Source organism: Sinorhizobium terangae, assembly GCF_009601505.1.
Taxonomy (GTDB): Bacteria; Pseudomonadota; Alphaproteobacteria; order Rhizobiales; family Rhizobiaceae; genus Sinorhizobium; species Sinorhizobium terangae.
Map to the genome: position 1 here is coordinate 115,344 of NZ_WITC01000057.1, position 57,671 is coordinate 173,014.

Sequence of the window (57,671 nt, forward strand, 5' to 3'; positions counted from 1 at the left end):
AAGGACGCAACGGTGAATGTCGGTGCGCTCGCGGAACTGGTCGTCTCTCAATGGGGCGGCCGACCGCCCGAATATATCGCCGAACGCCGGGTCGACGAACCGGCCGAGTCGGTCGTTCTGCGCCTCGACAGTACGAAGTCGCATGTCGAGCTCGGCTGGAAGCCCTTGCTCCGGCTGGACGAGGCCGTCGCAATGACCGTCGCCTGGCACCGCAGATACATGGAAGATCCGACAGACATGCGCCGGTTCTCACAACAGCAACTTGACGGATACGCAGCAGACTGGGGCCGAGCGGCCTGAACCGCAGATGGGGAGCATCACATGCGTGTCAATTATGGGCAGGCCGTTTACGGAGAAAAGGAAATAGCAGCCGTTGTCGATGCCATGCGGACGTCGACCCAGATGGGCCGCGCGGTGAGAGGAATGGAGGAGCGTGTTGCGGCGCTCTTCGCCAAGCGGCACGGCATCATGGTCAATTCCGGATCTTCGGCCAATTACCTGGCCGTGGAGATGCTGCAGTTGCCGCAAGGCGCGGAAGTCATCACCCCCGCCCTGACCTTCGCAACAACCGTCGCACCTATCGTCAGGGCGGGTCTCGTACCGGCATTCGTCGATGCGGCGGAGGCGACCTACAACATCGATGTCGACGCGATCGAACGGATGATCTCGCCCAAAACCCGGGCCGTGATGATCCCGTCACTGATCGGCAATCTTCCGGATTGGGATCGCATTCGTGCGATTGCCGATGCGCATGGGCTATTCGTCGTCGAAGACAGTTGCGATACGCTCGGCGCCACCATCAAAGGCGCCAGCACCGGCAAGCGCTCCGATATCAGCACGACCAGCTTCTACGGCTCGCATGTGATTACGGCGGCCGGAAACGGCGGCATGCTCTGCGTCAATGACGATGAGCTGGCGCGCCGCGCCAGATTGATGCGGTCCTGGGGCCGCACCTCGTCACTGTTCGTCGATTCCGAGTCGGTCGAAAATCGTTTCAACGTCGACATCGACGGCTTCTCCTATGACGCGAAATTCGTGTTCGAGGCGCTCGGCTTCAATTTGGAGCCCTCCGAGATGGGTGCCGCCTTCGGGCTTGTCCAGCTTGATAGGCTCGAAGAGAACATTGCCGCCCGGGAGCGCAACTTTGCCGCCCAGTTGGCCTTCTTCAAACAATACGAGGACTGGTTCATCCTGCCGCGGCAATTGCCCGAATCCCGTACCGGCTGGCTTGCCTTCCCGCTTACGGTGCGGCCGGACGCGCCGTTTACCAGGCGCGATATGCAGATCTTCCTCGAACGCAGGGATATTCAGACTCGCCCCGTGTTCACCGGCAACATCCTGCGCCAACCGGCAATGCAAGGCGTCAACCGCCGGGTCTCGCAGGAAGGCTACCCTGTCGCGGACGCGGTGATGCGCGGCGGGATACTGCTCGCCTGTCATCACGGTCTCACGTCAGAGCAACTCGACCATATCCATTCGTCGTTCTGCGAGTTCGCCGACAGTTTCTCGGCGAAGCCGAAGGTGCGAATACCGCTGCAGGCGGGTGCTACTGGAATCTAATGGAGCGAGGTGAGCAAGGAATATGCACAGGATTCCGCCCGCCTCTCAACTATCGGAGACAACCCCGTTCATTAGCTCGGGGCGACTCCGCGATGGCGATCCCGGCGGCACCGGAACATGGGTGAGGCGCTCAAGGAGGGCGGTAATGCTTCGCAGTTCCTGAGCGGCACGCAGGTTTCGCTCTCATGATCAAGGCGCAACAAAGCAGGCTGGTCCAAGTCGATGGCGCGTATTCTCATAACCGGTGGCGCAGGCTTCGTCGGCTCGCATCTTGCGAGGGCTTGCCTTGAGGCCGGCCACCAGGTTCACCTCATCGTCCGACCCGGCTCCGACGACAGCCGGATCCAGGACCTGCGTGTCGGTGTCATCCGACACAATTTTGACCTGCAATCAGAGACAGCGCTCAAACATTGTCTTTCTGACGCAGAGCCCGAGTGCATCTTTCACCTCGCGGCCCGTCCGCGTCGGCCGGAAGCTCCCGACTTCTCCGACGCCAGGGATGCGATGCGAGAGCAGGTGCAAGTGCTGGTCGGCTTGCTGAGCGCAGCCGCAGCCGCGCCCCGTCCTCCAAGAGCGATGATCCGGACCGGCTCGCTCGCCGAATATGGCTCCGCACAGGCGCCCTTTCAGGAGGAGACACGCGAAATGCCGGTCAACGCCTACGGCGCCGAACTCGTGGCTGCCACACACTTGGTCGGCGCTCTTCAGCGTCGCCTTCCGTTCCCGGTCATCACCGCCCGCCTCGCCCTGGTCTACGGCTCCTGGCAGTCGACCGCCTATCTCCTGCCATGGCTCGTTACCCGATGCCTGGCCGGAGAGACCTCGATGGTCCGACATCCGGAGGATCGGCGTGATCTGATCTATATCGACGACGCTGTGGGCGGGCTCCTCCGCGTGGCAGCGGCGCAGCTGCCTGGCGGCACGGTCATCAATATCGGCACCGGTTTTGCTCCGACGATGCGTGACGTCGCCCGGCTGATCATTGCCGAAACGGGCGCCGATCCGACACGCGTTGAATACGGTCCGGCGGACGGTTCGTCCGGCATTCCGGATTTCCGCGCCGTCACCGCCTTGGCCCGAAACCTGCTCGGGTGGAGCGCATCCACTCCGCTGGCGGAGGGGCTCGTGCGGACCGTCGCCTGGTATCGCGAGCACCTGCGCTTGCAGGAGCCGCAGAATCAATTGGCGGGCACATCACGCCGGGAACGAACGGGAGCTCCATAGTGGCCGACAAGAAGCCGTTGATTTCTGTCCTTGTACCAGCGTTCAACGAGGAGGCGAACGTCCGGCGAGCCTATGCCGCCATCGTGGATGCGTTCGGCGAAATGCCCGGCTACGGCTATGAGATTATCTTCACTGACAATCATTCATCGGACCGTACCTTCCAGATCCTCCAGGAGATTGCGCGCGAGGATCGCCGTGTCCGCGTCATCCGTTTCAGCCGCAATGTCGGATATCAGCGCTCGCTCCTCGTTGCGTACAAGGCGGCGACTGGCGATTGCGCCGTTCAGATCGATTGCGATCTCCAGGATCCGCCGAACCGCATACCTCAGATGGCGGCGCTATGGCGGCAGGGACATCAGGTCGTCTACGGAATTCGCCGCTCGCTCACGGATGACTGGTTCACCGCCTTCCTGAGGCGTGCTTTCTACCGATGCATCAACGCCTTGAGCGAAGACGACCTCCCCCTGAACGTCGGTGAATTCCGCCTGGTCGACAGGCGCATCCTGGATGAGTTGCGCCGGGTCGACGACACGTCGCCCTATTTGCGCGGGCTGATCAGCGCAATGGGCTTCTCCCAAATCGGTTTCGAATATGACCGCGAGGCGCGGGTGGCGGGTGAAAGCAAGTTTCCGTTCAGGGCCATGTTCTCGCTGGCCGTCGACGGCATTCTCAACCATTCGCTGACGCCGCTGCGGATTGCCTCGATGACCAGCCTGATCATGGGAACAGCAACCTTCCTGCTGCTCATCGGCTACGTCATCGGCAAACTGGTTTTCGGCCAGGAATGGCCTGCAGGTTTTGCGACGACAACGATCCTGATCCTGCTCTCCATCACGCTGAACGCGATCTTCCTTGGGATTATTGGCGAATATATCGGACGGATATTCATGCAATCCAAGCGACGTCCGACACCGATAATCGAGGCGAGCTTGAACGACGAATTCCACAGCCAGCCAGAGCATGCGCCGTCGAGAGTGGGGTCAGCCTGATGCGCAATCTTCTCGTCCGCTACACCTTCGGCCGGCAAGAAAGCATCGACAGGTTGCTGCGCTTTGCCACTGTTGGTGCGGTCACTACGACGATCGATTTCGGTCTCTTCACGGGTCTATTTGCCGCCGGCGCCGCACCAGGCCACGCTAACATCCTATCCTATTCCTGCGGCATTCTCGTAAGTTATGTTCTCAACCGGTCGTGGACTTTCCGCGCACGGCACAGTCAGATTCAGGCGTTGAAGTTCGTCCTCGGCACGCTTACCGGCCTCGTGATCTCGACCTTTTTGGTCGCGCTGCTGGCGACGTTCATCCCACCGCCTCTTGCTAAAATTCTGAGCGTTCCTGTGGTCTTCGCCTGGAACTATCTCGTCGCACTCCTGTGGGTCTTTCGGGCCTGATGGACACGCCGAAACGCGCGATGGTTTTGCGTCAATGACATGCGCGGCAAGAAAATGAACGGTGCACGAGCGCATCGCACTGAAGCATTGAGGCATTAGAGAATTAGAGCAATAGAGCGAACCCCTGCCCCCGCCCATTGCGGCTTTCAAGGGATTCCGAACGGGAGGATTTTCCATGGCAACGATCACCGGCACATCCGGAAACAACACCCTGATCGGCACGGATCAAGACGACACGATTATCGGCGCGGGCGGTGACGATCTCATTCAGGGACTGGAAGGGGCGGACGTCATCGACGGCGGCGCGGGCATCGACACGGCCGACTATCGGGAGAAGACGGCAGGGATCACCGTCACGCTCAACGGGATCAATGATGCGGTAGTGACGGTCGGCGGTGTTGCCGAGGACATTCTACGCAAGATAGAAAACATCTATGGCGGCTCGGGTGACGACACCATCACCGGCGACGCGCAAAACAACCTTTTTAGAGGCGGGGGCGGTAGCGACGTGCTTGACGGCGGCGCCGGCAACGACACGGTCGACTATACCGACAAGACGACGTCGGTCGTGGTCACCCTGGGGGGCGCGACACCTACCACGGTGTTCGTCAACGGTCTCGCCGAGGACACCATCAGCAACTTCGAGAACGCTTATGGCGGCTCGGGCGATGACATCCTGACCGGCAATGGTCAGGCCAACACCTTACGCGGCGAGGCCGGAAACGACACGCTTGACGGCGGCGGTGGCGACGATTCCCTCTTCGGCGGCGCCGGCAACGACACGGTCGACGGCGGCGCCGGGGTCGACACTTTTGATCTCCGGGAGAAGACGGATGCGATCGTCCTGACGCTCGACGGCGCCAATGACTCCACTGTCTTTGTTGGCGGTGTTGCGGAGGATACGATCCGCAACATCGAGAACATCGTCGGCGGATCGGCGGGCGACACGCTCACGGGCGATGCCGGCGCCAACAAGCTTTCGGGCGCGCGCGGCAATGATTGGCTGCGGGGCGGCGACGGGGCCGATATCCTGGACGGCGGCGAGGACATCGACACCGCCGATTACAGCGACAAGACAGCCGCCATCGCCGTGACGTTGAACGGCAGCGGTCTGGCCACTGTAACCGTAGGCGGAGTCGCCGAGGACACGATTGCGAAAATCGAAAGCATCGTCGGCGGATCGGCGGGCGACACGCTCACGGGCGATACTGCCGCCAACACGTTCCGCGGGGGTCTCGGTGCCGACGTGTTGGATGGCGGTGACGGCAGCGACACCGCCGATTTCAGCGACAAGACTCAATCCGTTGTCATCGCACTCAACGGTGCTACCAACGCCGTCGCGACTATTGGCGGAACGGCAGAGGACACGGTCCGCAACATCGAGAACATCATCAGCGGATCGGGCAACGATCAACTCACCGGCGATGCGGCCGCGAACACCTTCCGCGGCGGCCTCGGTGCAGACGTATTGGATGGTGGTGCCGGCGTCGATACAGCCGATTATAGCGACAAGACGGCGTCCGTGGTCGTCAGTTTGGCCGGCGCGAACGCCGTCACGGTGTCCGTCGGCGGCGTTGCGGAGGATACGCTTCGCAACATTGAGAACATCATCGGCGGCTCGGGTAACGACGTCCTCGCAGGCGACGGTTCTGCGAACGTACTCGATGGGGCGGGCGGCAGCGACACCGTGGATTATTCCGCGTCGACCAAGCAGATCGCGGTCACGCTCAACGGCTCCAACAACTCATCAGTCCTCGTCGGCGGTATCGCAGAGGACACCATCCGCAACATCGAGAATGTAACAGGTGGCGCCGTCTCAGACGTAATCACCGGCGACGCGCAAGCGAACGTCATCAATGGCGGCGCGGGCGGCGACCTTCTCAAGGGTGCAGGTGGCCTCGACGTCATCGACGGAGGTATTGGTTCCGATACGATCGATTTCAGTGACAAGACCGCCGCGGTGGTCCTGGCGCTGGCGGGGACGGCCAACGCCATCGCAACAGTCGGCGGCGTTGCCGAGGACACGGTGCGCAACATCGAGAACGTATTCGGGGGTGCCGGCGCAGACGTCCTGACGGGCGACGCCGGCAGCAATACGCTGCGCGGTGGCGGGGGCACCGATAGTCTCGACGGCGGAGCGGGTATCGACACAGCCGACTATAGGGACAAGACGAAGTCCATAGCTGTTACGCTCGACGGCGCCAACGCCGTGACCGTCAAGGTCAACGGCGTGATCGAAGACACGATCCAGAACTTCGAGAATATCTCCGGTGGCTCCGCCGGTGATACACTCACCGGTGACAGCCAGGCCAATGCACTGCTCGGCAATGATGGCGGCGACACCCTGAAGGGCGGCCTGGGCAAGGACGTGCTGGACGGCGGCGACGGCGCGGATACGGCCGACTACCTGGAGAAGACCGATGCAATCAACGTCAGTCTCAACGGCACGGCCAATGCGAGCGTCTTCGTCGGCGGCATAGCCGAGGACACCGTCAGAGGCATCGAGAATATTTTATCGGGATCCGGCAACGACACGCTCGTCGGCGATGCCGCAAACAATCTGTTCCGGGGCGCGCTTGGATCTGATTTCATCGACGGTGGCGCGGGCGCCGACACCGCAGACTATCGCGAGAAGAGCGCCGCAGTCCGGGTGACCCTCAACGGATCGAGCGACAGTTTTGTTTTCGTTGGGAACACCGCTGAAGACACCATCCGCAACATCGAGAACGTGTTTGGTGGTAAGGGCAATGACACGCTGACTGGCGACGATCTCGCTAACCGGCTCGACGGCAATGACAACAAGGACCTGCTCACAGGTGGCGGCGGAGTGGACACGCTCGATGGCGGCGCGGGCGTCGACACGGCAAGCTATCGCGACAAGAGCGCGTCGGTCTCCGTCACCCTCAATGGCGCCACGACTGCGACCGTCACGGTTGGAGGCGTGGCCGAGGATACGGTCCGCAACATCGAGAATGTCTGGGGCGGGACCGGCAACGACACTCTCAATGGCGACGGGACCGCCAATCTCCTTTCGGGCGGCGGCGGAAGCGATGCCCTGTTCGGGGGCTCGGGGGCTGACACCTTCCAGTTCGATTTCGCCCTGGGAGCGACAAATGTGGACACGATCTCGGATTTTGCCCCGGAGGATACGCTCGCCTTGTCCGCAAGCGTCTTCACGGCGCTGAACCCCGGCTTTCTCGCCAGCACGCAATTCTACGCGGCGGCCGGGGCAACCACGGCGCAGGATACGAACACCAGGATCATCTATGATACGGTCACCGGCTCGCTCTATTACGATGCCGACGGCAGTCTTTCCGGTGCCACAGCCGTGAAGTTCGCCGCACTGTCGACGCATCCGGGCCTGACATCAGGAGATATACTCGTCGTGTAACGAGCGCTGCTGGACCCATGTGTCGTGTCAGAGGCGGAGTTTATTTTCCGATCCGTGCTGGCGCTGCAAAATGGGGCGGAGCAAACAGCCACTGCTGCAGACGTGCCGAAGTTCAGGAGGCGCGGAAATCCAGCACGAGCTTTTCGATCTCTGATCCCCCGCCCACGCGCTCCAGTACGGCGAACGAGCCGTCCTCCTTGAGTTCAAACAGCGTGCCGGCATTCTCCTGCGCGCGGTTCGTGCGCGCAATCATGACCAAGGCACCCGGACCGCGGAGATAGGAATGGATATTCCCAATTGCGGTCCGGATCTGATCCGGGGAAAAATAGTTTGTATTCAGAATGTTGGCGGCACGCACCAGATCAAACCGACGGACAAAGTGCTGTGACCGACGCATGATATCATTTTCTTCGAACTCTATTTCCCCATTCGACGGCAATGATCGGGTAATCATTTTCACTGGCCTGCTCATCCCGGCCCTTATGCGCGAACGCAGGCGCGGGCGCAGCAGCTTGCGGCCAAGGACAAGTGGAATGAATGCCAGCGTCACGTAGTCCAGCCTTCGGACCCATGGACGAATTATGATGCCCGAGACGTCATATTGCAGCGGCCACCCCTCCGGATCGCACAGAATTTTGAGGCCCGGACCCAGTTCAACGATGTGCGCCTCGATGAAGAGATCCGTTGCCGTGATGCGGGCAGCAGCGCCACACCCCTTCAAGAAGCTGGCGAGTTCCACAGTCGTCAACCCCGTGGAAACCCCGACATCCAGCACTTCGTGAAGCGAGCCCGTACGCTGCTCGATAAGCGGTCGAAACGCGACTTCCAGCTCACGAAAGCGCGAAGGCCGCGTCAGCTTAAAGGTGCCGTTTCGCATCTTCAGCTTGGCGAAGAAGGCCGATTCCGACGCCGAATCGATCGTATCGGCGCTTGATGAATAGAACTTGCTAGCACTCACGGTCATGGCTTGCTAATCCGTCTTCAGGACAAAATCATGCAGCAATTCAAAGTACTACAGCGACCTTTGCGCGTCCGATTGGACGCGCGGTTCTGTAGATATCATCACCTGTACTCATAAGCGTCTCCGTGCGCCCCCAACGCGCATTTTCAAACATTTGCGTAATGCCAAGATCCACTGCAGCATGATCGGAAATTACGGTCTGAAAGGGCGACGTTGCAGCGAATAAGGAGAGGATCTTAGGCCGCAACCAAATTATTCTTCAACCAAGGGCAATTTGACGTCGCCGTCTTCGCTATCACCGGCCATGAAATGGAGAAACTCCTCCAGGTTTGTCCATCCGTCATTGTCCGCATCTTGCGGGCCATCATTGGCATCTGCCGCATCCATGCCGTTCTTGACTTCCCAATCGTCTGAAATGCCGTCCATATCACTGTCTTGGTAAGGCACCCCAGCGGCAAGGTCCGGCCATCCCCCGACGTCCTCCGGATCTGTTTCGAGCAATCGTCCGCGGCGATTTTTGACGTCCTCAATAATGCGTCGGTCGACGGCATCGCGTTCCGGCTTTGTCGCGCCGGCATTCGCCAGGACATCTTCGTAGGCACTCATCGGCGCGGAAGTGCGGATCTGGGGCGCGTCGAATGGTGCCGCCACAACAAATCGCCTCTGGCCCTCGGCCAAAACCAAGCTGTCATCCTGCCCGGATTCAGTCCGGTAGGGTTCGTCATAGTTGTCCTTGACGTAAATCGAGTGACCAAGCCCGCTTTCATTGAAGAGATGCACCATGTGGTCGTTTCGCAACTTCTCTCCTGCGATCTTGTAATTGCCGACGACGTTCGCCTGGATATGCGCCCATTCATCGCCAAAGCTCACGACGTACTGCCACTCTGGCGAGAAAAATACATTATTCACAACATCGGCAACCGCTCCGGCATTTTTCATTTTGATCTGCGGATTTCTGTATTTTCCGAGAGCAAAAAGCGAGTGGTGCACAGAGACGTTGCCGCCCTTGGTAAACAACATATTGCGTGCGCGATTCTCTTTCCCCGGCCCACCTATCAGGAGCGGCTCGCTCGTAATTCCCCACTGCCACGTGAAATTGCTGGCATCTTCTGAATCGATCGTCTCATCCGATCCCCAACTGGCAGAGATATGATCGAGCATGATGTTTCTCGCCGCCTCGGTGTACATTCCGAGGCTCCCGGAACAGCAGGCTTTACGCGTATGTGGACCAGCGCGCAGGCGAACGTGTCTTATGATCACGTCGTTGGTCACGATTTCGATTGAAGGACGTATTTGTGTCCGACCGTTGCGGATCGCGATGCCTCCGCCCGGTGCCGTCTCTCCGGCAATGGTCAAAAATGGATTTCGAACAACCAATGATCGCTCGCGGAGAACAATGGTACCGCCCGTGCGAAAGATGCAAATGCGCGGCCCGGACGCTTCGATGCAGTCACGCAGGGAACCTGGACCGGATTCTTTCGTGTTGACGACATAGATCACCTTCCCCCCTCGGCCGCCAAGGGAGCCGGCACCGAAGCCTTCGGCCGTGGGAAAGGCGCGTTGTCTACCGTCGGGAAGCTTGGGTGAAAGAGGCCCCTCGAGCGCCGTTGCGGTCTGGGCAACAGCCTCCCCTGGATGCCCGATACACAATGCGCAGAGCAGCCCCGCCAACATCAAGAAGCGGGCGACCGTGAAAGGAAATACGCTTACACTACGCGACCGAATATTTACCTTCATGCTCTCATGCCACCAAATCGAAGCTGAAATTCAATCTTGCCAGAGTGCAATTGCCAGCGCAGGGGCGATGACTTTCGCCGAAGACATAATCCGCATTTCTCAAAGATAGCCGTAGCGCCTGAGCATCCAACCGCCCAATCGCTGAAAGGAAGCTTGCTGACCGGATGGCATGCGTGTTCGCCACGTCTCATCTTTATTGAGTGCGATCGATGCATTCATGCGTAATCGGTTCCCTGCGACTTGGTGTCCTGGCCCCATGGAACCGCCGCTTTGAAGAGTTGAACCGATCTGGCTTAGATCAAGCTCAAGAAATGTCCCGATTTGCTGCATGATCCCGACAGGATCAGATGCAAAATCCTCGTATCTTACTCGCATGACCTTTTGTGGGCCCAGTTTTCGCAGGAGGTATTCGACTGCGAGATTCACGATGCTCCATCGCAAAGCGGTCCTGAATACCGACTTTGGCTTGATTTCCTTCTGCAGTCCTGATTTTTCGTCACGCTGATAGCCCTTGAGCAGCGACCAAGCCACACCGCGCCCGTCGCGCACCAGGTGGATGACGCGCATGTCAACTCCCGGGATCTGCGCAAGCGCCATCGCTCTCCCCGGCAACTTCGAAGAGTCGACAACCATCTGCTTGCCCGACGACGACAGCATCTCATCAAATAGACGCTTTGTATGAAGTGCATATGGCGAAAACTGCCTTCCGAGACCAATGCCACTAAGTACTTTAAAGAATACCGGCAAGCCTTCAAATTTCTTTTGAAGTGCGCAATATTCTGACATGAACGTCGGATCGCTATCCTTCGACCACTTTTGCAAGACTGTGCTCCAGACGGCACAATCGCGAATTGGATGGCCGCACGCACAATATTCATTCCGGCGCCACACGTGCCGCGTGAGACACGTTATCTCCCCCGCGCCCACCACCACAGGATGTTGTCCCAAGGCAATATCGAGAAGGGTTGACCCGCTACGTCCGTAACCTGCGATATAAACGATGCGCGTTGCTTGCGTGGGCATCCTATAAGCCTTCCATCTCCTAGTGCTTTATCTTGAGGTTGAGTTTGGCTTTCGTCTTGTGCGGGTGTGTATGCGCGGTGGAACAAGGCTCACGCTCGCCAACTAATCACTGCTCCGGCGAACTGCCCAACAACCCAATATGCTTGGCCATTGACCTCCGGTATCGAAGGAAGATCCCTATCATTGTCACTAACGATCCAGGACATCGACTGTCCTCCCAATCGTTACGCCCGGCGCTGTCCCGCATTAAGTGGGCAGGAACAAAGTGATCACAACCTCGTTTGACAATCGGATCAACGCCTGACCGACGGCCCCGAGCGGCCGCGATGAAATAAGAAAAAACATCTCAATAATAAACGCTTGATCGTCAGCAACAGTCCGAGTTACCGCGACTATGGGCGAGGTTACTTCATTCTCCTGTCTTCGCCAACCTTAGAGATGCGGTGAAGGACGCTTTTCTGCCCGACTTTAGTGGCGGAGCGGATCGGTGTTTGTGTCTTGTGCTGAACGTATCTTGCCCGCGACCCGCCGGGGCGCGTGGGTATAGCCCGCCGCAGTTGTGCAAGGCCGAGTCCAAGGCACAAAAAAACTGGTATTGTCCAATATCTCGCATACATGTGCGGATTGAACAAAGCGATCGTGAGAAAGACAATGACAGTTGTCACCATCGCGGCAAGTACGTGTTTATCTCCACCGTCTCTTCGGATTCCCACCGCAAGCAGTACAGCGACACCCGAAAACAACATCCAGCCGACAAGCGCGAGCAATCCGCCTTCAACCCAAAGAAGAAGATAAAGATTGTGAACGGGCGCAGTTTGCACACTTCTCTCTCGGAATTGGTCGGCTCCGACTCCTACGAACCAAATCTGCTCATCGGAGATCATCTGAACAGCTTCTTCCATAAGTGCTGCTCTTGAAACGAAGGTTCCGGCTTCTGAGATGTCGCCGGAGGAAATAGCGTCCAAAACGCGCGTTTGGAACGCTCGGGGCAGCATATCTTTGCTGCCAAATAGCGCCAACGCTCCAAGAAGAATGGCCGCTCCAAGTGTCAGGCGTAACAGCAATCGAGGGGTTGAAATGAACGCAACGAAAACGGTCAAGCAAATCGCCATCACAAACAGCCCGCTGTTGGAGCTTGTCAGAACAACTGTAACGATGAACAGTGCAACTATCGGCAAGGCCAAGTAAGACTTGAGTCGGCCTGAAGACCAGAAAAAGAGAAGAATTGGCATTGTCAGCCCGTTCATCGCTGCGGCCAGATTCGGATTTCGCAGCACGGTCGCCAGGCGCTTCCCGCCCGTCACCACGCCCCTTCCTTCTCCTGGTACATACCCGACCGCGTAGAATGTAAATATACCATGAATATCGATGAGAATTATGCTTGCCAGGAAGATCGCGGCCAGCCGATACGCTTCCTTTGGATCGTTTCGGACCAGGATCATCATCAAAAACAGGTAGGCGAAGAGATACTGCGCCGTCACAATCAGTCCTCGATCAGGACTGTTATGGAAAAGGCTGCCAATCATCATCCCGACGAACAGAAGCACGAACGCGACAAGCCAAAGTGTCGTTGCCTGCTCGAGCGGTTTGTTTAAGATCCGTCCGCTGATCAATAGAAGGAAAAGGCTCAAGCAAAAGAAGAAATCGCTAAACGTAAAGAAAAGATCAGAAAACCGCAACGTCGCGTACGGCGCCAAAAAAACAGCCACGTAGACGACAGCGCGCTCAATCGCCGCCAAGCGAATGTGCAAATTGCGGGAATGGCCCCCGGTATATGGTTGAGCGGCCTCTGTCACGCCTCCCTCCGACGCTGTAACTGTCGCTTCGTACAAGATACCCGATCGATCACGGATTATCGACCTGCGCTCGCGAAGCGCTGAATCCATTGATACCTATGAGTTCCTCGTAGACTGATGTAATTGCATGCACGTGCCGCTCGACACTGAAGCGCGCCCGCGCTTCGACGCGTGCTGTCTCCACGATGTGTTCGTGGCAGGCAGAATTGTTGAACAGAGTTAAACAGGCTTTGGCGAACTCATCCGGATCATCCGGGCGAACGAGCATTCCGGTCTCGCCATCTTCGACGACTTCTGGATTTCCACCTGAGTCGGCCGCAATGACTGGTGTGCCCAGCAACATCGCTTCGACAAGAGTTCTTCCCAGAGGTTCGTTGACGGCCGTTACCAGAAGGGCATCGAGCCCCGCGATCCAGGGTTCGCTCGGATACCGAAAGCCCATAAAGTGAATGCAATCCGCAACTCCAAGTGCTTCGGCTCGCGATCTTGCAGCGTCGTCGAGCCCATTAAGTGCGTTCCCGAAAAACAGTCCTGCAAACTTCACTTGCGGCGCCAACCGCTTTAGGGCAGCCAAAGCTTCTACAAACAAGATAGGCCGCTTGCGGTCCACCAGGGTTCCCACATATCCGAGGAGCTTTGTCTCGGGCGAACAACCAATTGCCGCTACCACATTGCTCCGAGCGGCTTCGCGTTCGACGCAGACCATCTTCATCACGTCGAATGGGCTATGAACGACACTGCACTTGCCTGCTGCAGAAAAAAGGCCAGGGCGAGGCGACGCAAATTTTGATACAGCCACGACACGACTGGGGAGCCAGGGAGCGACGCGTCGCAATCCGAACGAATATGCATCGCCGCGGTGATGCCAGAGATGCTTGGATCCTGCGAGTCGTGCTGCAAGTCCCCAGACGAGATGCGCACGGCCGTCATTTGTATGCACTATTGCGGCATTTCTCGCTCTCAGAAACCTCACAAGCGCAGGAAGGCTTCGCGCGACGTTCACGGCTGCGGCGCCATTGCGCGCGCCCGCCCGCTCCAAACGGTTTATGACGGGAGCGGCTTCAAAGTCGATCCCCTCGCGGCGAAAAAGTTCTGCAACTGGCCCGTCCACATCATGAAGAACAACCAACGGCAAAAAACGGGAATCGGGAAGATTTCGTATCAATCCAAGTGCGGACATATGGCTTCCGCCGACAAAATCTCCTATGAAGGGGAAACATACAACTACCTTCTGGCCGCATTTCGTCATGCTAATCATTCTCCATGCGAGCACTTCTCAAATGCAAGGTGATTATGGAAGTAAGATTCTTTTCTTTTCTTCCCTGATGGCCTTTATATATTTTCTATATATTGCTGCGCGCATTCGCACCGGCTCATCGACCCCATCATCCCCAGGCTATGCGGCCTGCTATCGGCCGATCAAAGGCGAGACCAAATTCTTATGAGAACGGTTCTAACGGACGTGCGATGAAGAATTGAGCGAGTCTCGCGCCGGAGGCGTGGGAGCGGTGTTCACTTCTAATTCTGTATCGGCGCCACTGAAAGTTTCACCATTTCTGCGGATACGATTTTGAATCCAACCGCCGGCCGCCGGAATGCGTTTGGAAGTTATGACAAAGCCTCCGTAATGATGGCTCTTGTGAACTTCGGGATTGACCTGGTGAATTACGGTGCCGATCAAAGGCGCATGATTCATCCGGAGCTGCGACACACTATCCAGCAACTGCTCTTCTGTAGTCTTGCCCCAAGACACCAATAAAATCACCCCATCAACAAAAGGCGAGAGCCAGTTTGCATCCCCAGAGGTGAGGACCGGCGGAGCGTGAAGCACAATGAATTCGTACCCGTTCTGTCTGAGGGCCAATATCAGCTCACAGAGTTTTTCGGAGTCTAGCGATCTGAATGGCTCCATCATTACGGGCGTCGCGTCAATGAAGCCAAAAGCAGGCAAAGTCGGAATTGTCTGCACCACGTCCGCCAGGGAAGCTTCATTTCTAAGATAGCGTTCGATCAATTCCGGCGAGCGTTCCACGCTTTTCAGATACGGAACGTTGTGTTGATGGAAATCGAGATTGACGAACACGGTAGGGCGCCCGTCTGCTGCAGCGGCAGTTGCGATACCCCAAGCCGTCGAGGCGTTCGCAACGTCCTGAAGGCAAGAGGTCACCATGACAACGCGATGCGGTTGTTTCACCTCAGAATAGCGGCAGGCCATATAGACTGACCGCTCTGCCTCTGCACACGTAAAGTTGCTCCAGTCTGGAATGCACGAGGACCGCTTGGTGCCGGGCAGATGCTTCGGGACCTTTGGTATGTAGCCCAGATTGGGCAACCGCAAAAGTTGCGAGGTTCGTTGCCCGCTCCGGATTCGCGTGTCGGCTGTCTCCAAAAGGAGCGCGAGCAAAAAGGCCAGCAAAGTGGATCCGGTAAATGCCGCCGGGATAATAATATTGGGCTTAGGAAATGATGGTGAATTCGGAACCTCGGCCGCTGACACAATCCGTGCACTCGGCTTTAGAGATTCGGCCTCGAGGTCCGACAAAATACGCTGAACCTCGTCTTCGATCATATTGCGAACACCCGCGATTTGCGAATCTGCATCGATCATCTGAGGATGGTTCTTGCCAAACTTGGCGGCGAGCTCGGCGCGATTCTGCTGTAACCGGGCCTCTTCATTCCGCAACGTTATCAAGAGCGGTTGCGTCATGCTCTGCCGAAGAAAAGCCACGGCGCCACCGGTGTTTAGCGCACGTTCCTTGTCTGCAATCCGCTCATACTGCTTGAATTCGAGCGAAGCTTCGACGTAGAGGCTGGCAATCGTATTTGCGAGTTCTTGAGCAACTTTAGGATTGTTGTTTGTTACAGTGATTCTTACGGCGAGGCTCTCGCCAGTCCGGCTGACGGTAAACTGGGACAGTACCGCGGAGATCGCGCGATCCCGTTGCGTTCTTTCATCCGGCGGAGGCCTAACGGAATCACGCGGCCTCTGGGCTCCGATGATCCCCGCGAAATATCTGGCCAGCCGGTCGCCGAGGCTTTCCGGCCTATTGCCGCTGCGGGCAAACGGGTTGAAGTTTGGATCATCGATGAGATTCAATCGATCGACAATACGACCGGCAAATTCCCGTGATTGCAGAACGTCCATCTCGGTTTCAGCCGCCGAGCGATCGCGCTCAAGCGACGTCAAGGATGCGTCGGTGGCAAACGGCCGAACATCTTTCCGTTCCAGCACCACTTCTGAACTGGCGGTATAGGTTTCGGGAAGCGTATACGATGCAATCGCAGCCAGCAAAGTGCAGAAGAGAACCACTGACGCGATAAGCCAAATACGCCTCTTGATCAGGGCCCAAACATCTAGAAGGCCTATCGTATGCCCACTCCTCTGAGCGGCAAATTCAACACTTTCTCGGTAATGAGCGCGAGCAGATAGGCTGCCATCCGGAACGAATGTCGTCATGGAAACCTTCAAAAATAAAATTTTTCTCTATTCGGTTAGCTTAGTAAAATATTCAATACGGCGCAATAACTCAGTTTGAAGTTGTTAGCATCGCATTTTACGGCATCGGTGTCACGCCTAATCGGCTTCACGTCCGGCGTCCTGTGAGGCGAAAGGCTTAAAGGCGCTCCCGTGACGGCCTCAGAATAGCGCGCGGCGCATTATTCGCAAGGATTGACTTGAGCTGTATCTCCATTGCTGACGGCTTCGAATGGCACTGCTGCGATCTGCCGCCCCGCAAGCCGACGCTCTTCGCACAGCAGATAGCTGGTCACCAGCTGCGGCAAAGCCAGTCGACAGGGAAAGGAGTTCGAGGAGTTCCGATCGCGAAGAAACTGGGCGCTTCTGCGCTGGACAGCGCTGTTCTTACAGTGTTCAATGACTTAATTGTACATCACGTTGCCTATTGCCCGTCCGGTTAGGACGTCTCGCGTTGTTCATTACTTTGGCCATTCTCGGATCATGCGTATCGTTTTCGTTGGTTCCGTCGAAAGCTCCAAAATCGCTTTAGAAGCGCTCATCCAGGCTGGGCGGGTTCCTGTGCTTGTGATTACGCTGCCCCCCGAGGCGGCAGGACGCCATTCCGATTTTGCCGATATAGGAAATCTGGCGCGGGCGGCCGGAAGCGCGGTTTGCTGCACCACAGACATCAATAGTCCTGCAGTCCTGGAGACAATGGCATCGGTCGAGCCTGATCTCACGCTTGTCATTGGCTGGTCGCAAGTCTGCCGGCAGCCGTTTCGAGACATTGCGCGGGAGGGCACCATCGGGTTCCATCCGGCGGCGTTGCCGCGTCTGCGTGGTCGTGCGGTCATTCCCTGGACGATAATAAGGGATGAAGATGTGACAGGCTCGACGCTGTTCTGGTTGGATGAAGGGGTCGACTCTGGTCCCATTCTGCTTCAGAGGCTGTTCGCGGTCGCGGCCGACGAAACTGCACGCAGCCTCTATGCCAGGCACACAGCAAATCTCGCCGAGATGGTAGTCGAGGCGGTTGCGCTGGTTGAGACCGGTAACGCACCGCACACGAAGCAGGACCATGAGAAGGCAAGCTACTGTGCGAAGCGTACAGCAGAGGACGGCCTGATCGACTGGAATGCTTCAGCCGCCTCGGTGCTCCGCCTTATCCGTGCAGTTGGCGCCCCTTACCCCGGCGCGTTTTGCGTTTATAACGGCGAGAGGATCCGCATCGACGCAGCCGTAAAGATTGAAAACGCCGGTCGCTTTATCGGACTGGCAGGCCAGGTTCAATGCCATTCGGAACGCGGTTTCGTCGTCTTATGTGGCGATGGTGAATGCATCGATGTCCTGGCTTGGGCCTCGGCCACTGGCAAGCGTCCGCCGGTACACAGCAAACTCCGAGGATAAGCGCCTTGATGACGCTCGCGCGCGCCGGCAATGAACGCTGGAACGCTCCGTGCGATCCACAGGTCACTTGTTCTCTACCGTTTTCTGCGTGTCTTGCGGCATCGGCGCCATGCGACGAATGATCTCCTTAGCTGCGAACCTGGCCCCATCGCGGCTGAAATGGGCATCTGGCGCATACATGAGAAGCGGTTCGGGGTGGGCGCGAAGGGCCTCGAGGATATCAATAGCCATGATGCCTTCGGCCGCGGCAGCATCGAGGACCTCCCTCCTCAGCGGGTCGAAGGGCCCGTCCGACGAAAAGGGTCCGATGAAACGGTCGATCCTGGGTACGTAGACGAGTGTAAAGGAGCCGCCCCAGCTCTCGGTGAGGGCTTTCGCACGATGCAATATTCGTCTGAAATCCGGGTTACTTGGGGTAATCTTTGGATAGACCAACCCTAGCCTCGTGAGAGTTTGTTGCAGGGCGACAAAATTGCGAAGCAAGGCCGTTTTCGTGAAGAGCTGGACACTCGTCACAGGGGTGCTCTGGCGCTCCGCCAAAATGTTTCGGGCCTGGCGCATGGTTTCTTGCGCGGTCGCCTGCGAACCATAGTCCGCATCCGGCGATATCGCCGTGCGAAGCCACGGCACTGCAAGTTCGCGCTCCAAATTCTCCCAGTCATTTCCTTCGAAGAAGACCATCATCACCTGACGGGGTCGCAAAATTTTGCCAAAACGGCCGAGCGTTGCAAGTTCGACCAGCGGACCGCTTCCTCTAATACCTATGCTCGCGGTGCTAAGGCCGCCCGCCCGCAGTCTCGACGCAAGGTCCTCCCCCGGGGGCAAGCAGAAGCCCTCGACGAACGAATCTCCGAGGAGCATCAGATCCAGCGGATGGTTATACACGTCGTCGGGATTATTGAAGCCGTACCGGTCTGCGGTATAGCTGACGACGCCGCTTTCGGACGTGCACAGCACCACTTGCGTCGACGGAAAGCCCGACAACAGCGCCTCGGAAAGTTGGTCGGTGCCGGAAAGCCGGTTCAGTCCACGAAGTGTGAAGCCAGGAACCACGTTCTTGTTGCGCTTGAGCGTTTCGGCCTGCGCCTCGCTGAGTTGGCCAAGCATACCCAACCGGACGGACACGACCGAGACCGTATGCATCGCCTCGAAGAGGAAGAGGGCTAGCAACACGCTCGAACCACAGATGCCGACAAGTGAGGAAAAGCGCGGCTTCGCAAACAGGCCCACGGCGAAGAAGGCTGCCGCCAGCAGGCCCGGGATCAGCACGTAACGGATGAAATGCGGGGTCTCAGCTGCGAACAGTTGGTAATGCAGCAGAGCGTAGATGGGACTTGACAACAGGTACAGACCCAGAAGCGCACACACCACAAGTCCGAAATGCCGCTTTATCATGACGCCTTGTCCCCTCTCGCAAACCGTTCAGTAAGAGGCGCGCTTGCCGATCGCCGCAATCAGGCGGCGGATTTGGTCGTCTATGTTCTGACGGCTTCGGCTGATAAGAGTTTATCTTTGTACATGAATTCACATAAAATGACTGAGAATAAGATTTAGTATGGGAATTTTCTTGCGCAGCAAAATATAGCGAGTTTTGTCGACGGAGTCTCCCGAAATTGGGGAAGCCCAAGCATGATCGACGGCCTGCCCAGCAACTGCACAGTGAAACAATGGCGCGAAGCTTTCCAGAGCACACGCCGCAGCTGCTGTCGAACCACAGCCTCGGCTAGGATATATTGGGTCGTCCATTAGGCCGTCGAATATTAGGTAGTCGACATTGCCTCATGACTATGCGATTATCAAACCCGTTGAGCGGGCACTTTATAGCCGCGCCTGTGTAATTGCATAACAAAATCGCTTTCAAGGACTGATTTACGCGCTTGGCCAATGGAGCGCCAGTATTTTTTAAGTTCGCGGGCATATCACGTGCATGACGGGGGCTTAGCGAAGATTTCGATCGACGGCTGTCACTCTGCCTGACCGGATTTCCGGTTGTGGCAAAGAACAAAGTCCCTTGCGGGGTGAATTCTACCCCCTGTCAGCATGTTGAAGCCAAACGAACGCACCAGAAATGGGAGCGGCGGCTACATGAAGCGAGAACAACAACTGCGAGTGCAATCCGGTTCGGCGGCAACCGCCAACGATGCACTGGCTCCCGTCCATGCGAGGGCGCAACTCGTCGCGGCTATCGTCCTTTCATTGGCAGTCTCCGTGCTGTTCCTTGCAACGACGTCACGCGGAATAGGAATTCTGCCCGACTCGGTCGCATACATGCGCATTGGAAGCGCGCGTCATTTCGCTCCTCTCTATACATGGATCCTGCAATTCATGTCGCTTGCTCACGTCGATATCGTGGCGGCGGCCTGGTGGCTCAACTGGTTTCTTTATGTCGTCAATACGGTGTTGGTTCTCCGATTGCTGCTTCTCGCGCAGTTGACCCCAATCTGGGCTGCATTGGGAACGGCCCTGATCGTTGGCCATCCGGTCTTCGTCGAATTTCACTCGGTGGCAATGACGGAGCCGTTGTTTATCGCATTGACCCTCGCCTCCGCCCTCGTGTTTTTCAGGGCGATGCAAGACAACCGCGTCGCAACTGCCGCACTTGTGGGGGCGATTGTGGGCCTCGCTATGCTGACGCGGTTTGCTGCCGCTCCCCTCCTGCTGACTTTTGCAATCTTGAGGCTCTGCGCCGGCGGCGGGAGCCTTGCGAAACGGCTGGTCGATTGCGCTGTGATGGCCGGAGCGTGCGGTGCCGTTTTCGGATCATGGCTGGTCGCGAGTGAGTTGACGTCCGGGGATTCGACTGGACGTTCATTGGAACTGCTGGGCAACACCGATCTGGCGTACTGGATTCGGACGGTGGGCGCCCTAGCGACGATGCTCCTGCCATCCGCGGCCGGGCCGGTCATTCGCCTTTTGTTCCTTGTCTTCGCCAGTGTTGTCGTCGTCTTCGTTGCCGTGACCTACGCACTCGCATGGCTGCGCCTATCCTACGGGCAACGCGCACGACCGCATGCGCTTGTGCCCGTCGTATTCAGTCTTCTTTCGATCTTGTATCTGCTGTTCCTGATACAGTCCGTCATGATTCAGTATCGACTGAGCCTCACCGGACGGTTTCTCCTGCCGCTCTATGTTTTTCTCGCACTCGCTGCCATGACTTCCTTCGGAGCGAGCAGGTCTGGTGTTGTGCGCCACCGCAAACTCGGAATTGTCCTTGCCGGGCTCGCAGCTGTGATCGGGGCCTCGAACCTCGTCCGTACGACAGTGTTCACCGCAGCAACTTATGAATCGGGCCAAGGATACGCTCACAAAATGTGGTCCACGTCGCCCGTGCTTACATCAGTGGCAAAATTACCTGCGACTGCTGCAATCTATTCGAACGCACCGGATCTGATCGAATTCCGCTTGAGACACAGCGCGGCGTACCTACCCCGCCGCTTCAATCATCTTTCTGGCAGGGACGAGGCAAGCATGCCTTTTGCGCAACAGATGGACGCTATGCGTCGCCGTCTTGCGGAAGGCAACGCCTACGTCGTCTTCATCTATGGCGTGGACTGGCGAGACTACCTGATCAGCGAGAACGACCTTCTTAAGTCCGTTCCGCTGATCGAGGAGGAAACTCTTGCTGACGGGCGGATCTATCGCTCAGCAGGCCGCGCAACCGAGTTGCAGGTTTCGCCGTGAAGAGCCGGCCGAGCATGGCCGAAATTGGACATTGGCTTACAGGATTGGTGCACCGAAAGGAATGTAACGGGAGTACGGACCGTCATGTTTGAGAAGAAAATTTTTATTGTTATCCCCGCATATCAGGCCGCTCTGACACTCGAAAGCGTGTTTGAGAGAATCCCGAGGGAAATTTACGAGAAAGACGTCCGAATTGTCGTCGTCAATGACGGCAGCTCCGACGGAACTGGCGACATCGCACGCAGAATTGCTCGTTCACGGCCAAACGTCGAAGTAATCGACCATCCTCAGAACAAGGGCTACGCCCAGGCGCAGAAGACCGGTTTTTCTCACGCATTGGATCAAGGTGCGGACATCGCGGCGCTCCTGCACGCCGATGGGCAATATGCACCGGAGCTGCTGCCACGTTTGCTTGCGCCCCTGGAACGGGACGAGGCTGACGTCGTTATCGGTTCGCGCATGCTCGAGCGTGGCGCTCTGAAGGGCGGCATGCCGATGTACAAGTACATCGCCAACAAAGCGCTGACTGCGATAGAAAATCTCGCTTACGGCCTTCGGGTAAGTGAATACCACAGCGGTTACATGCTCTATTCCCGCCGGTGCCTGGAAGCTATTCCCTTCGTTCGCCTCAGCGATACATTCCATTTTGATGGTGAAATGATCATGATGGCGGGTAAGCGCAAGTTACGGATCAAGGAAATCGCGATACCGACACGATACGCTGATGAAAAATCGCACCTGAAACCGGTACAGTACGGTTTTGATGTACTGAAGATCGTATGGCAGAATTACCGAGGCAAATACGAATTTTAGAGATAGCAATTTTCTTTAAACATAGGGAGCGATGTCATGAAGATACTCGTCACAGGGGGTGCAGGCTTTGTCGGCTCATTCTTATGCGAGAACCTTCACAAATCCGGACACGACATACGAATTTTTGATAATTACGAACCCCAAGTTCATTCTGGATCCCGAGGCAACCTTGACTCCCTGTTGCAGCCGAGCGGATTACCTGTGAAGGGAGTCGAGATCATTTTCGGTGACACTCGCAACCCTGCCCAACTCGACGCTGCTTTGAAGGACGTTGACGCCGTTGTCCATCTCGCCGCGCAGGTGGGGGTCGGCCAGTCGATGTACGAGATCCATCGTTATGTCGATCACAATACGGTTGGAACCGCGGTCCTTCTGGAACTGCTGGCCTCCCGCAAGCACAGCGTAAAGAAGCTGGTCGTTGCGTCGTCGATGTCGATTTACGGCGAAGGTGGAGCACGGTGCAGCCATTGCGGCGATATCACGCCGACGCTTCGTGAGGGGGAGCAAATGCGGCGTGGCGATTGGGAGGTGCGGTGTCCGATCTGTGATCGAACCGCAACGCCGATACCGACCAGCGAGACGAAGCCGGTCCTGCCGACGTCGATCTACGCCATTTCCAAGAGGGATCAGGAGGAAATGTGCTTGGTCGTCGGCAGAGCCTACGACATTCCCGCAGTGGCGCTGCGCTTCTTCAACATCTACGGTCCTCGACAGTCGCTGGGCAATCCCTATACCGGGGTCGCTGCGATCTTCTCTTCCCGTCTGCTGAACAACAATAGTCCGGTCGTTTTCGAAGATGGCAACCAGACGCGAGATTTCGTGCATGTAAAGGACATCGTACAGGCTATTTCGCTTGCCCTGGCAAAGGACGAGGCGAATGGCCATGTCTTCAATGTGGGAACCGGTCGCCCGACGTCGATCAAGGACGTCGCGATCATCCTCGCCCGGAACATGCGGCGCGATATCGCTCCCCAGATCGAGAACAAGTTCAGGGAGGGGGACGTCCGGCATTGCTACGCCGACATAAGCAAGATCCAGCGATGCCTCGGCTACAAGCCTACCGTCGAGCTCGAATCCGGCATCGAGGATCTGATCGCCTGGGCAGAAGAGCAGAAGGCGGACGACCGGTTCGAGCATGCAGCCGCCGAGTTGGCGAAAAGAGGGTTGGCCCGGTGATGGGCTCCATGAAGCTTTAGAGCGCGTTTGCGTTGGGGCGTGGATGTGGGCTCAGACTTTCGGTCGCTGGCAGGAGCCTGGTACTGCAATCCCGCTGCAAGCCGCTTCAGATGAGGTAAGCGTAATGGCGCGTCAATTTACTAATCGCGTATTGGTGACTGGAGGGTGCGGCTTCATCGGGTCGCATCTTTGCGAGCGATTGATCGAACGCGGAGCGGACGTTCTGTGCGTCGACAATTTCTTTACCGGGTCGCGCGCGAACGTGGAGGAACTCCTTTCCCATCCGCGCTTCGAGCTGCTGAGGCACGATGTGACGATGCCCCTCTATGTGGAGGTGGACAAGATCTTCAATCTTGCCTGCCCGGCTTCCCCGGTGCACTACCAGTTCGACCCGGTGAAGACCACGCGGACGAGCGTGCAAGGGGCGATAAACATGCTCGGCCTCGCCAAGCGGCTGAAGATCAATGTTCTTCAGGCCTCCACGTCGGAAGTCTATGGAGACCCCTCCGTTCACCCGCAGACCGAGGATTACTGGGGCAACGTCAATCCTATCGGGCCTCGGTCTTGCTACGATGAAGGCAAACGTTGCGCCGAAGCCCTATTCTTCGATTACAGGCGGCAGCACCAAACGGCGATCAAAGTCGCGCGCATCTTCAATACCTATGGGCCTCGGACGCATCCGAGTGATGGCCGCGTTGTTTCGAGCTTTATCGTCCAGGCACTGCTCGATGCCGACATAACCGTCCACGGGAACGGCTCGCAGACCCGGTCCTTCTGTTACGTCGACGACACCGTTGCCGCCTTGCTGCGTTTGATGGATTCGCCGTTTGATGTGACCGGCCCCATCAATATCGGCAACCCCAACGAAATTTCCATGCGCGAACTGGCGGAACTGATCATCGATCTTACCGGATCCAGGTCGCGCATCGTGTACCGGCCATTGCCCCAGGACGATCCTTGCAGACGGCGCCCGGATATCTCGCGAGCAAAAGAACAGCTCGAATGGGCACCCAAGATCGGCCTGAAGGAGGGCCTGCTGAAAACGATCAACCACTTCAACGAGCTCCTGATGCGCCCCAGTTCCCGCACGGATCTCGGTGCCCTGTACGAGGCACATCATGCTTAGCAGACGGAGCCTGCCTGACGTCGCGGAATCGCGCGACTGTGCCTCGGACGAAGGGGCGCCACCGCGGGGTTCTCGGCTGCAATCGATGGGCCACCGGTCTGGTGAACCTCATGCCAGCGCAACACCTCGCCTTGGGCCCGACATCATGCGGCAATTATCTCTTTTGACGGGGTTTCTGAGAGCTGCTTTTGCCGTGCGCGTGCTGAGATACGCGCTTGTCGGGGGTTGCGCGGCGCTGCTGCAAGTGTGCCTGCTCACCCTGTTCATAGAACTGGCCGATATGAACGCCGTGGTGGCGTCAACGTTGGCGCTCTCGATCTCGGTCATGGTCAACTATAGTCTTCAGCACCGTGTGACATTCAGGTCGAAATCGAAGCACACCGTGGCGGCGCCACGTTTTGTCGTGCTGGCGCTCTGCACGCTGGCGGCGAACGCCGTTCTCTTCAACAGCCTTTTGGCTGTGCTGCCCTATATCGCCGCCCAGATCGTCACGCTCGGAGCGATCTTCCCCGTCAACTACTATTTGAATCGAACGTTGACGTTTCGCATCTGACCGCCAATGCGGGGCTTTGCCGTTTCTTGCGAGCCGTTCGCCTGGAGGGAAACGACCAAACACACAGCGAGCCGTTTGTCAGAAAACTATAATTGGAGGGATCCGTCCTAGACTATTTACAACCAGTTAATTACATGCTTTTTTATTACAGAATTCGAATATGCCAAGGACATTTTGCGCCGTGACCTAATTAGTCGCGGTCGCTTATATTTTGTTGAAGTTAATTTATCTAGCCTCCCGAGCCAGTCAACGGGACAAGACCAATAGACAGCAACCTTCGGCCACCATCTAGTTTGTGGGGGAAAGGTGCAGCGTCGTTGAGCCGGACGGTGAGGCTGACAGTTTTTCAGGAAGGGGCCTTCATGCTGCGTATACACACCGCTGCTAAGGCAGTTCGTGATCGTTTCTTGATGCTGCCATCGAAATTGCGGAGAGAAGAGGCGGGAAAAAGCACCGCCAAGATGCTGTTGGCGGTATGGGGTGCGGCGGTCGACATAGGCAGTCGACGCATCCGCGGCGCTGTTCGCAGCGTTCACAAATGTTCTACCCTGTACCTCGCCGATCTCGGATCAGCGGCCATTGCGCTCGCCGTGGCCCTGTTGTTGCGCTACGGCGTGGCCGAGCTCAAGACGAGACCGGAAACCGCCTCCGTCCTGTTATGGTCGGGCGCACAGTACCTCATCATCTGCGCACTCGTTTTTCCCTTGTCCGGACTCTACAGCCGAAACTGGAAGTACGGTTCCATTTCTGACCTTTTCATCATACTTCGCGCGGTACTCCTGACATCCCTGCTGCTTGTTTCGCTCCTATTCTTCTCCACGAGGCTGACTGACATTCCACGGACCGTCGTGCCGATGCAGTCACTGCTACTGATCGCATTCCTTGCCGCAGCACGGCTGAGTTTTCGCGCTGAGGAGATCCCGCTGGCGCGGCCCGTTTTCAGGAACGGACGCAACAAAGGGGCAGATAACGATCACCGCATACCGTTGTTGCTCGTCGGCGCCGGCGACGCGGCCGACCTCTATTTGCGGGCGCTCGCACGCGATCCCAACGCCACCTATGTGCCGGTTGCCTGCCTTGACAGGAATGAGGACCAGATCGGCATGAGCCTGCGCGGCGTACCGATTGCGGGACGCATCGAGGATTTCGAGCAAGTGGTGGCGGATTTGCAGCAGCTCAACAGGCAGCCGCGTCACGTAGTCTTCACGGAAGCCCCCGCGGCGTTCGGCGAGGAGGCATCGGATAACCTCCTGCGGTCCGCCGAAAGACTTGGGATCGCTGTCTCGCGCCTGTCGCAGATGACCGAACTCAAGCGCGCAAAGGGCGACAACCCCTACGAGCTGCGGTCCATCGAACTGACCGACCTCCTGGAGCGGCCCCAGGCGTCGCTCGACCGCGAGGCAATCGGGCGCCTCGTTCGCGGCCGGCGCGTGCTCATCACCGGGGCAGGAGGTTCGATCGGCAGCGAACTGACGACGCAGGTCGCCGCCTGCGAACCGGCGGAACTCGTGCTGATCGACAACACAGAATACAACCTTTACGCGATCGACATGGCCCTGAACGAGAACTTCCCGGCCGTATCCCGGTGGAGTTACCTCTGCAGTGTCCGCCGCAGTCAGAGGGTCGAGGAGATCTTCGCTCAGCATCGACCCGAGCTGGTCTTTCATGCAGCGGCGCTGAAACATGTGCCCATGGTGCAGTTGAATCCCTGCGAGGGCGTACTCACCAATGTCATCGGCACCATGAACGTCGCCAATGCAGCGAAGAAATACGGCACGCTCGCCATGGTTCAGATCTCGACCGACAAGGTCGTCAATTCGACGAGCGTCATGGGCGCGACAAAACGCCTGGCGGAACTCTATTGCCAAGCGCTCGACCTGAACGGTCTCGAGACCGGCCGGGGGCCGCGTTTCATGACGGTTCGTTTCGGGAACGTGCTGGGGTCGAGCGGTTCGCTGATCCCGCTCTTCAAGCGCCAGTTGGCCAGGGGCGGGCCGCTGACGGTAACCGATCCGAACATGACACGCTTCTTCATGACGATCCGCGAGGCCGTCGAATTGACTTTGCAGGCTTCCGCTTACGGTTTCGAGAAACAGCTCGGACAGGGCGAGATCTTCGTCCTCGACATGGGCGAGCCGATCAAGATCATCAATATCGCCCGCCGCATGATCCGGCTGGCCGGTTTCACGCCGGATCAGGATATCGAAATCAAGATCATCGGTTGCCGCCCGGGCGAAAAGCTCTTCGAAGAGCTGTTCGACGAAACCGACAAGCGCATCAACTCGCCGGTCCCGGGTGTCCTCGGAGCCGTTCCGGAGCCTATCCCATTGCCGACGCTGAGGGACGCCTTCGCACGCCTGCAGCGCCATTCGGAGCGGGGCAACGAGGCGGACGTCGTGGCGGTCATGCGCGAGCTGCTCCCACGATATGTGCACGATGCTGATCGCAAGCCCGCAGCCGCGAGTAAGCGCCTGCCGCGGCGGCCGAAGGACCACATCAAGGCCAAGGCGCGCGGATCGCGATCCGGCTACCGCAAGGGCACCCGCGCAGAGTTCCGCTCTCCGGGCAGTTAAGGGATAACGGGCGCGATTGGTCAGGGCGGATCGTGCAATTGAGATGTGGTGCCTGCGATGCTGCCTTGCTCAGAAACGATGTCGCGGTCAGATTTTGCAGGCCGGGACGCGCACCACTCCCCTGGCTGCGAATACGGCCACGCCGCGAAGCAGGAGAGCCAGGCGCGGATACTCGTCTCAATGCTCGAGGTGGAGTCGAATCCGGGAGGTAGGTCTTGAACCTTGTTGAGCAGGTTTCGCGCACCGCAACCGAACAAATTGCGGGCCAGTCGGCAAGACCCGCCGACGCAGCATACCCGCCCCGGCAGAAACGCGTGATTGCCGTCGTCGCCAGCTTGACGGCATCTCTCGTGATCTTTCGGCTCGAATTGCTGAGACGGATGGTCGCCGCCGGCCATGACGTCATCGCCTTCGCTCCCGAAAACGACCAGCGAGTGGAGCGGGAGCTCGCTGAAATCGGTGTTCGCTTCGTTCGCATTCCGATGGCCCGGACCGGTCTTAACCCGCTTGAAGACATCCGCACCTTTTGGTCGCTGCGGCAACACTTCAAGCGGCTGAAGCCGGACATGGTCCTTCCCTATACGATGAAGCCGATCATCTATGCGGGCCTCGCCGCCCGGACGCTCGGAATCAAGGAGCGGTGTTTCCTCGTCACGGGTCTCGGCCACGTCTTCTCCGACGCCGGCGGTCGCTCGTTCAAAGCTTTGGCCGTTCGCCAGCTATGCGTCCGGCTATATCGATCGGCGCTCAAGCGCGCGAGGGTTGTGTTTGTCTATAACGACGCCGATGCCGAGGACATTCGCCGCTACCGGATGCTTGGAGACGGCATATCGCCGACGATGATTTCAGGATCCGGCGTCGATTTGAAGCATTTCGCCTACGCGCGAGCGCCCCGCGGCGGGCTTGTCTTCCTCATGATTGCACGGTTGCTGCGCGACAAAGGCGTCGTCGAATATATCGAAGCCGCGCGGATCGTGCGGCGCACTTTTCCTGAAGCCAGGTTCCAGCTGCTCGGCCATTTCGATTGCAATCCGACGGCAATCTCGCGCGAGGAAATCGAAGGCTGGGTGGGCGAAGGGATCCTCGAATATCTCGGCACCACCAATGACGTGCGGCCCTGTCTGTCAGCCTGCAATGTTTTCGTCCTGCCTTCCTACTACCGGGAAGGTATTCCCCGGAGCATCCTCGAGGCGCTGGCGATCGGAAGGCCGGTGATTACGACGGACCTGCCGGGCTGCCGCGACACGGTGCAGCCGGGTGTGAACGGCATGACGGTGAAGCCGCTCGACATCGTCGCGCTCGCCGATGCGATGGCGTCCTTTGCCCGCGATCCGGACTTGGCGGAAAAGATGGGCAAGCGCTCGCGGGAGCTCGCGGAGACCAAATTCGACGTGCACATGATCAATCGGACGCTGTTCGCCGGCATGCGCTTAACCGAGTGACGCGAGTTCCATGACGCAGTTGATCTACCCGTTGAGAGACGCATGGGCATCGCCGAACACAGAGCCGCCGCGATGATGATGCATGTCATTACCAACTTCACCGCCAGCGCCGGCGCCGAGACCATGCTGGCGCGTCTCCTGCGCGGTGCGACCGACGAGCGCATCATCGTCGTTTCGCTCATCGGCGTGTCGGATCGCAATCGCAATCTCGCCAACAATCCGAGAGTTATCTATGTGCCGCTGGCGGCCGGCTCCCTCGCCGCCCTTCCGGGCGCAGTCCTCAGGCTCGCGCAACTCATCCGCAAGGAGCGGCCTGACGCAATCCTGTGCTGGATGTACCACGCGATGATCGCCGGCATGATCGCCGCGCGCATGGCCAGGTGTGAAGCACCGGTTTACTGGAACATTCGCCAGTCCCTGGATGATCCCGCTTCGCTTACGCGCAGTTCACGCCTCGCAATTGCGGGCGCAAAGCTGCTGTCGAACCAACCGGCCGGCATCATCTACAACAGCACGCGCGCCCTGGAGCTACATCGGGCTTACGGCTATGTAAACCGGAACATGGTTGTCATTCCGAACGGCTTCGAGTTGCCGCGGATCGGTCCCCCAGAGGCGACAACCGCCCGCCGGATCGGCATCGTCGGTCGATTTCATCCGCAGAAGGATCACGGCACATTCTTCAAAGCCGTGGCCGCTGTTCGCGACACGCATCCGCACGCACTCTTTTCTGCGGCGGGCAATGGGGTTTCCCGCGACAACCGCGCTGTCGTCGACCTGATGGCGGAAGCGGGTTTGCCGGAACATGCCGTCGATCTCAAGGGTGAGATCTCCGACATGCCTTCCTACTACCGCAGCATCGACGCCTTGGTGCTGTCTTCGAGGACCGAGGGTTTTCCCAACGTGATTGCAGAAGCGATGAGCTATGCCAAGCCGATCGTCACGACGGACGTCGGCGATGCCGCCGCCGTCGCGGGAAAGGCCGGCATTGCCGTACCTGCACGCAACCCCGAGGCACTCGCCAAGGCGATCCGCGAAATCCTTGACCTCTCGCCGACCGAATATGCCCGCTATGCGCGCACCGCCCGAGAGCGGGTCGAAAACGAGTATGCGATCAATGCGATCAGGGAAAAATATGCAGAGTTTCTAATGCATTAAAGCAGACTCTCGCATGCAATCATCGTCCATCGATTCATTGCATTTCCCGGTAAAATTGCTGAATCTTAAAGAAATGATGTTCGCTTTTCCCGTCTTGAGCGCAGTTGAGGAGCGTTGAAATATTCTAAGATAAGTAGTATCATTAACTTTTCCACTGTAAAATACTGCGTCTTCTGCGTCGATGGGCGTCTTTGAGGCTGGGATCACTTTTGCGCCCCATTCTCAAATTATCGGCCCTCCTGCAACAGCTAGGAGATGATGATGATTTTTAAAGGAACCAGTCTGTCCGACACGATCCGCGGCGCTCTCAGCGACGACGAGCTTTGGGGCTATGCCGGCGATGACTATCTCGACGGCGGAGCAGGCAACGACAAGATCTTCGGCGGCCTTGGTAACGATTACATTGTCGGCGGCGACGGCGACGACTATGCCGAGGGTGACGACGGAAACGATCGCTTTGCCGGCGGCTTGGGTAACGACACACTCAAGGGCGGACTAGGAAACGACATCTTTGACGGCGGCGATGGCAGCGACATCCTGGATGGCGGCGACGGCCATGACCAAATCCTTGGCGGCCGCGGACACGACAAGATCTTTGGCGGCGCAGGCGAGGAATACATCGATGCGGGCGAGGGTGATGATATCATCTACGCCGGCTCAGGAAATGACGGGTTCAACAATCGCGTAAATCCGGCGACCGGAAAGGTCACGCAGCAGGCGGTCGGCGGCGGCGCCGGCAATGACAAGATCTACGGTGAAGAGGGCAACGACGTTCTCAAAGGCCAGTCCGGCAATGACCGGGTCGATGGCGGCATCGGCGATGACATCGTTGATGGTGGCGATGGGAACAACTACCTGGACGGCGGGGACGGGAATGACATTCTCGACTCGGAAACCGGCATAGACGAGGCCCATGGCGGAGCCGGCGCTGACAGGATCGAGGTCGGCGCCGGGAACGATCTCGCGTACGGGGACGCCGGCAATGATGCCATCTCGGGCGAAGCCGGGGACGACGCCCTCGACGGTGGCATCGGCAACGACACCGTTTTTGGTGGTGATGGCAACGACACGGTTCGCGGCGATGCGGGGAGCGACGTTCTCCTTGGCGAAGCTGGAAGCGATATCCTATGGGGCGGAGCGGATTCCGACCGCTTCGTCTTCAAGGCGACGCCGGCGCTTAGTGGCCAAGACACCGTCATGGATTTCCAGGATGGCGTCGATTTCCTGGTTATCGAAAAACTCGGGGTTACCCAGTATTCCAGCTCCGGCGCCAATGGGACCGTGTATGCCTACGACACCTCCGGCGGCGACGTGCTGATAAAGGGTCACGACTCTGCCGGTCACGCGTTTTCGATTCTCGTGGACGACCCCAACGGCACCCTCAGCGCCGCCAATTTTTCGAGAAGCGACTTCCTCTTCGCCTGATGCAGATCGGCAGGAAGCTCTGAACAACAGGAAAATTCGGAAAAGCGGTACGCTTGAACGGGAAGTCGCCACACGGCGACTTCCCGTTCGCCGTTCAGGGCCTCACCCGGTCCTCGCCTCAGCTTCGAGCGGAGCACTATTCTTGACTGCTGGCGCTCTGGAAGTCCGAAAATCCTGTCTCTGCTTTCCATGCTTCAATGCCTTGGCGGAAAGAGCGCGGGATGTATCCTAACTGGTCGACCGCCTTTGCCACGTTCAAAGCAGCAAAACCCATCATGGTCTCATCCGACCTCGCGCCTTCAACGTTGACGAGATCCGGGTCCGCTCCAAGCGCGTCGGCGATGATTTCCGCCGCTTCCAGCGACCTGCAGGCCTGGCCGCTGCCCGCATTAAATATCCCCGCCTGTTCCTTCTCGACCGCCGCCAGAGCAAGCGAGATGACGTCGTCGACGTAGACAAGATCGACGCGATATCGTCCCCCATCCCGTATGGCCACAGGGCGCCCACTCCCGAGCGTGCGGATGAACGTCGGTATCATCCCCGAGCCATGCATACCGGGACCATAAACGGATGCGAGGCGAAGCACCGTTACCGGCATGGTGTTTGCCGTTCCGAAAGCCAGCAGGCAAATTTCCGCCGAGAGCTTGCTCGCCAGGTAATAACTGGCGCGATACACGGGAAAGGCGGCGCTTGTCTCCGACGCCGACTCGGAAGCGGGCGTGTAAACCTGTCCCGATCCGAAAAAAACAAACCGCTTCACGCCCTGCGAGGCGGCATCCATCGCGAGCCGCAAGGCACCGTTGGTGTTGACCTCGAAGCATCTCGCGGCCTGACGCGGATCGCCGAAATCGGCTGGAATATAAGCGGCAAGATGGAAAACCGCGTCCGCTTGCGTCACCGCCGGCAATGGGTCACCAATCGCCCATTTTTCGATCTGCAAACGAGAGCTTTTTCTCCACGTCACACGATCCGGGTCGCGTGCAAGGGCGATGACCTGGTACCCTTTTGAAAGTGCCTGACCGATCAGTCTCGAAGCGATAAACCCTGTCGCGCCGGTAACAACGAGCTGCATCTGTGTCGAACCTCGCCTTCCCGTGCTGGCCGCCTAGACTTCTTCCTGCAGCCGCCCGGTGGCCGTGATCAATTCGCCGGGTCTCACGACGGTCTCCGACCAGTGCCGCAAAATCGTCACAGGCATGATGTCCGGCTGCTCGACTGGCTCGCCAAAAAGGATATGCCGGATCGACATCTCCACCTCGTTGAACCCTGCATGGATCCGGACTGCCGTGGTGCCTGAAAACCGCGCATTGATCTCGAAAACGCGGGGAACGCCATCGTCCAGACGAAACTGAAAGTTCGCCGGACCATAGGCGCCAAGAGCGTCGGCTGCCTCTGCCATTGCCTTGTTCAAGGCCGGAAAGGGCTCGGCAAAGGCCCTGTAGGTGTTGCCATCCCGAAGGTCTCTTCGCATGACGATTGTCGCGCGGCATTTTCCATCGAAGGTCAGCGTGCCGGCGGTATACTCGGTCGCGTCCGAGCCGACATATTTCTGGATAACGATGTCGGGCTGCTCGGCTATGGCTTGCCTCAACTGCTCCCGGTTGCGCACGACGCTGAAGCCGATCGACCTGGCGCCGACCCGGGGCTTGACGACGAGCGGAAAGCCGCACCGTTCGATCAGCGTCTCCTCATCACCCGGCAAACACGAAGGAACGAACCCCAGTCTCCGCTCCCGGAGGAACTCGGAGGTGAGCCATTTGTCGTTCGCGATCGAGACCACATGCGGCGAACTGATGATCACCTTGGTTCCGTAGGCCCTCTCGATCATCTCGCGGTTCGCTGCAAGGATTGGCAGCTCCACATCGGTCCCGGGGATGAGGATGTCGGGCCGCTCGGCACGCAGCAGCTCGCCCAGCCTGTCGAGATATTCAGGGTCCTTCGCCATCGGGACGAGGTAGGCGACATCGCCCCAGTACAGGCCGGCCGAGAGCGGGCTCGGGTCGCCGACGATTATCGTCGCCTTCAGGGTCGAACGCCGCAAGGCGCGAATGATGCCTTGCCCAAGGAGGGCGCCTGCACCCGTGATGAACACCTTCATGATCGCCCTACCCCCAGTTCAATGAGCTGATCCCTGCAGCGGCCCAATTCGCTCAACTTGTGCGCATCAGAACCGATCGAAACAAACGGGTTGACCTCTTCGCACAAGGCCAGAAATGCCGGCATATCGACGAGATACGAGGAGTTGATCTCGATCGCGATCCCCCGCTCGAGCGTCGCCGTCATCAACGCGCGAAAATATGACTCCGGAAACCGGCCATGCCGCCTCAGGCTCATGCCACCCGGGTGACCAAGCACGTCGATCGGCGCACTTGCGATCATTCCCATCGACAGCCGGAATTCGATTTCGGACGTCTCATCGAATGACAGTTGTTTGAAATCCAGATAACCGCCGTGGCCGTCCGGGAATCGGTGAACGACGCCGAGAACGATGTCGCACGCGTCAAGCACGGACTGCGACACATCCAGCCGGCCATTGTCGTCGATGGCTTTCGTTTCACAGCCGACATAGACGCGCAAATCATCGAACCGGCGCGCAGCGGAGAGAATCTCGGCCTTGAAGTCAGGAAACCACGAGGTGTCTTCTCGGACGTGCTCCGTGAAGGCAAGCTCAGCGAGACCGCGCTGCTTGGCCGTTTGCAGGATCTCAAGCGCCGTCGCCTGCCCATCGGTCCAGCTGGTGTGGACCTGCAGCTCGACATTCAAGTGCTCTCGGCTGAGATCCCGAAAACGACAGAACACAGGCTTGCCGATGCGCGTTTTCCCTTGCCCGTCCATGCTTTACCGTGCCCTTCGCCAAATACTCCCGGTAGACGTACCAAACTGTCGATTCTGCGGCCAAATGCGCGGGAGACCACGTGCCTTCAGCATTGGACAGGCGGAGCGGTGGACATGTCCGCCCAGGCGATGAAATGCGGGTTTGCAAAGTCGCTATCGCTGTCCTGCCTCGTCTTGCCATAGAGCAGGCGCGAGCCATCCAACCGCACCACCGATCCGCCCGCGGCCTTCAGCACCGCATCGCCGGCCGCCGTGTCCCACTCCATCGTTCGGCCAAAACGCGGATAGACGTCGGCCTTGCCTTCGGCGAGCAGGCAGAACTTCAGCGAAGACCCGACCGACGCAAAGTCGGTCACGCCGTGACCGGCTAGGAACGCCTCGGTCTCGAAACTTCCGTGCGAGCGGCTGGCAACGGCTGTCAGCGCGGCGCCGCGCGTCCGCACCCGGATCGCCTGCCTCTGCTCGACCTTCCAATCTTGGCAAAGGAGAAGCTTTTGCGCCCGGCCAGCATCGGCGACATAGGCGCAGCGCTGCGCAGGCGCATAGACTATGCCCGCGATCGGCACATTCCCCTCGATGAGAGCGATGTTGACGGTGAAGTCGTTGCGTCGGTTGATGAACTCCTTCGTCCCGTCGAGCGGGTCGACCAGAAAGAAGCAGCCGCTGCTGATGTCGGGAACGCGACCCGACGCCACCGCCTCTTCGGCAACGACGGGAGTGTGCGGAAAGGCGGCCGCCAGCCTGTCGAGGATGATGGCTTCGGCTCGTTCGTCCGCCTCGGTGACGGGCGACTGGTCGTCCTTGTAGGAAACATTGGGGCCGGCGTCATAAACATCGAGAATCGCCGCTCCGGCGTCGAGCGCAATGCGTTCAAGCACTTCGCAAAGGGGCGTCATTTGTCCTCCATCAGCCGGTCGAGGAATTCCTCGATCTCAAGCGCCAGATCGATCGGCTCATGGCCGACCGTCCGCAGATGCAATTCCGGATTCTCCGGGGCCTCATAGGGCGAGGACACGCCGGTGAAGTTCGCGATCTTGCCGGCGAGTGCCTTCTCGTAGAGCCCTTTCGGATCGCGCCGCGCACACTCATCGAGCGGGGTATCGACGAATATCTCGATGAACTCGCGCTCGTCCATCAGTTCTCGCGCCATGCGGCGTTCGTCGCGGAACGGAGAAATGAAGGAGACGAGCACGATCAGGCCGGCATCGGCCATGAGTTTGGCGACCTCGGCCACGCGACGAATGTTCTCGACGCGATCCTCCTCGGTAAAGCCGAGGTCCCGATTGAGCCCGTGGCGCACGTTGTCGCCGTCGAGCAGATAGGTGTGCTTGCCGCGCGCATGCAGGATCCGGTCCAGCGTGTTCGCGATCGTCGACTTGCCGGAGCCCGAAAGGCCGGTGAACCAAAGCACGGCAGGGCGCTGGTTCTTCATCGCGCTGCGCGCGCCCTTGTTCACCTCGAGCGCATGCCAATGAACGTTGTCGGCGCGGCGCAGCGGGAAGTCGATCATCCCGGCGCCGACGGTTGCGTTCGTCACCCGGTCGACAAAGATGAAATTGCCTGTCGACCGGTTGTCCTTGTAGGCATCGAAGGCGATCGGCGTCTGCGTCGAGATGTTGCACACGCCCACTTCGTTCATCTGCAGCGACTTCGCCGCCTCGCGGATGAAGCTGTTGATGTTGACCTGGTGCTTGAGCGTCGTGACCGTCGCGCTGACGCTGTCGGTCTCGGTCCTGAGGATATAGCTGCGCCCGGGCATCATCGCATTGGCGTCGAACCAGATAACATGCGCCTGGAACTGGTCCGCCACGAATGGTCGCGAGCCGGGGGCGACGAGCATGTTGCCGCGCGAGGCGTCGACTTCGTCCGAAAGCATGAGCGTTACAGCCTCGCCCTCCCCCGCCGTCTTGAGGTTGCCGTCATAGGTGACGATCGCCTTGACCGATGAGCGTTGCCCGGATTTCGCGACGACCACCGGATCGCCGACCGAGATCCTGCCGGACGCAACCTGTCCGGCATAGCCGCGGAAATCCGCATTCGGCCGCATGACCATTTGGACCGGGAAACGGAACGGCTTCTCCCGATCGGTCGGGTCGAGTTCAACCGTCTCCAGATAATCAAGCAGAGCCGGCCCCTTGTACCAGGGCGTGTTCGCGGAAGCCGAGATGACATTGTCGCCGTAACGGGCGGAAATTGGGATCGGCCGGATACTGGCAAAGCCGAGTTCCTTGGCAAAGACCAGGTAGTCTTCGACGATCTCGTCGAATACCTGCTGGCGGAAATCGACCAGGTCGATCTTGTTGACCGCCAGCACGACATGCCGGATGCCGAGCAGCGAGGCGATATATGAATGGCGCCGCGTCTGCTGCAGAATACCCTGGCGGCTGTCGATCAGGATGATGGCGAGATCCGCGGTCGAAGCGCCGGTCACCATGTTGCGCGTATATTCCTCGTGGCCGGGCGTATCGGCGACGATGAACTTGCGCTTCGACGTGGCGAAATAGCGGTAGGCGACATCAATTGTGATGCCCTGTTCACGTTCGGCCTCGAGCCCATCGAGAAGCAGGGCCAGATCGATCTCCTTCCCGTTGGCGGCGCCTGGACTGCCCACGCGGCCGAGATTTGCCAACTGATCCTCGAAGATCAGCTTCGCATCGTAAAGCAAGCGTCCGATCAGGGTCGACTTGCCGTCGTCGACAGAGCCGCAGGTGATGAATCTCAGGATCGACTTGTTGTCGTGCTCGGCCAGATGCGCCTCGATGTCATGCGGCGGCATGGTTTGAAGATACGACATCAGAAGTACCCCTCCCGCTTCTTTTTCTCCATCGCCCCGACCTCGTCCGTGTCGATCAGGCGACTCTGCCGTTCGGACGTGCGAACCGTCAGCATTTCCCGCAATATGTCCGGAAGCGTGGCAGCCTCGGATTCAACCGCCCCGGTCAGTGGATAGCAGCCAAGCGTGCGGAAACGCACTAGGCGCTCCTCGACCGCCTCGTCGGGCTGGATCGGCATGCGGTGATCATCCACCATGATCAGCATGCCGTCGCGCTTCACCACCGGCCGCCGGGCTGCGAAATAGAGCGGCACGATCGGTATGTTCTCGCGCAGGATATACTGCCAGATGTCGAACTCGGTCCAATTGGAAAGCGGGAAGACCCGCATCGTCTCGCCCTGGCCGACCCGCGTGTTGTAGGTCTTCCACATCTCGGGGCGCTGGCGCTTGGGGTCCCAGCCGTGCTGGGCGCTGCGGATGGAGAAGATGCGCTCCTTGGCCCGCGACTTCTCCTCGTCGCGCCGTGCTCCTGCGAGCGCCGCGTCGAACCCGTATTTCTCCAGCGCCTGCCTGAGCGCCATCGTCTTCATGACGTGGGTATGGATATTGGATCCGTGCGTGAACGGCCCAATGCCCTGATCGATCCCGTCCTGATTGACATGCACCAGAAGGTTGAACCCAAGCTCGCGTGCCATCCGGTCGCGAAACTCGATCATCTCCCGGAACTTCCATTTGGTGTCCACATGGAGAAAGGGAAAGGGCGGCTTGGCCGGATAGAACGCCTTCATCGCCAAGTGCAGCAAGACCGATGAGTCCTTGCCAATGGAGTAAAGCACGACCGGGTTGGAAAACGTTGCAACGACTTCTCGAATAACATGAATTGCTTCGGCTTCAAGCCGCCGAAGATGGGGAAGAGACATGTCGCAATCCCTCTGATTTTAAATAATATAAATTCTTGTATGCGATAAAAAAGTTGCCGCCGCCACGGGTTTGCAGGCGCGACCAAATAATGAGTCCAGCAGATAAACATTGTCCCGCCGACTAGGCGGCATTTAAGCGCCATATTGCTATTATTTCAAGTAATAATAGCAATCCTGCTCTTCGCGAGGCGGGTGCGAGACGTCGGCCTCGTCCTGTTCCAGTCAGACCGCACCCGCCGTGCGTGTCTTCAGGATCGCGGAAAAACGAGGATCGAAAGTCCGGCTGATCGGCTCGGCAGCGGCACCGATGGCCACCGCCCAGGGATCCGTAAAGCCCAGTTGCAGGCGCGGCATGTTGCGTGCGCGATGCTCGGCGATCGAAGGCAGCAACGGATGGATGGCCTCGATCAGCAGGCGGGCGAGGCCCGGCGGCATGCCGCCACACAGGATGATGGTTTGCGGATCAAAAATGCTCTCCAGCGCCTGAACAGCCGCCCGCAGCTCGAAGGACACGTCGCCGACCCATGCGGTGACGCGTGCGTCCGGTGCGCCGGCGCTCTCGTCGATCCGGCAATAAAGATCGGGATCGGCGGGATCGAGACCAAGGATCTTGCTGAGCGATGCAATCGAAGCGCGGTGTTCGAGCGGGGCACGCTCAATGCCGGAAGCCGCGCGCGGCTGGCTCAAGATCATGCCGATCTCGCCGGCATTGCCGTTGGCGCCGCGATAGAGCTCGCCGTTGAGGATCAGCCCGGCCCCGAGGCCATAGCCAAGATAGATGCAGATCGCCTGATCGACCCCGTGCGCCGCGCCAACCATCTTCTCGGCCGTCGCGGCCGCGGCTGCATCGTTCTGCAAGCGCACGTCAAGACCGGTGCCAACTGACAGTGTTTCCAGGAGAGGGAAATTCTGCCAGGCCGCCATCATCCAGGGATCGTCAGCGTCCGCATCGATGCCGAACGGCCCGGGCATCGCCACGCCGAGGCCGACGAAGCGATCCTCGGATTCAGGCGCGATCGCCGCCAGGTCACGACGGGTCCTGGCGATCAAATCCAGGATGGTCTTAACTCCCGTCTCCGGGCCACCGGCAGGCAGGTTCGCCTCGCCCCGCGCGAGCACGGTGCCGACCAGATCGACCGCGATCGTACGCGTGACGTGCCGGTCGATCTGCAGGCCGATCGCGAAGGCGCCTTCGGGGACCAGACGATAGGGCGTTGACGGCTGCCCCCGGCCCCTGCGCACGGCGGCGAGGGACGTAACCAGGCCGTCGCTTTCGAGCTCCTCGATGATGTTTGAAACGGTCTGCTTGGTAAGCGCCGTCGCCCGCGCCAGATCGGCGCGCGACAATTGCCCATTCAACCGCAAGGCATCGATCATCACGCGGCGATTGTGCGCGCTGGTCCCCTCCTGATTGGTCCCGCTCTTGGCCCGGATGGAGCGCATCTCGTTCATCCACAAATCCCGCTTGACACTGTTAGAATATTGGCGAAGAAATAAGTCAAGACAATTGACTTAATAGGAGGTCGCAAGAAACCTCGGGGGAACGAAGGCGGCGGTGCTATGCTGCCGCAAACGCTCCGATTGATTTGTCGACGGCCGCCGCGTTCGCGGCGGGGTTCACCGCATCCGGCGCGCCGATGAGCGCCCGGAGCTGAAAGATCGGTTATGGAGGCAACAATGTTGAAATCCACGCGCAACGCATTGCTTGGCGCCGCCCTTGTCGGAATATCCTTCAGCGACCAGGCCTATGCGGAAACGACGCTGAACGCGCTATTCATGGCTCAGGCCGCCTATAGCGAGGCCGATGTCCGCGCCATGACGGAGGCCTTCACCAAGGCGAATCCGGATATAAAGGTCAACCTCGAATTCGTCCCCTATGAAGGGCTGCATGACAAGACCGTGCTGGCGCAGGGCTCCGGCGGCGGTTACGACGTCGTTCTCTTTGATGTCATCTGGCCGGCCGAATACGCCACCAACAAGGTGCTCGTCGATGTCACCGACCGCATCACCGACGAGATGAAGAAAGGCGTCCTGCCGGGCGCCTGGACCACGGTCGAATATGATGGCAAGCGCTATGGCATGCCGTGGATCCTCGACACCAAATATCTCTTCTACAACAAGGAGATCCTGGAAAAGGCCGGCATCACCGCACCACCGAAGACCTGGGACGAGCTTGCCGAACAGGCAAAGACGATCAAGGACAAGGGACTGCTCGCAACACCGATCGCCTGGAGCTGGTCGCAAGCCGAAGCCGCGATCTGCGATTACACGACGCTGGTCAGCGCCTATGGCGGCAAGTTCATCGACGGCGGCAAGCCCGCCTTTACCACCGGCGGCGGTCTCGATGCGCTGAACTACATGGTGACGAGCTACACCTCCGGGCTCACAAATCCGAACTCCAAGGAATTCCTTGAGGAGGATGTGCGCAAGGTGTTCCAGAACGGCGAGGCCGCCTTCGCGCTCAACTGGACCTATATGTACAGCCTTGCCAACGATCCCAAGGAAAGCAAGGTGGCCGGCAAGGTCGGCGTCGTGCCGGCTCCGGGCGTCGCCGGCAAGAGCGAGGTTTCGGCCGTCAACGGTTCGATGGGCCTCGGCATCACCTCGACCAGCCAGCATCCGGAAGAGGCATGGAAATACATCGTCCACATGACCTCGCAGCCGACGCAGAACGCGTATGCGAAGCTCAGCCTGCCGATCTGGGCCTCGTCCTACGAGGACGCCAGCGTGACGAAAGGCCAGGAAGAGCTGATCGCGGCGGCCAAGCTTGGCCTCGCGGCCATGTATCCGCGGCCGACGACGCCGAAGTATCAGGAGCTTTCGACTGCCCTGCAACAGGCAATCCAGGAGGCGCTGCTCGGCCAGACTTCCGCCGAAGACGCCTTGAAGACGGCTGCCGAGAACAGCGGCCTCTGAGAAGGCCAGCGTCACGTTCCGGGCCGGTCGCTCGGAACGTGACCTACACCTGCGGCCTCCTGGAAGCCCTCGGCACAACCGAAACATATGAATCGCATGAAACGGCCCTGACGGCCGCAAGGGTCTTCATCCGATGCCCGGTACCTGGATAACAACACGCGCGTGGCTCCTGATGCTGCCGCTGCTCGTGGTCATGATCGCCGTCATCGGCTGGCCATTGGTCGATACGGTGCGGCTCTCCTTCACCGATGCGAAACTCGTCGGCACTGCTGGCGGTTTCGTCGGCCTCGACAACTACGCAAAAATGGTCGGCGGGTCGAACTTCCAGCGGGCGCTGATCACAACCACATGGTTTGCGGTCGTGTCCGTCGCCGCCGAAATGGTGCTGGGCGTGCTCGCCGCGCTCCTGCTCAACCAGCAATTTCGCGGACGCACGGCGCTCAGAGCCTTGATGATCCTGCCTTGGGCGCTGCCGACGGTGGTCAACGCCACGCTCTGGCGGTTGATTTACAATCCGGAATACGGCGCCCTCAATGCGGCGCTCACGCAGCTCGGCCTTCTCGACAGCTATCGCTCGTGGCTCGGCGAGCCAGGTCTGGCATTGGCGGCGCTGATCGTCGCCGATTGCTGGAAGAATTTTCCGCTGGTGGCGCTGATCGCGCTCGCTGCACTTCAGGCGGTCCCCCGCGACATCGCTGCGGCTGCACTTGTCGACGGCGCGGGCCCGCTCAATCGCTTTCGCTACGTGATCATGCCCTATCTCGCAGGCCCGCTGCTGGTGGCGCTGGTGCTGCGCACGATCGAGGCCTTCAAGGTCTTCGACATCATCTGGGTGATGACGCGCGGCGGACCGGCAAACAGCACGCGCACGCTCTCGATCCTCGTCTATCAGGAGGCCTTCTCCTTCCAACGGGCGGGTTCCGGCGCATCGCTCGCGCTCATCGTCACGCTGCTCGTGACCATTCTCGCGGTTGCCTATGCGGCGCTGCTTCGCAAGGCGGCGGGAGCATCGTGATGGAACGCCAGAACCGGCTCTTCACCGCCTTCGTCTATCTGAGCGCGCTGCTGCTTACGATCGTCATCCTGGCGCCACTCGCCTGGCTCTTCGTCATGAGCATCTCGTCGGCCGCCGACCTTGCCGCCAAGCCGCTCAACTGGTGGCCGGACGAGATCGATCTTTCGCGCTACCGCGCCCTGCTGTCGACGATCGAGAACAGCGCCGGCGCCGCCTTCGTCGCCTCGCTGCTCAACAGCCTGAAGGTCGCCGGCATGGCGACACTCGCCGCGGTTACCGTCGCCATTCCCGCCGCCTGGGCGGTGTCGCGCACGGCCACGGTCTCCTGGTCACTCTATGCGGTGATCGCCACCTATATGTTGCCGCCCGTCGCGCTCGCGGTGCCGCTCTATATGGGGCTTGCCTATTTCGGCCTGCTCAACTCGGTGTTCGGATTGGCGCTCGTCTATCTCACCATCCTCGCACCCTTCACCACCTGGCTCTTGAAATCGGGCTTCGATTCGATACCGAGGGAGATTGAAAGCGCCGCGATGATCGACGGCGCACGGCTCGACCAGATCCTGCGGCTGCTGACCCTTCCGCTTGCCGCCCCGGTGATGGCGACCTCCGCGCTCTTTGCCTTCCTGCTCGCCTGGGACGAATTCTTCTACGCGCTGCTCTTCACCTCCGACCTGCGCGCCAAGACGCTGACTGTCGCCATAGCGGACCTCGCCGGCGGCCATGTCTCCGACTACGGATTGATCGCCACCGCCGGTGTGCTTGCCGCCCTGCCCCCGGTGCTGATCGGTCTTGTCATGCAACGGGCCCTGATTTCCGGGCTCACCAGCGGCGGCGTCAAAGGATGATCATGAAGGCTTCCAAGCAAAGGCCCGCCGGGCTCATCGCGATCGACAAGGAAATGGCGCGCCAGCATGCCGATGCCATCGCCTCCTATGAACAGTCGGCTGCTCTGGCGCGGAAAATTGCCGGGTCGCTGAGATCGACAGGCCGCCTCCTGCTCCTGGGCATGGGCGGCTCGCATGCGGTCGGGCGCGCCGTCGAGCCGCTCTATCGGGCACTCGGCATCGAAGCCGTGGCAATCCCGCTTTCCGAACAGCTCGGCCAGCCGTTGCCAATCGAGGGGAAGACCATTCTCATCACCTCGCAATCGGGCGAAAGCGCCGAGGTGCTGCGCTGGTTCAAGGAGACCAATGGCGGCGCGGCCGATACGTTCGGACTGACGCTGGAAGGCAATTCCTTTCTGGCGCGCACCGCGCCATCGCTCATCGGCGCCGGCGGCACGGAGCAGGCGTTTGCCGCGACCCGCAGCCTGACGATCAGTTTCGCGCTGCATCTTTCAGTCCTGGCCGCCCTCGGCGAGGATCCGGCCGGCGCGCTTCACGCACTTCGCGAGCCGGAAGCCCCGGCGATCGACGAAGCGCTTGCCGCACTCGCCGGCGCGCGCGCGGTGGTCACCTCTGGCCGCAGGTTGCAGGGCCTTGCCGAGGCGATCGCGCTCGGACTTACCGAGCTGTCGCGCCTTCCCTGCTTCTCGCTAGAAGGCGGACAGCTTCGCCACGGCCCGATGGAAATGCTCGGCCCGCCTGTCGGGGTCGTACTCTTCCGCGCCAGCGACCCGACGGCAGGTCTCGTGGCCGCGATGGCGACTTCCGCTGCAGAAGCGGGCTCTCCCGTGATCGTCTTCGATGCTTCCGGCGAAGCGCCGGTCGAAGGAGTCGTGACCATCCGTTTCGAGCGCGCCGCAGGTCTGGCGGCCGTTTTCGCCATCCTGCCCGTCGCACAGTCGCTGATGCTCGCCTTCGCGGATGCGCGCGTCGACAATGCCGGCACCCCAGTGCGCTCCACCAAGATCACCCGGAGCGAATGACGCCATGCGCCCGCTTGCAGCCATCGGCAACGTCAACATCGACCTGATCCTCGGTCCGGCCGAGCCGTGGCCGAAGGCCGGCACGGAAATCATCGTCGATCATGACGAGCTGCGCGTCGGCGGCTGCGCCGGCAACAGCGCGCTTGCCTGGGACTCGCTCGGCGTCGACTACGCGATTGCCGCGAATGTCGGCAATGACCAGTTCGGCACCTGGCTGAAGGAGGCCTTCGGCGTGCGCGCGCGGGAATGGCCGGTCGAAACAGTGGGCACGACGCTATCGGTCGGGATCACCCACCCGGACGGCGAGCGCACATTCTTCACCACGCGCGGCCACCTGCCGCTCTTCAGCTTCGACGAAGTTCGCACGATGCTGGACGGCGAGCGCCTTCGCGACGGCTTTGCGCTGCTTGCGGGCTCGTTCCTGACCGACGCCCTGACGCACGCCTATGACGAATTATTTGACTGGGCGGATGCACATGACATTGCGGTCGCGCTCGACACTGGCTGGCCGCTCGACGGCTGGACCGAGGCGAACAAGCGCAAGACCCTCGACTGGCTGAAGCGCTGCCATTGCGCGCTCTTCAACGAGGTCGAGACAACCACGCTGACCGGCGAGACTGACCCCCGCGAGGCCGCCCGTCAGCTGAAGGCAGAGATGCCGTCCGAAGCGATCGTCGTCGTCAAGCGGGGGGCCCATGGTGCGCTTGCCCTCGACAAGACCGGCGCGGAATATTCGGTTCCCGCGCCTCGTGTCGACGTCGTCGACACGATCGGCGCCGGCGATGTCTTCAATGCCGGCTTCCTGGCCGCGCTTGCCGCCGATTTGCCGCTCGAAACCTGCCTGAGGGTCGGCGTCACCGTCGCCTCCGAGGCGATCTCCACGCTGCCGCGCAGCTATGGCAACCCCCTTTCGGCCTTCCTTGAGGAGACCAGGAAATGAGCGCACTCGAAATCCGCGACATCCACAAGCGCTACGGCGAGGTGGAGACGCTGAAAGGCATCGACATCGCGCTTGAAAGCGGCGAGTTCCTGGTGCTCCTCGGCTCCTCCGGCTGCGGCAAGTCCACCCTCCTGAACATCATCGCCGGGCTTGCGGAGCCAAGCCGCGGCGACATCCGCATCGGCGAACGCTCGATCCTGGGCCTGCATCCAAAGGACAGGGACATCGCCATGGTGTTCCAGTCCTACGCGCTCTATCCGAACTTGAGCGTCGCCCGCAACATCGGCTTCGGCCTTGAGATGCGCAAGGTGCCGGCGGCCGAGCGCGAAACGGCGGTGCGCGAGACGGCACGGCTTCTTCAGATCGAAAATCTTCTCGACCGCAAGCCGAGCCAGCTTTCCGGCGGCCAGCGCCAGCGCGTTGCAATCGGGCGGGCGCTAGTGCGCAATCCGCAGGTCTTTCTTTTCGACGAGCCGCTGTCGAACCTCGACGCAAAGCTGCGCATGGAGATGCGCACCGAACTGAAGCGGCTGCATCAGATGCTGAAGACGACCATCGTCTACGTGACCCACGACCAGATCGAGGCGATGACGCTTGCGACCCGCATTGCCGTCATGCGCGACGGCCGCATCGAACAACTCGGCACGCCGGAGGAAATCTACGACCGGCCGGCATCGCTCTACGTCGCCGGTTTCGTCGGTTCGCCGCCGATGAACATTCTCGACGCGGAAGTGGCTGACAAGGCTCTGAAGATAAGCGGCTCCGAGGAGACGCTTCCGCTGCCCGCAGTTCTCAGAAGTGCCGCGGCGGCGGGCCGGCGCGTCAAGATCGGCATACGGCCGGAGGCGCTGCGGCTCGCAAGCGCCGACGCGCCGGGCGTCCACATCAAGGCGCACGTCGAGGTCATGGAACTGACGGGACCGGAGCTGGTCACGACGGCAAAGCTCGGCGAACAGACGATCACCGCCTGCCTTCCGCCGCGCACGCGTTTTGGCGCCGGGTCACAGCAACTCTTCTCCTTCGATGAGGCGGCGCTGCATCTCTTCGATCCCGAAACGGGCGCTCGTTGCTGACGGCGTGAGAACCGTCGAGACCGTCGGCAATAATGGCGGTCTGCAACGAACCTGGACTTTAATAGCCGGTGGCTGCCCGGGCTGCTGTCCGAACCGGCGGTCCGTCCTGGCTATAGCCAAGCTTCTCGGAAAGTTCCGCCGCCGCACCAATCAATACGCGAAGATAAGCATCACGATTGCGCAAGCCGTCTTCCTTGGGAGCGACGAGGCAGAGCGTCGCGATGCAAATTCCTTCAGCGTCGTACACCGGCACGGCAAAGCAATGGGTAAAGCTGTCGACGATGCTGTTGAAGGTGAAATAGCCGTCCTTCTTGGCTTCCCGGACCTGGCCGATGAAATCGGATGGATCGAGGCGCTTGCCCGTCGGCAGCACGAAATCTTCGGCCGGAATGAAATCCAGTATCTGCTCGTCGCTCATGTGGTCGACCAGCAGACGACCAGACGCGGTCCACGGAATGGCGACCGGCTCGCCGATATTGGTGGAGATGCGGAAGGGGCGGCTTCCCTCGTTCATCAGAACGACGGCATATTTGTTGCCTTCCAGTTGGCACATCTGCGCGGTCTCCCGCGTCTCCTCGGCGATCCTCGCCAACAGATGTTCGCACTCGCGCATAAGATCGAATTGCTCGGCGTAGGCCGCACCGAGGAAATAGAGCTTGCGCCCGAGAAAGACACGGCCATCTTCGCCCCGATACTCGATTACGCCCTGCCGGATCAGCAGGTTGACGAGCTCGTAGACGGAAGAGCGCGGGGCGCCGATACCCTGGGCGATTTCGTTCGGGCGCAGGGGCTGGCGTTGCAGGCGCAAAAAGTCGAGGATTTCGAATGCCCGGTCGAGACCCCGTGCCCTCCGGTTGACCGTATCTACCGCATCAGCCATAGCCATTCTCCTGCGGTCCCGGAGCGCGAGTGAAAACCATGCGGGCAGAAATCCGCACTCACTTCACCCGCTCCGCAAACCCGACGCCAAGTTCACCTCATTTAGCCTTGTAGGCGACGCAGTCAACTTCGACCTTGCAGTCGACCATCATGCGTGACTGTACGCAGGCGCGTGCCGGCGGGTTCTCACCGAAGTATTGCGCGTAGATCCCATTAAAGCTCCAGAAGTCGCGCGGGTCATCGAGCCAGACGCCGACACGCACGACGTCTTCAACGCCGTAGCCCGCCTCATGCAGGATCGCGATCATGTTTTCGATCGCCTTGCGGCTTTCGGCAATGATGCCGCCGTCGATGATCTCGCCGGCCTCAATGGCGACCTGTCCCGAGACGTATAGCCAACCGTCTGCCTCGACGGCGCGTGCAAATGGCAAAGCCTGCTTTCCCGCACCGGTTTCGCCCGTTCCATAACGCTTAATCGTCACAGCACTTCACTCCAATTCTGCATTTCGATTATCGGTCTCCGGTTGAACCGGCCCTTCAGTTGAACGATGAAGTTTTCAGAAAATCTGTCAGGCGCTCGGTCTTCGGTTTCAGGAACATCTCGCGCGGATTGCCTTCTTCGCCGATGCGGCCCTGATTCATGAAGATTACCCGCGACGAAACCTCGTAGGCGAAGCGCATCTCATGGGTGACGAGGAGCATGCTCATCCCGTCCTCGGCGAGCCCCTTGATCACTTGCAGCACTTCGTTGACCAATTCAGGGTCCAGCGCCGAAGTGACCTCGTCGAAGAGCATCAGCTTCGGGTTCATCGCGATGGCGCGAGCGATTGCTACGCGCTGCTGCTGGCCGCCGGAAAGCTGACCAGGATAATGATCCTTGCGCGATAGCAGCCCGACGCGGTCAAGCCACTTCTCCGCGATCGCCTTCGCCTCGTCACGGCTCATCCTCTTGACCTTGACCAGGCCGAGCGCGACGTTGCCGGCGGCAGTCATATGCGGGAAAAGGTTGAACTGTTGAAAGGCCATACCGGTGAGTGCGCGTTGGCGTGCGATATCCTTTTCCCGCTTGCGGCGGCGGACGCCGTTCACCATCTCATAGCCGATTTCCTCGCCGTCGATGCTGATCGTCCCGCCCTGGAACTCCTCCAGCATGTTGATGCAGCGAAGCATTGTCGTTTTGCCGGAGCCGCTCGAGCCGATGATGCTGATCACCTCACCCTGCCGCATGGTGCAGTCGACGCCCTTCAGTACTTCAACCGTGCCGTAGCGCTTGTGAAGATCGCGGATTTCAAGAAGATTGTTGGTCATCGGATGCGAAGCCTCACGACGGAACAGCGGTCTTGCGCTCGACATAGCGACCGAAGCGCTCGATGCTGTAGTTGATGACAAAATAGAGAAAGCCCGCGAAAAAATAGAATTCGAGGCTCATGAAAGTGCGAGAGATTAGCTCCTGCGTACGCAGCAGCAATTCGCCGACGCCGATGATCGAGAGCAGCGTCGACGCCTTGACCATCTCGGCTGCCGTATTGACCCAGGCAGGCAGCGCCTGGCGCAATGCCTGGGGCCCAAGCACATAAGCGAAGGTCTGCGAGAACGTGAGCCCGATCGCTTTTGCAGCCTCCGTCTGTCCCTTGGGAATCGACTGCAATGCACCGCGCACCAGCTCGCCAACATGCGAACTGCAGAAGACGGCGAGCGCAAGGATGCCCGCCTGGAACGGTCCGAGTTCAACGCCGACGGTGCTCAGCACGTAATAGCTCGCCAGCACCAGTACCAGGACCGGCGTGCCGCGGATGAAGTCGGTATAGCCGCGCACCAGCCATTGCATCGGCTTGTAGCCATAGGTCAGCGCCAGCCCGACGAAAATGCCGAGCACAGTGCCGACCGCGATCGACAGGAAGGATATGGAAATCGACACGCCGAGCCCCTTGATGAGCGGCAGCCGGGCAAGCCAGAGTTGATCGAGAAATGCGAAATCCATGATGGTCACCTCGGAACGGCCAGACGCCGCTCGACGACACGCATCAGCGCGGCAAGGAGCGAACAGGTTGCGACATAGAGGCAGCTCGCCACGATCCAGGTCTCGATGACCCGAAAGGTCTCGACATTGATCTTGCGTGCCTCGAACGTGAGTTCCGGTACGGCGATTGCCGCAGCGAGCGAGGTGTCCTTGAAAAGCGAGATCATGGTGCTGCCAAGCGACGGCAGGACGTTGCGCAGCATCAGGGGGATGATGATCGAGGTGCGGATCTGCATCTCCGTCAGCCCAATCGCAAGGCCCGCCTCGCGCTGGCCGGGCGGCACGGCGATGAGGCCCCCACGGAACACCTCGGCAAGATAGGCGCCGGAGTAGATCGCCAGCGTCAACACAAAGCTTTCGATCTTGCCGAGGCGGACACCAAGTTCCGGAAGAGCGAAATAGCTGAAAAGAACGAGGACGAGGATCGGCGTGTTACGGATGATCGTGACATAGAGTCCGGCAGGTTTGCGCAACGCGACAGTCTTGGAAACGAGCCCGAAAGCCGCAATCAATCCGATGACGCAACCGGCAAGGATTGCCGCGAAGGCGAGGCCGAGACTGAGCGCAAGTCCTTCCAGAAGAAGGTCGAACGAGCGCCAGACGGCCGCGAAATTCAGTGAGTAAGTCATGCGCGCCAGCCATTATTGAAAGCAGGGCGAGAGGCAGCCCCGCTGGGGCCGCCTCGGCGAAGGGTTCATTTGTATTCGACCGGGAAACCGATCTGCGGCGTGGTCAGATCCTTGCCGAACCAGGTCTTGAACGACTTGGCATAGAAGTCGAATTCGACGCCTGTCATCGCCTCGTGCAATGCCGTGTTGACGAAGTTCAACCAGTCTTGGTCGCCGCGCTTGACGCCACAGGCGTAGGTCTGCGGATTCCAGCCATAACCGGCATCCTTATAGCGCTCCGGGTTCTGGGTCATGTACCAGGCAAGCGAGGACTGGTCGGTGGCGGCAGCATCGGCACGTCCCGATTCAAGCGCCTGATAGATCAGGTCAACAGATTCATACTGATCGACCGTTGCCTCCGGCAGGGCGGCGTGGACCATATCCTCGGCATAGACGTTCTGCAGCACCGAAATCGTGACCGAGGAACCAGCCTCCTTGAGCGCCTTGTAGTCGGCATACTTGCCGTCCGCCTTCAGCATCAGGCCCACGCCTTCGCGATAATAAGGAATGGTGAAGGCGATCTGCTGGGCGCGCTCGCCCGTGACCGTCATGAATTGGCAGGTGATGTCGACCTTGTTGGTGGTGATGTTCGGAATACGGGCATCGGACGACTGATTGACGAATTCGATCTTCTCCGGATCCCCGAACAGCGCCTTGGCGATAATGCGGCCCATATCGACGTCGAAGCCCTGCAGCTTGTCGTCGGCGCTTTTGAAGTGCCAAGGCGCATTCGTGCTGCCGGTTCCGAGCACCAGATGGCCGCGCGCAAGCACTTCGTCGAGTTTGCTTGTCGGCTGCTGCGCGAAGGCCGGCGCCGCTGCCAGTGTGGCGATTATGAGGCCCGCAGTCGCATGAAATGTCTTGATCATCGGAGATCTCCCCTTTGTCAGTTCCCGGTGATTTTCTGTTATCCAATATAATGGACATGCGTCCTGAATACCGGATTGACCTATCAAATGCCTTGGGTCATAACTTGTCAAGCCGGATCGGCTAAGTTCGCCGCCCATCCGCCGTTGTCTGAGAGAGGAAGCCAGCCGTATGACCCTGCCGATCGAAACGCCCGCGGTGCTGGTCGATATCGAGATCGCCCGCCGCAATATTCGCGCGTTCCAGGACTACGCGAATCGCCACGGCATTCGGGTGCGGCCGCACATAAAGACGCACAAGCTTCCGCAGATGGCCGAACTGCAGCTTGAGGCCGGAGCGATCGGCATAACCTGCCAGAAAGTCACCGAGGCGGAGGCGATGGTCGAGGGCAGCGCGCAGATCAAAGATGTGCTGATCACCTACAACATCCTCGGAGCGGAGAAGCTCGCGCGCCTCGCTGAGCTCAACAAACGCGTCATCCTCAGCGTGGTCGCCGACAACCCGACCGTAATCGACGGCCTGTCGGCCCGCTTCGCCCGCGAAAACGAACCGCTGACCGTGCTTGTCGAATGCAACACCGGCGCCGATCGTTGCGGCGTGGCGACACCGGCCGAGGCCGCGAGCCTCGCCCGGCGCATAGCCGATGCACCCGGATTGCACTTCGGCGGGCTGATGACCTATCCGCCAGTCGGCGGAACGGAGCGCGTTCAAGCCTTCATGAGCGAGGCGAAGCGGCTGATCGAAGCGGACGGCATCGACGTGCCGACCGTCACATCCGGCGGCACACCGAACATGATGGAGGCGGCCGGCGCGTCGGTCGCGACCGAGCACCGTCCGGGAACCTACATCTACAACGATCGCTCGCTCGTTGCCCGCGGTGTCGCGACGTGGGACAATTGCGCGCTGACGGTGCTTGCAACGGTGGTCTCGGTTCCCGCCGAAAACAGGGCGATCATCGACGCCGGCAGCAAGGTCCTGACCTCCGACCTTCTCGGTCTTTCCGGCTACGGCCACGTTCTCGGGCGCGATGACATCAGGATCGACCAGCTTTCGGAAGAGCACGGCAGGCTCGTCTCCGACGGTCCGATCAGCTTGAAGGTCGGCGACAAGTTGCGCATCGTCCCGAACCACGCCTGCGTGGTGACCAACATGGTCGACGCGGTGCATATCGTCGAAGGCAATGAGGTGAAGTCGATCTGGCCCATCGTCGCGCGCGGCCGCGTTCTCTGAGCGTTCGCGGCGTGCCCGCCCAAGAGGCCTGTCAGCCAATTCGCGACGCGAGAAGCTTGTCGATGCGCATGCCGTCCATGTCGACGACTTCGAAGCGCCAGCCCTCGAAATCGAAGCTCTCGCCCACATGCGGGAGATGGCCGAGCACCTGAAGCGCAAAGCCGGCGATCGTGTGGAAGTCGCCCTCCGGCCGATCGTGGAATCCCAGCCTCTCGAAAGCGTCATGAGCGGCCATCATGCCCTCGATCAGCATGCTGCCGTCCTCGCGCACGATGATATCCGGCTCGACGGCTTCCGTGTCCGGCAGGTCGCCGGCAATCGCCTCCAGCAGGTCGGTCTGGGTGACAATCCCCTCGAGGCTCCCGTACTCGTCAATGATCGCGGCCAACCGGACGGGGGCGCTCTTGAACTTCTCGAGCACACGGAAGACGGCTGTCGACTCATGCAGGATCAACGGCTCCCGAATAATGCTGAGGACGTCAAGCGGTTGCTGATCGAGCAACTGGTCAAGCAGGTCCTTCTTGAGCACCATGCCCAACGGATAGTCGATGTTGCCCCGGCCGATCAGGAGCTGCTCGTGGTGACATTCCCTGATCGTCCTCAGGATCTCTTCCTGGCTGTCGTCGGCGTCGATCCAGTCGACCTCGATCCGCGGCGTCATGATGTCGGAAATCCTTCGGTCGCCGATGCTGAATATCCGCTCCACCAGTTCCTGCTGGGCGGCATCGAGAAGTCCGGCCTCCTGGCTTTCGGCGACAAGGAGCTTCAGCTCCGTCGGGGAATGCAGCGATGCCTCGCCGGCACCTGGTCGCAGACCGATCAATCGAAGCACGAGATTGCCGAGGCCGTTGAGGGCGAGGATCGCGGGGCGCAGCAGGAAGAGAAACAGCGCGAGCGGGCGGACGACGGCGAGCGCCGTGCCCTCGCTTCGCTGCAAGGCGAGGCTCTTCGGTGCCAGTTCGCCGAGCACGATATGCAGCGCAGTGATGATGACGAACGAAACCGCGACGGAAATGGCGTGTGATCCGACTGATGCCCAGGCCGCGGGCAAGACCGTCAGCAACGGCTCGACGAGATGGGCGAGCGCCGGTTCACCGACCCATCCCAGTGCCAGGGACGATATCGTGATCCCAAGCTGGGTGGCCGCCAGGTTGGCATCGAGATTTTCGACGGCATGCTGGAGCGCGCTCGCATTCATGCGCTTTTGCGCTACCAGTTCAGCCACGCGGCTGCGGCGGACGGAAACGAGCGAAAACTCGGCAGCGACGAAGAAGCCGTTCGCACCGACAAGCAGAAACACGGCCAATACCCCGAGAAAATCGAGAATACTGCCATCGGAACCGGACATGATCTCCCTTCGGGCGGTAACGCCTCGGACTGTTGAAGGTCACCAAGCGTATCACGCTCTTGCCGCCGGAGGCAGACGAGATATCCGCGTGTCGTGGGTTTGGATGGATGGACGAACGCGGCCAAAAACACCCGGGCCGCGCACGGGCATCCCTTTCGATTTCACACTAGATTTGCACCCGGGAACTTTTCTAGGATACATGGACGGCCGCTTCGCGCCTTATCATCACCGATACCTGCCTCCCCACTCATGGGACACTACCCGATGCCAAAGACATTTCTCTCGATCGGCGAATGCATGATCGAACTTTCACAGGCCGGCGACGGCCATCTCAAGAAGGGTTTCGCGGGCGATAGCTTCAATACGGCGTGGTATGCCCGCGCCTTTCTCGGCAACGACTGGCGGGTAAGCTACTTCACGGCACTTGGAACAGACAGGCTTTCCGACGAAATGCTCTCCTTCATGAACGGCGCCGGCATCGCCAGCGATCATGTGCGCCGCATCGAGGGGCGCAATCCCGGCATGTACATGATCCACCTGAAGGACGGCGAGCGCAGCTTTCAATACTGGCGGGACACATCGGCGGCAAAGCTGCTGGCCGAAGATGGAGACCGACTGCGCGCGGCAATCGATGACGCCGCGCTCGTCTATTTCTCCGGCATCACGCTTGCGATCCTCTCGCCCGGCGATCGGAGCCGCCTGCTTGCGGAGATCCGCCGGGCGCGCGAGTTGGGAAAGACCGTCGCGTTCGATCCGAATCTGCGGCCACGGCTTTGGGAAAACACCGAGACGATGTGTGCTGCGGTTTCCGACGGCGCTCGCGTGGCAACAATGATCTTCCCGAGCTTCGACGACGAGCACAGTCATTTTGGGGACGCCAATCCCGAAGCAACGGCGAAGCGCTACCGCGATCTCGGAGCGGAGCTTGTCGCGGTCAAGGACGGCGAGAACGGGATTAGGATCATGAGCGCCGGCCCGGTAACGCATGTTCCTGCCCATCCTGCAAACCCTGTCAGGGACACGACCAGCGCCGGCGACAGCTTCAACGGGGCGTTTTTGGCTATGCACCTCAGGGGACAGCCCTGTCGCGACGCCGCGGCCTTCGCCGCAAAGGTCGCTGCACGCGTCATCGAGCAGCCCGGCGCCCTCATCGGAACGGACCATCTACCGCAACCAGACGCTGCCTGATCTGCGATAGCCTGGCGGCGGAGGCGAATCCGGCGGCTTTGGATATATGGCACCTTCCTAATATGCTGTGCTATTTTGCGGCCGCGCCCAACCGCAGGAGAACCAAGCGAGAAAAGAATTTCCGCAAAGACCCGATTGACGACAGGACATTTCACGAAAGGGGGACAGAGCGTCATAAGTTTGCGTTGAGATAGTCGATTAAATTGATAGTTTTATTTGGTAAAGGATGGAGGGCAATATGGGCTCGAATAGACTTACCGGAATAGTAAAACTAGCGCTTGTGGTCGGCAGTCTGCAGCTTGGCTCCGTTGGCCTCGCTCAAGCGGACACAACGATCCTGAACGTGTCCTATGATCCCACGCGGGAGCTCTACAAGGAATTCAATGCGGCGTTCGCCGAAAAATGGCAGGCCGATACCGGCGAGACGGTGACGATCCAGACCTCCCACGGCGGCTCTGGCAAGCAGGCTCGGTCCGTGATCGACGGCCTCGAGGCGGACGTCGTTACGCTGGCGCTTGAAGCCGATATCGACGCGATCGCCAAGGAGAGCGGAAAAATTCCGGCCGACTGGAAGACCCGCTTCGAAAACAACAGCTCTCCCTACACCTCGACCATCGTTTTCCTCGTTCGCAAGGGCAATCCCAAGGGCATCAAGGATTGGGGCGATCTCGTCAAGGAAGATATCCAGGTGATCACCCCCAACCCGAAGACCTCGGGTGGTGCGCGCTGGAACTTCCTTGCAGCCTGGGCCTGGGCACGAGCTGCCAATGGCGGCGACGATGGCAAGGCCCAGGAGTACGTCGCGCAGTTGTTCAAGCACGTGCCGGTCCTCGACACCGGCGCACGCGGCGCGACGACGACCTTCGTCCAGCGGGGCCTCGGCGACGTGTTGCTCGCCTGGGAAAACGAAGCCTATCTCTCGCTGGAGGAACTCGGGCCTGACAATTTCGAGATCGTAACGCCATCGATCTCGATCAAGGCCGAGCCGCCGGTCGCACTTGTGGACGGCAATGTCGACAGCAAGGGCACGCGGAAGGTGGCGGAAGCCTATCTGAACTATCTCTACAGCGACGTTGGCCAGAAACTGGCAGCCAAGCACTACTACCGGCCCTTCAAGCCGGAGCTGGCCGACCCCAAGGACACGGCGCGCTTCGCCGATGTGAAGCTGGTCACTATTGACGAATTCGGCGGTTGGAAGGAAGCTCAGCCGAAATTCTTCGCCGACGGCGGAATTTTCGACCAGATCTACAAGCCGGGACAATAATATTTCATGGCCTTTCGCAGCAGCAGGCGATGGCAGTTTCGGCAGCCGAGCGTCATTCCGGGTTTCGGATTGGCGCTCGGCGTCACCCTGACATGGCTCACCCTCATCGTACTCATTCCGCTTTCCGGCCTCATCTGGCGCTCGAGCGGCCTCGGCTGGTCGAAATTCTTCGCGCTCGCCTCTGACGAGCGCACCGTCAATGCCTTGACGATCAGCTTCGGTACGGCCTTCGTGGCCGCCGTCATCAATCTCGTTTTCGGTGTCGTGCTTGCCTGGGTGCTCGTGCGCTACCAATTTCCCGGAAAGCGCGTCATCGACGCCATGGTCGATCTGCCGTTCGCGCTGCCGACCGCGGTTGCCGGCATTGCGCTGACGGCGCTCTATGCGCCGAACGGCTGGATCGGTTCGCTTCTCGAACCCCTTGGCATCAAGATCGCCTTCACGCCTGCCGGCATTGTCGTGGCCCTCGTCTTCGTCGGCCTGCCCTTCGTCGTCAGAACGGTTCAGCCGATCATGGAGGAAATCGACAAGGAGGTGGAGGAAGCAGCCGCAACGCTTGGCGCCAGCCGCTATCAGACCATCAGCCGCGTCCTGCTCCCGGGCCTTCTTCCGGCCGGGCTGACGGGCTTCGCGCTCGCCTTCGCGCGTGGCGTCGGCGAATACGGCTCCGTCATATTCATCGCCGGCAACCTGCCTTACGTTTCGGAGATCGCACCGCTCCTGATCATCATTCGCCTGGAAGAGTTCAACTACCCGGCGGCAACCGCGATCGCCGCGGTGATGCTGGCCCTTTCGTTCATCATGCTGCTGGTCATCAACACGATCCAGTCCTGGAGCAGACGGAGATACGGCTATGGCGCATGATGTCGGTTCCGCGTCGATTACGGCGCCGTCAACACTGGTCAAGTCAGCAACCTCGGAGACCCGGCTCGCACGTACGATCCTGATCGTGGTTGCACTCGGTTTCGTGGCGCTGTTCCTGCTGCTGCCGCTTGCCACGGTGTTTATCGAGGCGTTCCGCAAGGGACCGGCAGAGTTCGTCTCGGCGCTACGTGATGCGGAGACGTTTTCCGCCATCCGGTTGACGCTGCTGGTCGCTGCGATCGCCGTGCCGCTCAATCTCGTCTTCGGGGTGGCGGCCGCTTGGGCGATCGCCAAGTTCGAGTTCAAGGGCAAGGCGTTCCTGACGACGTTGATCGACCTGCCCTTCTCGGTGTCGCCGGTGATTTCGGGCCTTGTCTTCGTGCTGCTCTTCGGGTCGCACAGTCTGTTCGGCCCTATCCTGCAGAGGTATGGCATCCAGATCCTCTTTGCCGTGCCCGGGCTGGTGCTCGCAACAGTCTTCGTCACCTTCCCCTTCGTCGCGCGCGAACTGATCCCGCTGATGCAGGAACAGGGCACCAGCGACGAGGAAGCGGCATTGTCGCTTGGCGCCACGGGCTGGCAAACCTTCTGGCATGTGACGCTGCCCAACATCAAATGGGGCCTGCTTTACGGCGTGCTTCTCTGCAACGCCCGCGCCATGGGAGAGTTCGGTGCGGTCTCGGTCGTGTCCGGGCATATTCGCGGCCAAACGAACACCATGCCGTTGCAAGTGGAAATCCTCTATAATGAGTACAATTTCGTCGCCGCCTTTGCAGTGGCGGCACTCCTTGCGCTCCTGGCGCTGGTAACGCTCGTCTTGAAGACGGCACTTGAACTTCGATACAGCGACGAGATCGCTGCCAGCCGCAGGCATTGAAAGGTCCAGACATCCATGGAAGTCCGCGTCCAGAAAATACGCAAGGAATTCGGCCGCTTCCCGGCGCTCGACGACGTCTCGCTCGATATCCGGTCCGGCGAACTGATCGCCTTGCTTGGCCCGTCCGGCTCGGGAAAGACCACGTTGCTGCGCCTCGTCGCCGGGCTCGAGAGCCCGACCGAGGGCATGATCTTCTTCGGCGACGAGGATGCGTCGAAGAAAACGGTGCAGCAACGA

49 protein-coding genes (2 of these 49 cut by a window edge) are annotated in these 57,671 nt (G+C 59.7%); 28 read left to right on the forward strand and 21 right to left on the reverse strand.

What is annotated here, in order from left to right; all coding sequences use genetic code 11:
- From rfbG to GHK62_RS14560, 6 genes are all read left to right on the forward strand, one after another.
- A protein-coding gene (gene rfbG, locus GHK62_RS14535; RefSeq protein ID WP_184108600.1) for a CDP-glucose 4,6-dehydratase crosses the window boundary here: on the forward strand, nt 1-300 show its 3' portion. 789 nt of this gene lie to the left of the window's left edge; only the last 300 of its 1,089 coding nucleotides appear in the window; its start codon lies beyond the left edge, outside the window; its stop codon occupies nt 298-300.
- A 21-nt stretch (nt 301-321) separates the two neighbouring features.
- Nucleotides 322-1,560 (forward strand): aminotransferase class I/II-fold pyridoxal phosphate-dependent enzyme, encoded by a 1,239-nt coding sequence (locus tag GHK62_RS14540; RefSeq protein ID WP_153439861.1) that lies wholly within the window; start codon nt 322-324, stop codon nt 1,558-1,560.
- Between the two features lie 222 nt (nt 1,561-1,782).
- Nucleotides 1,783-2,784: an NAD-dependent epimerase/dehydratase family protein gene (locus tag GHK62_RS14545; protein WP_153439862.1), complete on the forward strand. Its 1,002-nt coding sequence runs from the start codon at nt 1,783-1,785 to the stop codon at nt 2,782-2,784.
- Nucleotides 2,784-3,773 carry a glycosyltransferase family 2 protein gene (locus GHK62_RS14550; protein ID WP_184108601.1) on the forward strand — a complete coding sequence of 330 codons (990 nt, stop codon included), beginning with the start codon at nt 2,784-2,786 and terminating at the stop codon, nt 3,771-3,773. The genes GHK62_RS14545 and GHK62_RS14550 overlap by 1 nt, the downstream gene beginning before the upstream one ends.
- A complete protein-coding gene (locus GHK62_RS14555; RefSeq protein WP_153439863.1) occupies nt 3,773-4,174 on the forward strand; it encodes a GtrA family protein in 402 nt (133 codons plus the stop codon). Before GHK62_RS14550 ends, GHK62_RS14555 begins: the two co-directional genes overlap by 1 nt.
- A 175-nt stretch (nt 4,175-4,349) precedes the next feature.
- Nucleotides 4,350-7,565 carry a beta strand repeat-containing protein gene (locus GHK62_RS14560; protein ID WP_153439864.1) on the forward strand — a complete coding sequence of 1,072 codons (3,216 nt, stop codon included), beginning with the start codon at nt 4,350-4,352 and terminating at the stop codon, nt 7,563-7,565.
- Nucleotides 7,566-7,677: 112 nt separating this feature from the next.
- On the opposite strand, the gene GHK62_RS14565 is transcribed toward GHK62_RS14560, so the two are convergent.
- From GHK62_RS14565 to GHK62_RS14590, 6 genes are all read right to left on the reverse strand, one after another.
- Nucleotides 7,678-8,529, reverse strand: coding sequence for a class I SAM-dependent methyltransferase (locus GHK62_RS14565; protein WP_153439865.1), 852 nt, complete (start codon nt 8,527-8,529; stop codon nt 7,678-7,680).
- Nucleotides 8,530-8,778: 249 nt separating this feature from the next.
- Nucleotides 8,779-10,263 carry a pectate lyase gene (locus GHK62_RS14570; protein ID WP_153439866.1) on the reverse strand — a complete coding sequence of 495 codons (1,485 nt, stop codon included), beginning with the start codon at nt 10,261-10,263 and terminating at the stop codon, nt 8,779-8,781.
- Between the two features lie 99 nt (nt 10,264-10,362).
- Nucleotides 10,363-11,286, reverse strand: coding sequence for a sulfotransferase family protein (locus GHK62_RS14575; RefSeq protein ID WP_153439867.1), 924 nt, complete (start codon nt 11,284-11,286; stop codon nt 10,363-10,365).
- A gap of 404 nt (nt 11,287-11,690) precedes the next feature.
- Nucleotides 11,691-13,082 (reverse strand): O-antigen ligase family protein, encoded by a 1,392-nt coding sequence (locus tag GHK62_RS14580; protein ID WP_327791021.1) that lies wholly within the window; start codon nt 13,080-13,082, stop codon nt 11,691-11,693.
- A 49-nt stretch (nt 13,083-13,131) separates the two neighbouring features.
- On the reverse strand, nt 13,132-14,331 hold the full coding sequence (locus GHK62_RS14585) for a glycosyltransferase family 4 protein (protein ID WP_234886903.1): 1,200 nt from the start codon (nt 14,329-14,331) through the stop codon (nt 13,132-13,134).
- A 204-nt stretch (nt 14,332-14,535) separates the two neighbouring features.
- Entirely contained in the window at nt 14,536-16,539 is a 2,004-nt protein-coding gene (locus tag GHK62_RS14590; protein WP_153439870.1) for a GumC family protein, read from the reverse strand.
- A 501-nt stretch (nt 16,540-17,040) separates the two neighbouring features.
- Here GHK62_RS14590 and GHK62_RS14595 point away from each other — a divergent pair.
- Nucleotides 17,041-17,946 (forward strand): methionyl-tRNA formyltransferase, encoded by a 906-nt coding sequence (locus tag GHK62_RS14595; RefSeq protein ID WP_153439871.1) that lies wholly within the window; start codon nt 17,041-17,043, stop codon nt 17,944-17,946.
- Between the two features lie 63 nt (nt 17,947-18,009).
- Here the strand turns inward: GHK62_RS14595 and GHK62_RS14600 are convergent, their stop codons facing one another.
- Nucleotides 18,010-19,341: an alginate O-acetyltransferase AlgX-related protein gene (locus GHK62_RS14600; RefSeq protein WP_153439872.1), complete on the reverse strand. Its 1,332-nt coding sequence runs from the start codon at nt 19,339-19,341 to the stop codon at nt 18,010-18,012.
- 690 nt (nt 19,342-20,031) lie between these two features.
- Here GHK62_RS14600 and GHK62_RS14605 point away from each other — a divergent pair.
- The 9 genes from GHK62_RS14605 (at nt 20,032) to GHK62_RS14645 (ending at nt 31,890) form a co-directional block, all read left to right on the forward strand.
- On the forward strand, nt 20,032-21,627 hold the full coding sequence (locus tag GHK62_RS14605; protein ID WP_167528252.1) for a glycosyltransferase family 39 protein: 1,596 nt from the start codon (nt 20,032-20,034) through the stop codon (nt 21,625-21,627).
- A gap of 84 nt (nt 21,628-21,711) precedes the next feature.
- Nucleotides 21,712-22,440, forward strand: a complete 729-nt coding sequence (locus tag GHK62_RS14610) for a glycosyltransferase family 2 protein (protein WP_153439874.1) — start codon at nt 21,712-21,714, stop codon at nt 22,438-22,440.
- A gap of 36 nt (nt 22,441-22,476) precedes the next feature.
- Nucleotides 22,477-23,616: an NAD-dependent epimerase/dehydratase family protein gene (locus GHK62_RS14615; protein ID WP_153439875.1), complete on the forward strand. Its 1,140-nt coding sequence runs from the start codon at nt 22,477-22,479 to the stop codon at nt 23,614-23,616.
- A gap of 124 nt (nt 23,617-23,740) precedes the next feature.
- Nucleotides 23,741-24,742, forward strand: coding sequence for a UDP-glucuronic acid decarboxylase family protein (locus GHK62_RS14620; protein ID WP_153440041.1), 1,002 nt, complete (start codon nt 23,741-23,743; stop codon nt 24,740-24,742).
- 85 nt (nt 24,743-24,827) lie between these two features.
- Nucleotides 24,828-25,295, forward strand: a complete 468-nt coding sequence (locus GHK62_RS14625) for a GtrA family protein (protein ID WP_167528253.1) — start codon at nt 24,828-24,830, stop codon at nt 25,293-25,295.
- A 461-nt stretch (nt 25,296-25,756) separates the two neighbouring features.
- Nucleotides 25,757-27,868: a polysaccharide biosynthesis protein gene (locus GHK62_RS14630; protein WP_234886910.1), complete on the forward strand. Its 2,112-nt coding sequence runs from the start codon at nt 25,757-25,759 to the stop codon at nt 27,866-27,868.
- A 215-nt stretch (nt 27,869-28,083) separates the two neighbouring features.
- Nucleotides 28,084-29,310 (forward strand): glycosyltransferase family 4 protein, encoded by a 1,227-nt coding sequence (locus GHK62_RS14635; protein WP_153439878.1) that lies wholly within the window; start codon nt 28,084-28,086, stop codon nt 29,308-29,310.
- A 72-nt stretch (nt 29,311-29,382) separates the two neighbouring features.
- Nucleotides 29,383-30,465, forward strand: coding sequence for a glycosyltransferase (locus tag GHK62_RS14640; RefSeq protein WP_153440042.1), 1,083 nt, complete (start codon nt 29,383-29,385; stop codon nt 30,463-30,465).
- A gap of 261 nt (nt 30,466-30,726) precedes the next feature.
- Nucleotides 30,727-31,890 (forward strand): calcium-binding protein, encoded by a 1,164-nt coding sequence (locus tag GHK62_RS14645; RefSeq protein WP_153439879.1) that lies wholly within the window; start codon nt 30,727-30,729, stop codon nt 31,888-31,890.
- Nucleotides 31,891-32,026: 136 nt separating this feature from the next.
- On the opposite strand, the gene GHK62_RS14650 is transcribed toward GHK62_RS14645, so the two are convergent.
- The 7 genes from GHK62_RS14650 to GHK62_RS14680 all read right to left on the reverse strand — a co-directional run bounded on the left by GHK62_RS14650 (nt 32,027) and on the right by GHK62_RS14680 (nt 39,870).
- Nucleotides 32,027-32,962 carry an NAD-dependent epimerase/dehydratase family protein gene (locus tag GHK62_RS14650; RefSeq protein ID WP_153439880.1) on the reverse strand — a complete coding sequence of 312 codons (936 nt, stop codon included), beginning with the start codon at nt 32,960-32,962 and terminating at the stop codon, nt 32,027-32,029.
- 33 nt (nt 32,963-32,995) lie between these two features.
- Complete coding sequence (locus GHK62_RS14655; protein WP_153439881.1) at nt 32,996-33,988, reverse strand: ATP-grasp domain-containing protein; 993 nt, start codon at nt 33,986-33,988, stop codon at nt 32,996-32,998.
- The gene (locus GHK62_RS14660) at nt 33,985-34,725 is read right to left on the reverse strand and encodes a PHP domain-containing protein (protein ID WP_153439882.1); all 741 of its coding nucleotides are present in this window, start codon (nt 34,723-34,725) and stop codon (nt 33,985-33,987) included. Before GHK62_RS14660 ends, GHK62_RS14655 begins: the two co-directional genes overlap by 4 nt.
- Nucleotides 34,726-34,811: 86 nt before the next feature.
- Entirely contained in the window at nt 34,812-35,621 is an 810-nt protein-coding gene (gene cysQ, locus GHK62_RS14665; protein ID WP_153439883.1) for a 3'(2'),5'-bisphosphate nucleotidase CysQ, read from the reverse strand.
- The gene (gene nodQ / locus GHK62_RS14670; RefSeq protein ID WP_153439884.1) at nt 35,618-37,519 is read right to left on the reverse strand and encodes a bifunctional sulfate adenylyltransferase/adenylyl-sulfate kinase NodQ; all 1,902 of its coding nucleotides are present in this window, start codon (nt 37,517-37,519) and stop codon (nt 35,618-35,620) included. Before nodQ ends, cysQ begins: the two co-directional genes overlap by 4 nt.
- Nucleotides 37,519-38,418 carry a sulfate adenylyltransferase subunit CysD gene (gene cysD, locus GHK62_RS14675; RefSeq protein WP_153439885.1) on the reverse strand — a complete coding sequence of 300 codons (900 nt, stop codon included), beginning with the start codon at nt 38,416-38,418 and terminating at the stop codon, nt 37,519-37,521. The genes nodQ and cysD overlap by 1 nt, the downstream gene beginning before the upstream one ends.
- A 222-nt stretch (nt 38,419-38,640) precedes the next feature.
- Nucleotides 38,641-39,870: an ROK family transcriptional regulator gene (locus GHK62_RS14680; protein WP_153439886.1), complete on the reverse strand. Its 1,230-nt coding sequence runs from the start codon at nt 39,868-39,870 to the stop codon at nt 38,641-38,643.
- A 225-nt stretch (nt 39,871-40,095) separates the two neighbouring features.
- Between GHK62_RS14680 and GHK62_RS14685 the strand changes: the two genes are divergently transcribed.
- From GHK62_RS14685 to GHK62_RS14710, 6 genes are all read left to right on the forward strand, one after another.
- Complete coding sequence (locus GHK62_RS14685; RefSeq protein WP_153439887.1) at nt 40,096-41,334, forward strand: extracellular solute-binding protein; 1,239 nt, start codon at nt 40,096-40,098, stop codon at nt 41,332-41,334.
- 133 nt (nt 41,335-41,467) lie between these two features.
- Complete coding sequence (locus GHK62_RS14690) at nt 41,468-42,349, forward strand: carbohydrate ABC transporter permease (protein ID WP_153439888.1); 882 nt, start codon at nt 41,468-41,470, stop codon at nt 42,347-42,349.
- Nucleotides 42,349-43,194, forward strand: coding sequence for a carbohydrate ABC transporter permease (locus GHK62_RS14695; protein WP_153439889.1), 846 nt, complete (start codon nt 42,349-42,351; stop codon nt 43,192-43,194). Before GHK62_RS14690 ends, GHK62_RS14695 begins: the two co-directional genes overlap by 1 nt.
- Complete coding sequence (locus GHK62_RS14700) at nt 43,191-44,216, forward strand: SIS domain-containing protein (RefSeq protein WP_167528254.1); 1,026 nt, start codon at nt 43,191-43,193, stop codon at nt 44,214-44,216. The genes GHK62_RS14695 and GHK62_RS14700 overlap by 4 nt, the downstream gene beginning before the upstream one ends.
- 4 nt (nt 44,217-44,220) lie before the next feature.
- Nucleotides 44,221-45,156, forward strand: a complete 936-nt coding sequence (locus GHK62_RS14705) for a carbohydrate kinase family protein (protein ID WP_153439891.1) — start codon at nt 44,221-44,223, stop codon at nt 45,154-45,156.
- Nucleotides 45,153-46,229, forward strand: coding sequence for an ABC transporter ATP-binding protein (locus GHK62_RS14710; RefSeq protein WP_153439892.1), 1,077 nt, complete (start codon nt 45,153-45,155; stop codon nt 46,227-46,229). Before GHK62_RS14705 ends, GHK62_RS14710 begins: the two co-directional genes overlap by 4 nt.
- 58 nt (nt 46,230-46,287) lie before the next feature.
- On the opposite strand, the gene GHK62_RS14715 is transcribed toward GHK62_RS14710, so the two are convergent.
- From GHK62_RS14715 to GHK62_RS14740, 6 genes are all read right to left on the reverse strand, one after another.
- Nucleotides 46,288-47,109, reverse strand: a complete 822-nt coding sequence (locus GHK62_RS14715; RefSeq protein ID WP_153439893.1) for an IclR family transcriptional regulator — start codon at nt 47,107-47,109, stop codon at nt 46,288-46,290.
- Nucleotides 47,110-47,206: 97 nt separating this feature from the next.
- On the reverse strand, nt 47,207-47,590 hold the full coding sequence (locus GHK62_RS14720; RefSeq protein WP_184108602.1) for a RidA family protein: 384 nt from the start codon (nt 47,588-47,590) through the stop codon (nt 47,207-47,209).
- A 55-nt stretch (nt 47,591-47,645) separates the two neighbouring features.
- Complete coding sequence (locus GHK62_RS14725) at nt 47,646-48,416, reverse strand: amino acid ABC transporter ATP-binding protein (protein ID WP_153439894.1); 771 nt, start codon at nt 48,414-48,416, stop codon at nt 47,646-47,648.
- 13 nt (nt 48,417-48,429) lie between these two features.
- Nucleotides 48,430-49,089 carry an amino acid ABC transporter permease gene (locus GHK62_RS14730; RefSeq protein WP_153439895.1) on the reverse strand — a complete coding sequence of 220 codons (660 nt, stop codon included), beginning with the start codon at nt 49,087-49,089 and terminating at the stop codon, nt 48,430-48,432.
- A gap of 5 nt (nt 49,090-49,094) precedes the next feature.
- Entirely contained in the window at nt 49,095-49,757 is a 663-nt protein-coding gene (locus tag GHK62_RS14735; protein WP_153439896.1) for an amino acid ABC transporter permease, read from the reverse strand.
- A 65-nt stretch (nt 49,758-49,822) separates the two neighbouring features.
- The gene (locus GHK62_RS14740) at nt 49,823-50,665 is read right to left on the reverse strand and encodes a transporter substrate-binding domain-containing protein (protein ID WP_153439897.1); all 843 of its coding nucleotides are present in this window, start codon (nt 50,663-50,665) and stop codon (nt 49,823-49,825) included.
- A 169-nt stretch (nt 50,666-50,834) separates the two neighbouring features.
- Here GHK62_RS14740 and GHK62_RS14745 point away from each other — a divergent pair, with 169 nt between their 5' ends.
- Complete coding sequence (locus GHK62_RS14745) at nt 50,835-51,893, forward strand: D-TA family PLP-dependent enzyme (protein ID WP_153439898.1); 1,059 nt, start codon at nt 50,835-50,837, stop codon at nt 51,891-51,893.
- A 31-nt stretch (nt 51,894-51,924) separates the two neighbouring features.
- On the opposite strand, the gene GHK62_RS14750 is transcribed toward GHK62_RS14745, so the two are convergent.
- A complete protein-coding gene (locus GHK62_RS14750; RefSeq protein WP_153439899.1) occupies nt 51,925-53,241 on the reverse strand; it encodes a hemolysin family protein in 1,317 nt (438 codons plus the stop codon).
- A 264-nt stretch (nt 53,242-53,505) separates the two neighbouring features.
- On the opposite strand from GHK62_RS14750, the gene GHK62_RS14755 reads away from it, so the two are divergent.
- The 5 genes from GHK62_RS14755 to GHK62_RS14775 form a co-directional block, all read left to right on the forward strand.
- Nucleotides 53,506-54,429, forward strand: a complete 924-nt coding sequence (locus GHK62_RS14755) for a sugar kinase (RefSeq protein ID WP_153439900.1) — start codon at nt 53,506-53,508, stop codon at nt 54,427-54,429.
- A gap of 238 nt (nt 54,430-54,667) precedes the next feature.
- Nucleotides 54,668-55,693, forward strand: coding sequence for a sulfate ABC transporter substrate-binding protein (locus GHK62_RS14760; protein WP_153439901.1), 1,026 nt, complete (start codon nt 54,668-54,670; stop codon nt 55,691-55,693).
- Nucleotides 55,694-55,699: 6 nt separating this feature from the next.
- Complete coding sequence (gene cysT / locus GHK62_RS14765) at nt 55,700-56,557, forward strand: sulfate ABC transporter permease subunit CysT (RefSeq protein WP_153439902.1); 858 nt, start codon at nt 55,700-55,702, stop codon at nt 56,555-56,557.
- Complete coding sequence (gene cysW / locus GHK62_RS14770) at nt 56,547-57,434, forward strand: sulfate ABC transporter permease subunit CysW (RefSeq protein WP_153439903.1); 888 nt, start codon at nt 56,547-56,549, stop codon at nt 57,432-57,434. The genes cysT and cysW overlap by 11 nt, the downstream gene beginning before the upstream one ends.
- Before the next feature lie 15 nt (nt 57,435-57,449).
- Nucleotides 57,450-57,671, forward strand: partial view of a sulfate/molybdate ABC transporter ATP-binding protein gene (locus tag GHK62_RS14775; RefSeq protein ID WP_153439904.1) — the 5' end (the start) only. It continues 888 nt past the right edge of the window; the window shows 222 of its 1,110 coding nt (coding positions 1-222); its start codon is at nt 57,450-57,452; the stop codon falls past the right edge of the window.

Coding starts and splice junctions, on each gene's coding strand:
- GHK62_RS14540 (WP_153439861.1), top strand. CDS start 322: ATGCGTGTCAATTATGGGCAGGCCGTTTACGGAGAAAAGGAAATAGCA.
- GHK62_RS14545 (WP_153439862.1), top strand. CDS start 1,783: ATGGCGCGTATTCTCATAACCGGTGGCGCAGGCTTCGTCGGCTCGCAT.
- GHK62_RS14555 (WP_153439863.1), top strand. CDS start 3,773: ATGCGCAATCTTCTCGTCCGCTACACCTTCGGCCGGCAAGAAAGCATC.
- GHK62_RS14560 (WP_153439864.1), top strand. CDS start 4,350: ATGGCAACGATCACCGGCACATCCGGAAACAACACCCTGATCGGCACG.
- GHK62_RS14565 (WP_153439865.1), bottom strand. CDS start 8,529: ATGACCGTGAGTGCTAGCAAGTTCTATTCATCAAGCGCCGATACGATC.
- GHK62_RS14570 (WP_153439866.1), bottom strand. CDS start 10,263: ATGAAGGTAAATATTCGGTCGCGTAGTGTAAGCGTATTTCCTTTCACG.
- GHK62_RS14575 (WP_153439867.1), bottom strand. CDS start 11,286: ATGCCCACGCAAGCAACGCGCATCGTTTATATCGCAGGTTACGGACGT.
- GHK62_RS14585 (WP_234886903.1), bottom strand. CDS start 14,331: ATGACGAAATGCGGCCAGAAGGTAGTTGTATGTTTCCCCTTCATAGGA.
- GHK62_RS14590 (WP_153439870.1), bottom strand. CDS start 16,539: ATGACGACATTCGTTCCGGATGGCAGCCTATCTGCTCGCGCTCATTAC.
- GHK62_RS14595 (WP_153439871.1), top strand. CDS start 17,041: ATGCGTATCGTTTTCGTTGGTTCCGTCGAAAGCTCCAAAATCGCTTTA.
- GHK62_RS14600 (WP_153439872.1), bottom strand. CDS start 19,341: ATGATAAAGCGGCATTTCGGACTTGTGGTGTGTGCGCTTCTGGGTCTG.
- GHK62_RS14605 (WP_167528252.1), top strand. CDS start 20,032: ATGAAGCGAGAACAACAACTGCGAGTGCAATCCGGTTCGGCGGCAACC.
- GHK62_RS14610 (WP_153439874.1), top strand. CDS start 21,712: ATGTTTGAGAAGAAAATTTTTATTGTTATCCCCGCATATCAGGCCGCT.
- GHK62_RS14615 (WP_153439875.1), top strand. CDS start 22,477: ATGAAGATACTCGTCACAGGGGGTGCAGGCTTTGTCGGCTCATTCTTA.
- GHK62_RS14620 (WP_153440041.1), top strand. CDS start 23,741: ATGGCGCGTCAATTTACTAATCGCGTATTGGTGACTGGAGGGTGCGGC.
- GHK62_RS14625 (WP_167528253.1), top strand. CDS start 24,828: ATGGGCCACCGGTCTGGTGAACCTCATGCCAGCGCAACACCTCGCCTT.
- GHK62_RS14630 (WP_234886910.1), top strand. CDS start 25,757: ATGCTGTTGGCGGTATGGGGTGCGGCGGTCGACATAGGCAGTCGACGC.
- GHK62_RS14640 (WP_153440042.1), top strand. CDS start 29,383: ATGATGATGCATGTCATTACCAACTTCACCGCCAGCGCCGGCGCCGAG.
- GHK62_RS14645 (WP_153439879.1), top strand. CDS start 30,727: ATGATTTTTAAAGGAACCAGTCTGTCCGACACGATCCGCGGCGCTCTC.
- GHK62_RS14650 (WP_153439880.1), bottom strand. CDS start 32,962: ATGCAGCTCGTTGTTACCGGCGCGACAGGGTTTATCGCTTCGAGACTG.
- GHK62_RS14655 (WP_153439881.1), bottom strand. CDS start 33,988: ATGAAGGTGTTCATCACGGGTGCAGGCGCCCTCCTTGGGCAAGGCATC.
- GHK62_RS14660 (WP_153439882.1), bottom strand. CDS start 34,725: ATGGACGGGCAAGGGAAAACGCGCATCGGCAAGCCTGTGTTCTGTCGT.
- cysQ (WP_153439883.1), bottom strand. CDS start 35,621: ATGACGCCCCTTTGCGAAGTGCTTGAACGCATTGCGCTCGACGCCGGA.
- nodQ (WP_153439884.1), bottom strand. CDS start 37,519: ATGTCGTATCTTCAAACCATGCCGCCGCATGACATCGAGGCGCATCTG.
- cysD (WP_153439885.1), bottom strand. CDS start 38,418: ATGTCTCTTCCCCATCTTCGGCGGCTTGAAGCCGAAGCAATTCATGTT.
- GHK62_RS14680 (WP_153439886.1), bottom strand. CDS start 39,870: ATGAACGAGATGCGCTCCATCCGGGCCAAGAGCGGGACCAATCAGGAG.
- GHK62_RS14685 (WP_153439887.1), top strand. CDS start 40,096: ATGTTGAAATCCACGCGCAACGCATTGCTTGGCGCCGCCCTTGTCGGA.
- GHK62_RS14690 (WP_153439888.1), top strand. CDS start 41,468: ATGCCCGGTACCTGGATAACAACACGCGCGTGGCTCCTGATGCTGCCG.
- GHK62_RS14695 (WP_153439889.1), top strand. CDS start 42,349: ATGGAACGCCAGAACCGGCTCTTCACCGCCTTCGTCTATCTGAGCGCG.
- GHK62_RS14700 (WP_167528254.1), top strand. CDS start 43,191: ATGATCATGAAGGCTTCCAAGCAAAGGCCCGCCGGGCTCATCGCGATC.
- GHK62_RS14705 (WP_153439891.1), top strand. CDS start 44,221: ATGCGCCCGCTTGCAGCCATCGGCAACGTCAACATCGACCTGATCCTC.
- GHK62_RS14710 (WP_153439892.1), top strand. CDS start 45,153: ATGAGCGCACTCGAAATCCGCGACATCCACAAGCGCTACGGCGAGGTG.
- GHK62_RS14715 (WP_153439893.1), bottom strand. CDS start 47,109: ATGGCTGATGCGGTAGATACGGTCAACCGGAGGGCACGGGGTCTCGAC.
- GHK62_RS14725 (WP_153439894.1), bottom strand. CDS start 48,416: ATGACCAACAATCTTCTTGAAATCCGCGATCTTCACAAGCGCTACGGC.
- GHK62_RS14730 (WP_153439895.1), bottom strand. CDS start 49,089: ATGGATTTCGCATTTCTCGATCAACTCTGGCTTGCCCGGCTGCCGCTC.
- GHK62_RS14735 (WP_153439896.1), bottom strand. CDS start 49,757: ATGACTTACTCACTGAATTTCGCGGCCGTCTGGCGCTCGTTCGACCTT.
- GHK62_RS14740 (WP_153439897.1), bottom strand. CDS start 50,665: ATGATCAAGACATTTCATGCGACTGCGGGCCTCATAATCGCCACACTG.
- GHK62_RS14745 (WP_153439898.1), top strand. CDS start 50,835: ATGACCCTGCCGATCGAAACGCCCGCGGTGCTGGTCGATATCGAGATC.
- GHK62_RS14750 (WP_153439899.1), bottom strand. CDS start 53,241: ATGTCCGGTTCCGATGGCAGTATTCTCGATTTTCTCGGGGTATTGGCC.
- GHK62_RS14755 (WP_153439900.1), top strand. CDS start 53,506: ATGCCAAAGACATTTCTCTCGATCGGCGAATGCATGATCGAACTTTCA.
- GHK62_RS14760 (WP_153439901.1), top strand. CDS start 54,668: ATGGGCTCGAATAGACTTACCGGAATAGTAAAACTAGCGCTTGTGGTC.
- cysT (WP_153439902.1), top strand. CDS start 55,700: ATGGCCTTTCGCAGCAGCAGGCGATGGCAGTTTCGGCAGCCGAGCGTC.
- cysW (WP_153439903.1), top strand. CDS start 56,547: ATGGCGCATGATGTCGGTTCCGCGTCGATTACGGCGCCGTCAACACTG.